Annotated in this window: 46 protein-coding genes (1 of these 46 running past the window's edge); 24 read left to right on the forward strand and 22 right to left on the reverse strand. The window is 46.2% G+C overall.

What is annotated here, in order from left to right; all coding sequences use genetic code 11:
* The first annotated feature begins 245 nt into the window (after window positions 1-245).
* The gene (locus QUB11_RS13635) at window positions 246-1,085 is read left to right on the forward strand and encodes a TdeIII family type II restriction endonuclease (protein WP_333203524.1); all 840 of its coding nucleotides are present in this window, start codon (window positions 246-248) and stop codon (window positions 1,083-1,085) included.
* Window positions 1,086-1,155: 70 nt separating this feature from the next.
* Window positions 1,156-2,106: a PmeII family type II restriction endonuclease gene (locus QUB11_RS13640; RefSeq protein ID WP_333203526.1), complete on the forward strand. Its 951-nt coding sequence runs from the start codon at window positions 1,156-1,158 to the stop codon at window positions 2,104-2,106.
* 45 nt (window positions 2,107-2,151) lie between these two features.
* On the opposite strand, the gene hisB is transcribed toward QUB11_RS13640, so the two are convergent.
* A complete protein-coding gene (gene hisB / locus QUB11_RS13645; RefSeq protein WP_333203640.1) occupies window positions 2,152-2,790 on the reverse strand; it encodes an imidazoleglycerol-phosphate dehydratase HisB in 639 nt (212 codons plus the stop codon).
* A 218-nt stretch (window positions 2,791-3,008) separates the two neighbouring features.
* The gene (fabI, locus tag QUB11_RS13650) at window positions 3,009-3,785 is read right to left on the reverse strand and encodes an enoyl-ACP reductase FabI (RefSeq protein ID WP_006634022.1); all 777 of its coding nucleotides are present in this window, start codon (window positions 3,783-3,785) and stop codon (window positions 3,009-3,011) included.
* Between the two features lie 318 nt (window positions 3,786-4,103).
* On the opposite strand from fabI, the gene ntcA reads away from it, so the two are divergent.
* The 3 genes from ntcA to QUB11_RS13665 all read left to right on the forward strand — a co-directional run bounded on the left by ntcA (window position 4,104) and on the right by QUB11_RS13665 (window position 6,954).
* Entirely contained in the window at window positions 4,104-4,769 is a 666-nt protein-coding gene (gene ntcA, locus QUB11_RS13655) for a global nitrogen regulator NtcA (protein ID WP_006634020.1), read from the forward strand.
* Between the two features lie 77 nt (window positions 4,770-4,846).
* Complete coding sequence (locus QUB11_RS13660; RefSeq protein WP_333203529.1) at window positions 4,847-6,529, forward strand: DUF3084 domain-containing protein; 1,683 nt, start codon at window positions 4,847-4,849, stop codon at window positions 6,527-6,529.
* A 29-nt stretch (window positions 6,530-6,558) separates the two neighbouring features.
* Entirely contained in the window at window positions 6,559-6,954 is a 396-nt protein-coding gene (locus QUB11_RS13665) for a pre-16S rRNA-processing nuclease YqgF (protein WP_333203531.1), read from the forward strand.
* Between the two features lie 135 nt (window positions 6,955-7,089).
* Here the strand turns inward: QUB11_RS13665 and QUB11_RS13670 are convergent, their stop codons facing one another.
* Together QUB11_RS13670 and QUB11_RS13675 are read right to left on the reverse strand one after the other, a co-directional pair.
* Complete coding sequence (locus QUB11_RS13670) at window positions 7,090-7,536, reverse strand: hypothetical protein (protein ID WP_333203533.1); 447 nt, start codon at window positions 7,534-7,536, stop codon at window positions 7,090-7,092.
* A 585-nt stretch (window positions 7,537-8,121) separates the two neighbouring features.
* Window positions 8,122-9,702: a photosystem II high light acclimation radical SAM protein gene (locus QUB11_RS13675; protein WP_333203535.1), complete on the reverse strand. Its 1,581-nt coding sequence runs from the start codon at window positions 9,700-9,702 to the stop codon at window positions 8,122-8,124.
* A gap of 375 nt (window positions 9,703-10,077) precedes the next feature.
* Here QUB11_RS13675 and QUB11_RS13680 point away from each other — a divergent pair, with 375 nt between their 5' ends.
* The 9 genes from QUB11_RS13680 (at window position 10,078) to QUB11_RS13720 (ending at window position 19,106) form a co-directional block, all read left to right on the forward strand.
* Window positions 10,078-10,467 (forward strand): DUF1830 domain-containing protein, encoded by a 390-nt coding sequence (locus tag QUB11_RS13680; RefSeq protein ID WP_333203537.1) that lies wholly within the window; start codon window positions 10,078-10,080, stop codon window positions 10,465-10,467.
* Between the two features lie 237 nt (window positions 10,468-10,704).
* The gene (locus tag QUB11_RS13685; protein WP_333203539.1) at window positions 10,705-11,295 is read left to right on the forward strand and encodes a hypothetical protein; all 591 of its coding nucleotides are present in this window, start codon (window positions 10,705-10,707) and stop codon (window positions 11,293-11,295) included.
* Between the two features lie 837 nt (window positions 11,296-12,132).
* On the forward strand, window positions 12,133-13,314 hold the full coding sequence (locus QUB11_RS13690; protein ID WP_333203541.1) for a BMP family ABC transporter substrate-binding protein: 1,182 nt from the start codon (window positions 12,133-12,135) through the stop codon (window positions 13,312-13,314).
* 231 nt (window positions 13,315-13,545) lie between these two features.
* Window positions 13,546-14,655, forward strand: a complete 1,110-nt coding sequence (locus QUB11_RS13695; RefSeq protein WP_333203542.1) for an ABC transporter permease — start codon at window positions 13,546-13,548, stop codon at window positions 14,653-14,655.
* A gap of 41 nt (window positions 14,656-14,696) precedes the next feature.
* Entirely contained in the window at window positions 14,697-15,623 is a 927-nt protein-coding gene (locus QUB11_RS13700; RefSeq protein ID WP_333203544.1) for an ABC transporter permease, read from the forward strand.
* A gap of 28 nt (window positions 15,624-15,651) precedes the next feature.
* Complete coding sequence (biuH, locus tag QUB11_RS13705; RefSeq protein ID WP_333203546.1) at window positions 15,652-16,335, forward strand: biuret amidohydrolase; 684 nt, start codon at window positions 15,652-15,654, stop codon at window positions 16,333-16,335.
* 115 nt (window positions 16,336-16,450) lie between these two features.
* Window positions 16,451-18,058 (forward strand): ABC transporter ATP-binding protein, encoded by a 1,608-nt coding sequence (locus tag QUB11_RS13710; protein WP_333203548.1) that lies wholly within the window; start codon window positions 16,451-16,453, stop codon window positions 18,056-18,058.
* Between the two features lie 17 nt (window positions 18,059-18,075).
* Window positions 18,076-18,438, forward strand: a complete 363-nt coding sequence (locus tag QUB11_RS13715; protein WP_333203550.1) for a cupin domain-containing protein — start codon at window positions 18,076-18,078, stop codon at window positions 18,436-18,438.
* Entirely contained in the window at window positions 18,429-19,106 is a 678-nt protein-coding gene (locus QUB11_RS13720; protein WP_333203552.1) for a cysteine hydrolase, read from the forward strand. Before QUB11_RS13715 ends, QUB11_RS13720 begins: the two co-directional genes overlap by 10 nt.
* A gap of 419 nt (window positions 19,107-19,525) precedes the next feature.
* Here the strand turns inward: QUB11_RS13720 and QUB11_RS13725 are convergent, their stop codons facing one another.
* From QUB11_RS13725 to purL, 7 genes are all read right to left on the reverse strand, one after another.
* A complete protein-coding gene (locus tag QUB11_RS13725) occupies window positions 19,526-20,611 on the reverse strand; it encodes a DUF3474 domain-containing protein (RefSeq protein ID WP_333203554.1) in 1,086 nt (361 codons plus the stop codon).
* A 734-nt stretch (window positions 20,612-21,345) separates the two neighbouring features.
* Window positions 21,346-22,812 carry an amidophosphoribosyltransferase gene (purF, locus tag QUB11_RS13730; protein ID WP_333203556.1) on the reverse strand — a complete coding sequence of 489 codons (1,467 nt, stop codon included), beginning with the start codon at window positions 22,810-22,812 and terminating at the stop codon, window positions 21,346-21,348.
* Window positions 22,813-23,522: 710 nt separating this feature from the next.
* Complete coding sequence (locus tag QUB11_RS13735; RefSeq protein WP_333176490.1) at window positions 23,523-23,849, reverse strand: type II toxin-antitoxin system RelE/ParE family toxin; 327 nt, start codon at window positions 23,847-23,849, stop codon at window positions 23,523-23,525.
* Complete coding sequence (locus QUB11_RS13740; protein WP_333203562.1) at window positions 23,846-24,094, reverse strand: type II toxin-antitoxin system ParD family antitoxin; 249 nt, start codon at window positions 24,092-24,094, stop codon at window positions 23,846-23,848. Before QUB11_RS13740 ends, QUB11_RS13735 begins: the two co-directional genes overlap by 4 nt.
* 243 nt (window positions 24,095-24,337) lie before the next feature.
* Entirely contained in the window at window positions 24,338-26,374 is a 2,037-nt protein-coding gene (locus QUB11_RS13745) for a bifunctional serine/threonine-protein kinase/formylglycine-generating enzyme family protein (protein WP_333203564.1), read from the reverse strand.
* A gap of 238 nt (window positions 26,375-26,612) precedes the next feature.
* Window positions 26,613-28,343 carry a bifunctional serine/threonine-protein kinase/formylglycine-generating enzyme family protein gene (locus QUB11_RS13750; RefSeq protein ID WP_333203566.1) on the reverse strand — a complete coding sequence of 577 codons (1,731 nt, stop codon included), beginning with the start codon at window positions 28,341-28,343 and terminating at the stop codon, window positions 26,613-26,615.
* 227 nt (window positions 28,344-28,570) lie between these two features.
* The gene (gene purL / locus QUB11_RS13755; protein WP_333203568.1) at window positions 28,571-31,246 is read right to left on the reverse strand and encodes a phosphoribosylformylglycinamidine synthase subunit PurL; all 2,676 of its coding nucleotides are present in this window, start codon (window positions 31,244-31,246) and stop codon (window positions 28,571-28,573) included.
* A 135-nt stretch (window positions 31,247-31,381) separates the two neighbouring features.
* On the opposite strand from purL, the gene QUB11_RS13760 reads away from it, so the two are divergent.
* The 3 genes from QUB11_RS13760 (at window position 31,382) to QUB11_RS13770 (ending at window position 35,053) form a co-directional block, all read left to right on the forward strand.
* On the forward strand, window positions 31,382-31,987 hold the full coding sequence (locus tag QUB11_RS13760) for a pentapeptide repeat-containing protein (RefSeq protein ID WP_333203570.1): 606 nt from the start codon (window positions 31,382-31,384) through the stop codon (window positions 31,985-31,987).
* A gap of 49 nt (window positions 31,988-32,036) precedes the next feature.
* Window positions 32,037-33,236 carry a flagellar assembly protein H gene (locus QUB11_RS13765; RefSeq protein ID WP_333203572.1) on the forward strand — a complete coding sequence of 400 codons (1,200 nt, stop codon included), beginning with the start codon at window positions 32,037-32,039 and terminating at the stop codon, window positions 33,234-33,236.
* Between the two features lie 62 nt (window positions 33,237-33,298).
* A complete protein-coding gene (locus QUB11_RS13770; RefSeq protein ID WP_333203574.1) occupies window positions 33,299-35,053 on the forward strand; it encodes a DUF3352 domain-containing protein in 1,755 nt (584 codons plus the stop codon).
* Between the two features lie 137 nt (window positions 35,054-35,190).
* Here the strand turns inward: QUB11_RS13770 and mrdA are convergent, their stop codons facing one another.
* Window positions 35,191-37,017 carry a penicillin-binding protein 2 gene (gene mrdA / locus QUB11_RS13775; protein ID WP_333203576.1) on the reverse strand — a complete coding sequence of 609 codons (1,827 nt, stop codon included), beginning with the start codon at window positions 37,015-37,017 and terminating at the stop codon, window positions 35,191-35,193.
* Window positions 37,018-37,038: 21 nt separating this feature from the next.
* Window positions 37,039-37,194: a hypothetical protein gene (locus QUB11_RS13780; RefSeq protein ID WP_333226053.1), complete on the reverse strand. Its 156-nt coding sequence runs from the start codon at window positions 37,192-37,194 to the stop codon at window positions 37,039-37,041.
* A gap of 390 nt (window positions 37,195-37,584) precedes the next feature.
* On the opposite strand from QUB11_RS13780, the gene QUB11_RS13785 reads away from it, so the two are divergent.
* Both QUB11_RS13785 and cysE read left to right on the forward strand, forming a co-directional pair.
* The gene (locus QUB11_RS13785; protein ID WP_333203582.1) at window positions 37,585-38,067 is read left to right on the forward strand and encodes a hypothetical protein; all 483 of its coding nucleotides are present in this window, start codon (window positions 37,585-37,587) and stop codon (window positions 38,065-38,067) included.
* 278 nt (window positions 38,068-38,345) lie between these two features.
* On the forward strand, window positions 38,346-39,152 hold the full coding sequence (cysE, locus tag QUB11_RS13790; RefSeq protein ID WP_333203584.1) for a serine O-acetyltransferase: 807 nt from the start codon (window positions 38,346-38,348) through the stop codon (window positions 39,150-39,152).
* Between the two features lie 185 nt (window positions 39,153-39,337).
* Here the strand turns inward: cysE and QUB11_RS13795 are convergent, their stop codons facing one another.
* Window positions 39,338-39,919 (reverse strand): Npun_F5749 family FMN-dependent PPOX-type flavoprotein, encoded by a 582-nt coding sequence (locus QUB11_RS13795; RefSeq protein WP_333203586.1) that lies wholly within the window; start codon window positions 39,917-39,919, stop codon window positions 39,338-39,340.
* A gap of 172 nt (window positions 39,920-40,091) precedes the next feature.
* On the opposite strand from QUB11_RS13795, the gene QUB11_RS13800 reads away from it, so the two are divergent.
* Complete coding sequence (locus QUB11_RS13800; protein WP_333203588.1) at window positions 40,092-41,210, forward strand: tocopherol cyclase family protein; 1,119 nt, start codon at window positions 40,092-40,094, stop codon at window positions 41,208-41,210.
* Between the two features lie 238 nt (window positions 41,211-41,448).
* Window positions 41,449-41,970: a plastocyanin/azurin family copper-binding protein gene (locus tag QUB11_RS13805; RefSeq protein WP_333203590.1), complete on the forward strand. Its 522-nt coding sequence runs from the start codon at window positions 41,449-41,451 to the stop codon at window positions 41,968-41,970.
* Window positions 41,971-41,977: 7 nt separating this feature from the next.
* Here QUB11_RS13805 and QUB11_RS13810 read toward each other — a convergent pair whose 3' ends face one another.
* The 6 genes from QUB11_RS13810 to pflB all read right to left on the reverse strand — a co-directional run bounded on the left by QUB11_RS13810 (window position 41,978) and on the right by pflB (window position 50,312).
* Entirely contained in the window at window positions 41,978-42,883 is a 906-nt protein-coding gene (locus QUB11_RS13810; protein ID WP_333203592.1) for a hypothetical protein, read from the reverse strand.
* Between the two features lie 201 nt (window positions 42,884-43,084).
* On the reverse strand, window positions 43,085-43,402 hold the full coding sequence (locus tag QUB11_RS13815) for a hypothetical protein (protein WP_333203594.1): 318 nt from the start codon (window positions 43,400-43,402) through the stop codon (window positions 43,085-43,087).
* Window positions 43,403-43,535: 133 nt separating this feature from the next.
* Complete coding sequence (gene clpS, locus QUB11_RS13820) at window positions 43,536-43,829, reverse strand: ATP-dependent Clp protease adapter ClpS (protein ID WP_190743461.1); 294 nt, start codon at window positions 43,827-43,829, stop codon at window positions 43,536-43,538.
* A 227-nt stretch (window positions 43,830-44,056) separates the two neighbouring features.
* The gene (adhE, locus tag QUB11_RS13825; RefSeq protein ID WP_333203596.1) at window positions 44,057-46,690 is read right to left on the reverse strand and encodes a bifunctional acetaldehyde-CoA/alcohol dehydrogenase; all 2,634 of its coding nucleotides are present in this window, start codon (window positions 46,688-46,690) and stop codon (window positions 44,057-44,059) included.
* Window positions 46,691-46,814: 124 nt separating this feature from the next.
* Window positions 46,815-47,555 (reverse strand): pyruvate formate-lyase-activating protein, encoded by a 741-nt coding sequence (pflA, locus tag QUB11_RS13830; RefSeq protein WP_333203598.1) that lies wholly within the window; start codon window positions 47,553-47,555, stop codon window positions 46,815-46,817.
* A gap of 528 nt (window positions 47,556-48,083) precedes the next feature.
* A complete protein-coding gene (pflB, locus tag QUB11_RS13835; RefSeq protein WP_333203600.1) occupies window positions 48,084-50,312 on the reverse strand; it encodes a formate C-acetyltransferase in 2,229 nt (742 codons plus the stop codon).
* A gap of 428 nt (window positions 50,313-50,740) precedes the next feature.
* On the opposite strand from pflB, the gene QUB11_RS13840 reads away from it, so the two are divergent.
* The gene (locus QUB11_RS13840; protein ID WP_333390872.1) at window positions 50,741-53,461 is read left to right on the forward strand and encodes a bifunctional acetate--CoA ligase family protein/GNAT family N-acetyltransferase; all 2,721 of its coding nucleotides are present in this window, start codon (window positions 50,741-50,743) and stop codon (window positions 53,459-53,461) included.
* A 370-nt stretch (window positions 53,462-53,831) separates the two neighbouring features.
* Here QUB11_RS13840 and QUB11_RS13845 read toward each other — a convergent pair whose 3' ends face one another.
* Window positions 53,832-54,434 carry a superoxide dismutase gene (locus tag QUB11_RS13845; RefSeq protein ID WP_333286234.1) on the reverse strand — a complete coding sequence of 201 codons (603 nt, stop codon included), beginning with the start codon at window positions 54,432-54,434 and terminating at the stop codon, window positions 53,832-53,834.
* A gap of 381 nt (window positions 54,435-54,815) precedes the next feature.
* Between QUB11_RS13845 and QUB11_RS13850 the strand changes: the two genes are divergently transcribed.
* A complete protein-coding gene (locus QUB11_RS13850) occupies window positions 54,816-55,355 on the forward strand; it encodes a phosphate-starvation-inducible PsiE family protein (protein WP_333390876.1) in 540 nt (179 codons plus the stop codon).
* 495 nt (window positions 55,356-55,850) lie between these two features.
* Here the strand turns inward: QUB11_RS13850 and QUB11_RS13855 are convergent, their stop codons facing one another.
* Window positions 55,851-56,402: a peroxiredoxin gene (locus tag QUB11_RS13855; RefSeq protein ID WP_333390879.1), complete on the reverse strand. Its 552-nt coding sequence runs from the start codon at window positions 56,400-56,402 to the stop codon at window positions 55,851-55,853.
* 119 nt (window positions 56,403-56,521) lie between these two features.
* Between QUB11_RS13855 and QUB11_RS13860 the strand changes: the two genes are divergently transcribed.
* Window positions 56,522-57,671, forward strand: partial view of a peptidylprolyl isomerase gene (locus tag QUB11_RS13860; protein WP_333390882.1) — the 5' portion only. The gene runs 188 nt beyond the window's last position; 1,150 of the gene's 1,338 nt are visible here — the first part of the coding sequence; the start codon lies at window positions 56,522-56,524; the stop codon falls past the right edge of the window.

The following is a 57,671-nucleotide window of genomic DNA, read 5'->3' on the forward strand; positions in this document are numbered from 1 at the left end:
AATTTTAATGGTTATTGTGCGATGGGCGTCCCGCCCGTCCAAAAAAGACGGGCGGGACGCCCATCCCACGTTCAAGAGTGGAAGTTATTTAATTCTCATTCCTTAATACAAGTCTTGATTAACTTGTTTGTAGTAAGGACTTCAGTCCTTTTTTTGCCAACTCATCACTAAGGACTAAAGTCCTTACTACAAACCTATTCCACTTTTCCAAAAAGTCAAGTAAACTGAATATTTGCAGTAAAATAATGTCAGCTATTAGCTCAATTACACGCGCCATCATCAAAGCATACTTAGAAGTTTTCATCGAAAATCTTGTCAATGAATACAGAGGACGGCTAATACCGAAACTTGATATTCCAGCAGCATATTTATCATGCAAATCCTCTAAAGGTCAACTGAAACCGTTTCAGGCTGCTATTATGCCCTCAGAATTGCTGCGGATTAACGAGTTTGAAAGAGGTTTCAGCAGCAGCTTGGGCACAACTTATGAAGAATGTGCAAAACTCATTGCTTTGGAACATCACCAAGAAGCAAGCAGAAGCTATGAACTTTCTGGAGAAGTTAGCATAGAGGCTGTCAATGAAATTGAGCGTCAGATAGCGCTATTCGAGCAGTCAGCAGACAAGAATGCAACTAAACCTGGTTTTGAAGAAATGATAGAAGCTGTTCTTGTGGCTCAAAAAACGAACCATTTAGTTAGGCGATCGGTCAAAGCAGATTTGTACGTGCTATCCCGTGACGGGAGGAAATTTTTATTTGAAATTAAAGGGTCAAAACCCAACAAAGGACAATGCTTGGAGGTAATTCAACGCCTGCTGAGATATCATTTACTGTGCGGAGAGTCTCGCCCCGATGCTCAATCTTATTATGCTATGGCTTACAATCCTTACGGGCCAAATCGTTCAGATTATAAATGGTCAGTGGCAAGGAAGTACACGCCCTTTGAGCAAGCTGTCATTATGGGACATGAGTTTTGGAATATTATAGGGGGAGAGACTGCCTATGAAGAACTTTTGGATATATATCAAGAAGTTGGGCGGGAGAAGGGTAAGCATATGCTTGATGCTCTTGCTTTTGGATTTTAGTAAAGTATGAGTTTCTTCAGCTTTCTCTTTTCAGTTAACTAATATATAAAAGAGTTGAGGAGAAATAAAAGTGTCAGAGCAACTTCATGAATTATTAGCATTTGTTTTAGAAAAAGAAGTAGGACTGCCGGCCAGAAAGTCTCAATCTTTAGCCGGTCACTTTGCGGAGTTAGAAGAATTTATTAACTTAGAAGCAGAAACACTTAGAAACGGCATCAGCAGCATATCGGGCAAAAGAGCGCTGAGATTTACTCCCGATGAGATTGAACGCATTTTAGCATTTATATCTTCAGGCCAACTGTCGCTGCAACTTACTATCGCTGAAAATTTTTTAGCCAGCATTTGTCGAGATTTTACTGGGCGACAGCTAGTTATGGTTGAAAATCTGACTTTAGGGAAAATTCATCCCAACCCATTTTTAATTAGGGCGTTAAATCTGGACACTCCCGAAGAAGTTGTCAGGCTCAATGTTTATATGACTGCTACTAGGTCTATTGTCACTTCAATGGGATTGTTTATTCAAAAACTATTGATATCTTGCTCTGAAAGTGCAGAAATTGCACCGGAAGAGTCTGGATGGGACGCAATTAAAACTACCAGTGATGGCGAGAAATGCTGGATACAGGTAAAAAGCGGCCCGAATGATATGGATAAAGACCAGATAGTATATTGGGCTGCCAAAATTGAGGAAAAAATTCAGGAGGGCGATCGCGCTTATATTGGTATAGCTTACGGTAAAAGAACTAATAAAACTGTAACACTTGGTTTGCTGAAGCAAATTTTGCCCAATTCGGAAATGATCACTTTAATAGGTCGAGAACTGTGGGATTTTGTCAGTGAAGATACTCGCTATACTGTGAATCTGTTTGAAGTTTTGCGTCAGTCGGCTAGTCAAGTTTTAGCACAAAGTTCTATTGATGAAGCTATAGAAATGTGTAGCGATCGACTAATCGCTGAATTTATCGGAAAGTACGGCGAGGGAAGTCAAGGTGTTTTTAACTATATAGCAGATATATTTTGATTTACAAGTTTGTAGTAGCGCCCAAACGCTACTGCAAACCCCGAACTACAAAACTCCTTTAGAACTCGGAATCCCACTGGCGCGCCGCGGATCGATTTCTACCGCCATCCGCAGAGCTCGCGCAAATGCTTTAAATGCCGCTTCCACAATGTGATGAGAATTCCCGCCCTGCAACTGTCGAATGTGCAGTGTCATTTGAGTGTGGTTCACCACCGCCGAAAAAAACTCTCTCACTAATTCAGTATCGTAAGTGCCGATCCGCTGGTTGGGAATTTCCAAGCTGTAACTTAAGTGAGGGCGTCCCGAAAAGTCTAGCACTACTTCAATTAAAGCTTCATCCAAAGGTGCGATGAAATGCCCGAAGCGAGAAATGCCCGATCGATCCCCGACAGCTTTTGCTAGCGCTTGGCCTAAAGTAATTCCCACATCTTCGTTCGTGTGGTGGTCGTCAATCTCCAAATCCCCGATCGCCTGCACGTCCAAATCGATCAATCCGTGAGAAGCAATCTGATGCAACATATGGTCTAAAAACGGAATCCCCGTAGACGCCTTGCAAGTTCCCACACCGTCGAGATTGAGGCTAGCAGTGACATCCGTTTCCAGTGTCGTGCGTTTCACTAAGGCGGCCCTAGCTGGTTGAACTGAACTTGCAGGAGGAAGAGAAGGGCGATCGATTATTTCCATAATTCGCAATTGGTCATTCATTAGTAATTAATTAGTAATTTGGGATTAGCACTCTTCCAGCAGACAGTTGAAATCGAACAGGGGACAGTTTTTTCGAGAGTCTAAAAACCTCGCTGCGTCGCCCGCAAGCGTTGTCGAAGGGTCAACTATCAACTGTCAAAAAACCTCACGCTTCACTGTCAACTGTCAACTGTCAACTGTCAACTGTTTGCAAGCTGTTACATTCCCATGATTTCGTAACCGGCATCGACATACAAAACTTGACCCGTAATCCCGCTAGCGAGATTGCTGCACAGAAAAGCCGCAGCATTTCCCACTTCCTGCTGAGTCACCGTCCGCCGCAGCGGGGCCACTTCCTCAACGTGGTGGATCATGTCCAGAATACCGCCAACTGCTGACGAAGCCAGAGTCCGAATCGGGCCCGAAGAAATCGCATTTACCCGAATATTTAACGGGCCCAGTTCAGCCGCCAGATAACGAACATTCATTTCCAAAGCTGCTTTAGCAATTCCCATCACATTATAATTAGGAACTACCCGGACGCCGCCCAAGTAAGTCAGGGTCACAATACTGCCACCCTCGGCCATCAGCGGTTTAGCAGCAGCACAAAGCCGCACCAGCGAATAAGCGCTAATATCCAAAGCATTGGAGAAACCTTGGCGCGAAGTGTTGGTGAAGTCCCCCGAAAGTTCGTCCTTGCCGGCAAAAGCCAGACAGTGAATCAGGACATCTAACTTGCCCCACTTGTCGGCGATGGTTTGAAAAGTAGACTCAATTTCGCTCTCGTCTTGGACATTGCAGGGCAAATACAGACTGGGATTGAGCGGTTCCACCAGTTCAGCGACTTTACGCTCGTGCTTGCCTTTCTCGTCCTTCAAATAAGTTATGCCGAGGTTGGCCCCAGCTTTGTGGAGCTGCTGAGCGATGCCCCAGGCGATCGAGCGATTGTTGGCAATGCCCGTAACAAGAGCATTTTTTCCGGTCAAATCTATCATCTGTAGTTTATCTAAAAGCAACTTGCACCGTTCTCGTTGGCTATATCTGACAACCCCGCCAGTTTAGACACAACTGATTCAGATTTAACTGATTCAGACACAATTGAGACACAATTGATATTAATTTTGCTGTGGAGCTAGATGGGGGCGGAATTGAAAAAGTTAAGAGAAGGGCTAGATTTAATCATACAGTGCGTGTTTACCTTAACATTAGATGGAAGTAACAGAATCCCTAGATATTGGAGGTTGGGCAGTATATTTACTCAATAAGGTTAATCGGCAAGTTATAAAGTATTGATTAGTACAAAGGATCTAGTCGTGACGCATGATAGACCGCTAGCAGCCGTGTTCCGCCAAATCAGCGGCGGAGCGTTTCCACCCATTGTGGAAACCTTTGAACGGGGCAAGACAATTTTTTTCCCTGGAGACCCGGCTGAGCGCGTCTACGTTCTCATTAGAGGTGCTGTGAAGCTCTCCAGGGTCTACGAAGCAGGGGAAGAAATTACAGTCGCCCTCCTGCGCGAAAATAGCGTATTTGGGGTGCTGTCTCTGATTACGGGACACCGATCGGACAGGTTTTACCACGCGGTAGCCTTTACGCCGGTGGAATTGATCTCGCTGCCGATCGAACAAGTCGAGAAAGCGCTTAAGGAAGACCCGGAATTATCGATGGTGATGCTGCGGGGACTGTCGTCTCGGATTTTGCAAACCGAGATGATGATCGAAACGCTGGCCCACCGAGATATGGGATCGAGACTCGTCAGCTTTTTGCTGATTCTGTGCCGGGATTTTGGCGTGCCCGGTACAGAGGGGATTACGATAGATTTGAAGCTGTCCCACCAAGCGATCGCCGAAGCGATCGGCTCGACGCGGGTAACGGTGACTCGTTTGCTCGGCGATCTCAGGCAAGAAACCATGATCTCGATCCACAAGAAAAAGATCACAGTCCACAACCCGGTGGCCCTAAGCCAGCAATTCACTTGATGCCGAGAAAGTATAGGATTTTGGATTTTGGATTTTAGATTCAATCCAAAATCCAAAATCCAAAATCTAAAATCGGAATGACTGCTGGATACATCCTGGTATTTGTAATTTTAGTGTTGGGGGGTGTGATCGCCACTGTCAGCGATCGCCTTGGGACGAAAGTCGGCAAGGCAAGATTGAGTTTATTCAAACTTCGCCCCCGCGATACTGCTGTTGTTGTGACAGTGATGGCCGGCAGCATCCTGTCAGCACTTACTCTGGGCATTTTGTTTGCTACTAGCAAGCCGCTGCGAACGGGAGTTTTTAGAATAGACGAGATTCAAAAAAGGCTCAACAACGCCCGCAGAGAAATCAACCAGGCCACTCAAGAAAAAAATCGAGTTGAAAGTGAATTAGCTCAAGCCAGAGCCGCTCAAGCGCAAGCTAGAGCCAATTTAGAGCAAATTAATCAATCCCTCCAAGCCGCTAATGCTGAGCAAGCTCGGACGCAAACAAAATTAAACTCGCTGCGGGCCCAGCTCAACAGCGTGCAAGCAGCCAAGTCTAAAACTGAAGAGCAGTTAAGTCAGGTAGAAGCGGCTAAATCTAAGACAGAAGAACAGCTCAGCAGCGTGGAAGCAGCTAAATCCCGCACCGAAGAACAATTGAAACTGGTGGAAACGATTCGATCGACTACACAAGCTCAGCTCGATCGCACCGAGAACCAATTGAAAACAGTTTCTGGTCAAAAAACGACTTTAGGAGCGGAAATCGCCCAACTGCAAGAGGAACGCCAACAGTTAATCGAGCAGGTAAAAACTCAAATTGCCCAGCGCGATCGAGAAATTGCCAAGCGAGAGAGAGAAATTGCCAGACGAGACGCAGAAATTGTCGATCGCAACGAACTAATTGCCCAGCGAGACAAGGAAATTGCTCAGCGGGTGCAAAATCTGGCCGAGCGCGATCGAACCATTATCGAGCGCGACAAAGTAATTGCCGAGAGGGAAGCACTCCTAGAAACCTTGGCACAGCAACAAGCTCAACTCGAACAGCAACAAACTGTCTTGCAGCAGCAAGTGCAAATTTTGGAACGCGATTTTCAGGCAATCCGCGAGGGTACAGTTGCCATCAGGCGCGGTCAAATTTTAGCTGCTGGCGTGGTTCGCATTATTGAACCCGGTATGGCGAGTCGCGCGATCGATCGACTTTTGCAAGAAGCAAATAAAACCACCGTCGGACTGATGCAGCCGGAAAATAAGAAGGTTAGAGACCAGGTTATTCAAATTACTAAAGCAGAAATCGATCAACTAATTAGTCAGATTAAAGACGGTCAAGACTACGTGGTGCGAATTGTTGCCGGCGCTAATTACCTGCGGGAAGAAAAGCTAATTAAGGTATTTGCAGAAGCAGAAATCAATCGAGTTGTGTTCCGCGCTGGAGATGTGATTGCAGGGGTTGCTGTCGATCCGGTGACTTTGACTGACGAACAGGTGCGGCAGCAGTTGCTGCAATTGATAGAAGCTTGTCAATTTCGCGCTCGCCTGATCGGCGTTGTCGGCGGTAGAGTTCAAGTGGCCGACAGTCAGATTGAAACTTTAGCTGGTTTTATCGAGCGATTGCAGCAGTACGAGAAACCGCTGGACGTTCAAGCGATCGCCACAGATGTCACTTACATCGCCGGCCCGCTTAAAATAGATTTAGTGGCTCTTGAAAACGGAGTCGTTGTTTTCCGCACCGGACAACAAACACAAGGCCAAGGAGATTTGAAAGTTAAAAAATAAATTTGGTAATTAATAATGGGTAACAGGCTATGATTTTAGGTTTCGATCCAGGTAAAGACAAATGCGGCATAGCTGTAATGGGTAGAGATAAGAAGGTCTGCTACCATCAAGTTGTGCTGTCGGAAGCAGCGATATCTACTATTCAATCTTTGTGCGAACAGTTTCCCATTGAGTTATTGGTACTCGGAGATCAAACGACTTCTAAGAGTTGGAAACAAAAATTGACGCAGAGTTTGTCGCCTGCGCTCAAAATTGTTCAGGTTGACGAGAGGTACAGCAGCTTAGAAGCGAGGGAACGCTACTGGCAAATGTACCCTCCGACGGGACTTTCGCGCTTGATTCCCGAGGGAATGCGGACGCCACCGAAGCCAGTGGACGATATTGTGGCGATCGTCCTGATTGAGAGGTATTTGAATAAAAGTTAGTCAATTTTATAACCGTTACCACTGATTCTCTTTGATTATTAAGGAATCAATATATTTTTGCTGGTATTTAATTTTCACTTTTTAAATAAAATACACCCTAAATTTAGAGGAGCGATCGTTGAATCACAATTAGTGCTACTTGATAACAGCTTCGGTCAAGATTACCTTACCATTCTGCCGGACTTGCAGGCGTTGGGGGTTAATCGAATAGATAATATTGCCGTTAGTCGCTTCATAACTTCCGTCGTCACCTGTCGTTACTTGCATGACATTGATTTGACTGCCATTTATTTTACTGAGGCCGCGGTAAAAAATATCGCCTTCCTGGGTTTTGCAAATGTATATAGAAAAGTTGGGCGTTGCGAAAAATTGCACCATTTCGGCCCTCGGACATCCCTCAACTTGAGCAATTTGCAGCGGTGGATTATTGCCCAAAGTGTTGGGTGCGATCGCCCCAAATTTGGCAATCGGTTGATTTAGTGCAGTTGCTTTTGCTGAGGCTGTCAAAAAGCAGATCGCACTAATGCCTGCCATAACTAGAACTACTCCTTTAATGCCCTTAACTCTATCTTTATCAAACATCTTGTCACTCCTGGTTTTAACTATATAATTACATCTTAAGCTATCTTTGCTGGATATTAATAATATTTAATATCAGAGGTGAAAGGTGCATGAATACGGTACACTGTCCGTTTAAGTAAGGTGCGAACTGTGCACCCTACGCCAGTGAAAATACATAAGTATGTCAATGCGATCGAAGGAAAGCAATCTCTTGCATTTATGACATTTTTAAGATTTTATGACTTGTTCACGCTGAGCTGAGAAACCGGATTTCTTCATATAGCGGTTCTCAAAAAAGTGAGGTATGCCCACGGAGGCCACGGAGGCCACGGAGGCCACGGAGGCCACGGAGGCCACGGAGGCCACGGAGGCCAGTCGTACCTCATCTTTCTGAGAAAGGCTATATATTTCTCGTTACTAAACCTTTGATTTTCATTGAAACCGGGTTTCTCGCCTCCCATGCGATCGCGAACTGACTCAGTTACACAGTAATTGTTTATGGGCGCTTAGCTATTTAGTGAATAATAAAAAGGGAAACAGAAGATACATTTTTCCTCCCATTTCCCATTTTTTAAATAACCGTCGTCCTGACTGCGAACCTGGTAATTAATTAACTGCTGCCAACTGTTTATCTTTGATTTCCACAGGTGCGGTTAATGCCTCTTCCAAAGCCGCACAGCCGAGTTTTTCCTCCAGAATTGCCATCACTTCGCGACCGAAATCATTGGAATTTCGCTGCCAAGCTTCTAAACAAATTTGCCCGAAAAACGAACCCAAAGGTTCGGGATTCCACAGCAACTTGCGCGCTGTCCAAGGCATCAAACTCATGGGATCGTAACCAGGTTGCAGAATCTCCTTTTTAAAGGCGTATTCTTCCAAAATTGTGTGTGGCTGCAACCCGATAAAGAAAATCGCGGGTTCTACTTTATCGGCTCCGAAAATTCGCTCTAATTCTCGGTGATAAGCAATAGTTTGCCGGATAGTTTCAAAGGTTTCGTCAATGACGTTAAACGAGTAATTAACGGAAACCACATCGTTGTAACCGGCGGCTTTTAAATCGCGACAATTTTCCAAAACTACTCGCAAGTTGTAGCCCATCCGCATTTTGCGAACCAGTTCCTGGGAACCGCTGGTGATGCCGATTTCAAAGTAATTCATCCCCGTTTTTACCATCAAATCGCACAATTCGGGTGTGAGATTGTCCGCACGGATGTAAGCCGCCCAGTGTATGTCAGTCATGCCGGCGGCGATGATTTTTTGCAATAATTCAACTGCATCGTCGATGAATTTGCGTGCTGGGATAAATTGAGCGTCGGTAAACCAGAAATTGCGGATACCTCGATCGTACAATTGCCGAATCTCCGCCACCACCTCATCCGCCGGATTGATCCGCACTTGTTTCCCTTCAATCACGGTATAAATGCAGTAACAGCAATTATGAGGACAGCCGCGCTTGGTTTGGACTCCGACGTAGAAGTCCATATCCTGTAGATAATAGGAAAACTCCGGCCAAATCGTTTCGATGTAATTGTAATCGCAAGCACTTTTCTCGATGTTGGCTGGTTTTTCGTGAATTAGCTTCGCGCGCGGCACAGTTTCCCCCACCACATAACACCTTTCCTCGGCCAAATCTTCGCCCTTAATCAACTTCTCCAGCAAAGCTTCGCCTTCCCCCACCGAAACCACAGTTCCCGTGGGCAAACTGCGGCCCAACTGCTCGTAAAACACGCTCACAGCACCGCCGCCGACTACTGCACGAGCTTCGGGGCGGTATTTCCGGGCCCGCTTCAATCCGCGCTTAATCAGTCCCAAATTGCGCCAGAGTTCGGTGTAGTAAGACGCGGCTAAACGCAGTCCTCCGAGTGCTCCCCGGAACTTGATCAGCGGATTTTTGGCGTAGTAAAACTCGAAGGCATTTTGCAACGGGTTGCCGCCCCTGCCGCCGACGGGCGCGTAAATTTGAATGTCGCGCCAAGAGAAAACCAGCAGAGTCGGCTTAAACTCGTCTATGCTGGCATCTAAAGCTTTAGCGAAATCCAGGGGGGGTACGGCACCTAAATCGAAAATGCGCTGTTCGACATCGGGAAACAGCTTGTGTACGTGATCCGAAAGATACACAACTCCGATCGGGAAAATCGGATTGCAAGGGAGGCGAACGTACAGGACTCGGTTTTCTCGGTTTTCCATGATTGCCATATCCTAAAGTGGAACTTTTTCAGCTATGTTAATATTCTTTTAATATAACTTTACAATATGTCTAATTTTCGCAATTTGACATTAAATATTCTTAAATTTTTTTAAACTGGCTAAAAGCCGAGCTTGTTGGTGTCGATCGGCGAGAGCAGCAGAAAAAAGCTAATTTTTAAGTCAATACAGCGTATTTTGAATGAAAATCCCAGCTAGGAGTCAAAAAGCAGATATTTATCCGGTTAGATTTTAATTTAAGTTCGATCGGTCTCTCATGTATTAGGGAGTTGGTAGTCGGCTTTACAGTAGGCGGGATCACCTAGTGTTAGCCTGAGAAGATAACTAAAACTTTTAGGTAAGGCTCCCTCAGCAGTTATGGCTCAAATTCTTGACCCCGTACCCTCAGACACCGACAGCAAGATTCTGTGCTGCTACGTCAACGCCACCAGTCAGATTCAGATTGCTCGCATCGCCAACATTCCTAACTGGTACTTTGAACGAGTGGTGTTTCCCGGACAGCGCTTAGTGTTTGAAGCGATGCCGGCCGCAGCATTGGAAATTCACACCGGGATGATGGCTAGTGCAATTTTGTCGGATAAAATTCCTTGCGATCGCTTGCAGATTAACGAAGGCCCCTATTCAAAGGTCAATCCTAGCAGATCCCCAGAGGCAGTTCAGGGCGATCGAACAGCAATAGCCGGCCGCCCCAAATCCCGAGAAATCTCAGAACCTTTGACTGTACCGGCACTAACGGCCGTTGATTAATTGAAGTTGTGAGTTTTGAGTTATAAATTGTCAGTTAATTGATAACTCCGCGCTCAAAATTCCAACTTCAGCAAAGCGTTAAAAACTCAACACTTAAGAATCAAAGTTTGTGAAATGAATTTTAGATCAAAACTCCCGATTGCAAAGATTGTCCAGTTTTTCCTATTTCCCTGAGTTTTGTTGGTGGCCCCGGAAGCTGTGCAAAAATATCATTAAACAGCTTCTAGAATTTCAGCCATGTCAGCACAACCTATTGCCTCTTCCCCATCTTCGGCCCCAGTATTTGAGCCGGCGGTATTCCGGCTTTCTCCCCTGATTAGAATCACGCTGTTGAGCTTGTACGCAGCCCTGACAATTCCCTTGCCCTTTTTGTCGGAAGTAACGAAAGCAGCCGTTCCTCCCGCCGCACTCTGGGCGGGAATTGTTGTCGGCGCTGTGGGCCTGTACGGCGTGCTCAGTGAAAGGGTAATTTTGAGCGAGGAAGGGATTGAAGTCACATATCCCAACTGGTTTCCGCGTTTTTTTCGCAAGGGTTGGTCGCTACCTTGGACTGAGGTAAAAGCTCTCAAACCTCGATCGACCGGTCAAGGAGGTTTAGTTTACTATTTTTTGAGTCATTCGGGTGAAGGTTATTTGTTGCCAATGCGAGTGGCTGGATTTGGTAAATTAGTCGGTTTGGTGGAAGCAAAAACAGGTATTGATACTAGAGATGTTCGCCCTTTGTCGCAGCCTTGGATGTATCTTATTTTGCTGGGATGTACGCTGCTGTTGCTGTTGGTAGATGCGTGGACTATTGTTACGGCGATCAGGCTTAAAGGCAATCTGTAATATTATGTCCGGTACACCGTTATAAAGTTGGTAGTGAGGACTGAAGTCCTCATAAAACTTGCTCGGACTGAAGTCCTAACTAAGCTGTACTGCATTTAGTTTTTACCTTTGGGGCGGGCTAGAAGGCTACCCCAAAAGAGTTCCCATAGACATACAGCATATTCCATGTAGATGTAGAGCCCGAGAAACCGGGTTTATTGAACAGAATCAGTAACGATGCGAGAACTGTAAAGAAACCCGGTTTCTGGGGTGTACTTCATAAAGCTGGAATACGCTGTAAAATACCTCTTATTGACTGTTATTAGAAATCAAGGACAGTTTTTCTGATTTTATAAGATCGATTTCTAATGTTTTTGATTCAGACTAGACTTATTTTTACGTTGCGTCCAAGACTGAAAAGCTAGTGACGTGCCAGAAGAACTCAAAAATTCTTTTTTGTTTGTGGTGAACATTATTGTTTAATTTTGTTTCTAGCGAACTTTTTGGGAGACAATTTGGCGAATATTATTAAGTTTTTATAAAAAAACTTACCACTAAAAGTAATTGGTATAAGATAAACATCATTAAATTTTAGGGGATTCGACTTTCCTAAAAGAACCTTTCCAGCAAAAACTAATTTTATATTAGAATTAGTTTTGGTTTACCATGTATCTTTTTCATTAAATTCACGATGTGATGTGAATGTAAATAGTTATTAACGCATTTAATCTCATTGCTGAATAGCTCGACTAAAAGCTGGCAAATGTAGCGTGAATCTATCTAGCAATTCCCAGCAAGTATAAGCGTTACAGCTTAGCTATGAATTCCTCTTAAATACTTTTAGTGAGAACATAGAGAATGAGTACCCAAAAGTCATTGTTTATACCTCGGCGTCAAGTAATTCGTGGGATTTTATCTACTACAGCGTTTGCAGTCACCTCGCGCCTTTGGACTGGATGTACTCCTGCTAAAGAGGTTCAAGCAAACTCGGCTGGAAAAGATAAGCCAATTGTGATGGGATTTATTTATGTTGGCCCCAAAGATGACTACGGCTACAATCAAGCCCAAGCCGAAGGGAACGCTGGGGTTTCAAAATTAGCCTGGGTAAAAACCGTAGAGGAAGCAAATGTTCCTGAAACTACATCGGTACAAGAAACGATGAGGAACATGATTGAACAGGATGGGGCAACGGTTCTGTTCCCTACGTCCTTCGGGTACTTTGACCCGCATATTCTGAAACTGGCAAAGGATTACCCGGAGGTACAATTCTTTCACTGCGGTGGACTTTATCAGGAAGGTAAACATCCAAATAACGTTGGCAGCTATTTTGGCTACATAGATGAGGGTGAGTACATAGCAGGCATTGTTGCTGCCCACGCTTCCAAAACCGGAAAATTAGGATTTATTGCTGCTAAACCCATACCGCAAGTATTACGCAATATCAATAGCTTTACATTAGGGGCACGTAGCATTAAGCCAGACGTTACAACTCAAGTGATTTTTACAGGAGATTGGTCTTTGCCTGTTAAAGAAGCTGATGCTGCAAATAGTATGGCTGACCAGGGTGTTGATGTAATTACCTGTCACGTAGATAGCCCCAAAGTGGTGATAGAAACCGCTGAGAAACGAGGCATTTTCTGTACTGGCTACCATGCGAGTCAAGCCCAACTTGCGCCCAAAGGATATTTAACAGGTGCCGAGTGGGACTGGACGAATGTCTATTCTAAGTATGCTGAAATGCTTAATGCTGGTAAGACGCTAATGAACGGAGGCATTCCCCATTTAGTACGTGGTGGTTTGAAGGATGGTTTTTTGAAGCTGTCGCCCTACGGTAGCGCCGTAACGGCCGAAGCGCAAAAGGATGCTGATGCTGCTAAGAGTAAGTTTCTTGATGGCAGTATGGTCATTTATAAGGGGGAAATAAAAGATAACACCGGGAAAGTTGTGATTGCTGAAGGTAAGGATTACAAGCAGCAAGACGCAGAACTAGAAAAGATGAATTGGCTGGCATCAGGCGTCATCGGTAAAGTTACGAGTTAATTAGGATCGCGAATTAAATAATTTACACTCTTGAAAGTGGGGAGTAGGGGTTGGGCTTATAGCCCGCCCTTTCTGGACGGGCGGGACGCCCATCCCACAAGAACCATCACGCATTGTAAGTTATTTAATTCTCATTCCTAAGAAAGTATTTCACGCCCGTCGGCAACTGCTATACAAGCAAGTTTTTCATTCAACACTCATCATTTTCTTAGTAATTCATATTGTATTCTGATGATGATTAACCGTCAAAACTGGCGTACAACTTTGGAAGCGGTTTGTATCCCGATCGCCGCCATCGTCTTCTCATTGGTATTGTTTGGAATATTTTGTGCGGCGGCTGGATCTAATCCCTTTGCTGTCTATGCCTCAATCTACAAAGCAGCATTTGGTAGTTGGCATTCATTCCAAAACACCCTGATCAGGGCTGCACCGTTGATGTTGAGTTCTCTGTGTACGGCTTTGCCTGCCCGTTTGGGGTTGATGATTATCGGCAACGAAGGCGCTTTAGTAGTTGGGGGTCTGGGGGCTGTCGCCGCTGGACTGGCTTTATCTTCTGCACCGCCGACGTTAGTGCAAATTGCAATGGCGCTGGCAGGAATTGTCTGTGGAGGTGTGTGGATTGGTGCAGTGGGAGCTTTGCGCTATTACCGGGCTGTGAATGAGACAATTAGCAGCTTGTTGTTGAACTATATTGCGATCGCCCTGCTGAATCATTTAGTCGGCGGCGTGATGCGTGACCCCAGCAGTGTCAATAAAATTTCTAGTTACCCGATTCCTGACGTGAATATGTTAGGAAATATTCCAGGAACCCGCGTTCACTACGGTCTAATTTATGGGTTGGTTGCTTGTGCGATCGCCTACTTCCTGATCCAACGTACTACCTTTGGCTTTGCAGCTAGAACCGCAGGAGGTAACATCCGTGCTGCTCGAATTGCCGGACTTCCTGTAGGCAAGTTGACAATGGCAATCTGTTTCCTAGCTGGCTCTTGTGCGGGTTTGGCTGGCATGGTGGAAGTCGCCGCCGTGCATGGTCGAGCTAACGAATCACTTAATGCTAACTATGGCTACAGCGGTATCTTAGTCGCATTCATTGCTCGACACAACCCTCTTGCTGCGACTATTGTGGCAATTCTGCTTGGCGGCATTCTTGCTAGTGGCGGCATCTTGCAACGAGCACATGGACTGCCCGATGCAACGGTTTTAGTGTTCCAAGGGTTGGTCTTTTTGGTAGTTCTGTATAGCGAATCGCTCTACGGACGTTTGCCATTTTTCAAAGAACAGTTAACCGATCGCCCTCAGCAGCCACCTTCTAGCGAGCAGCCATCAATAGCCACTGTCTAAGCAATACGTTAAGCCAAAATCTCAAATCGGAGGAATCCACAATGGCAGCAGAAGTATTAGGTTGGTGGGGAGTACCTTTAGGTATTTTAGCAGGAACTTTGCGGGGTAGCGCTCCATTTTTGTTCGTCAGTTTGGGCGAATGCCTGACTGAAAAAAGCGGCAAGATTAATTTGGGGTTAGAAGGGACACTGTTAACGGGTGCGATGAGTGCCTATGCTATTTCTTATCAGACTGGATCGCCTTGGTTAGGTGTTTTAGCCGCTGGTCTAGCGGGCATGGTACTAGGTTTTATCCACGCTTGGCTGTGCATACAACCAAAAGTAAACGACATTGCCGTAGGCATCGCCATGATTATTTTTGGTAGCGGCATTGCTTTCTTTTTTGGCAAACCTTTTATTCAACCAAGTGCCACCCAGTTGCCTAGTTTACCTCTGGGTGCTTGGAGTCATCTGCCTCCGGTGCAATCAGCGCTACAAATTTGTCCCCTATTTTTGTTAGGTGTAGCGATCGCCCCTCTAATGCAGTGGTTCTTTAAATCAACTCGCTGGGGGTTATTTATTCGTGCAGTTGGGGATAGTCCCGATGCTGCAAAAGCAATGGGAATCTCCATTAATAAAGTTCGTATGCTCTGCATTATCGCAGGCAGTTTCTTAGCTGGAATTGGTGGTGCTTATTTATCCCTTTACTATCCCGGTAGCTGGACAGAACGCATCTCTAGCGGTCAAGGACTAATGGCGGTAGCGCTGGTAATTTTCGCCCGTTGGAATCCAGTTCAGTGCTTATACGCCTCGTTGCTATTTGGGGGAGCACAGGCGATCGGCCCCGCTTTGCAATCAGTAGGGGTGGATTCCTATTACTACTTATTCAATGCTTCACCCTACATCCTGACGCTGGCGATCATGATTATTACTTGTTCGCCAAAACGAACTTTGACCGGCGCGCCTGGATCTTTAGGAACTAGCACGTAAAACAGGAATTTATCGCAAGGAAGAAAACATGGGACGTTTTGTAGAAGCTGAACCATATCCTTATCCTTACAATGGCGATTTGCGGCCAGAAAATACGGTGCTGCTGATAATTGATATGCAAATTGATTTCTGCGGCATTGGTGGATATGTTGACAAGATGGGCTACGACTTGTCACTGACTCGCGCTCCTATTGAGCCAATCAAGCAAGTCTTAGAAGTGGCACGGGCGAAGCACTTCCATATCATGCACACCCGCGAAGGACACCGCCCCGACTTAGCAGATTTACCAGAAAACAAGCAGTGGCGATCGCGCCAAATTAACGCCGGAATTGGCGATCCCGGCCCCTGCGGTAGAATTCTCGTTCGAGGTGAAGCAGGGTGGGAAATCATTCCAGAACTCGCGCCTTTGCCTGGTGAAGCGGTGATTGACAAGCCTGGAAAAGGCTCCTTCTATGCCACGGATTTAGATCTGCTACTGAAACGCAAAGGCATTCAAAATATTGTTTTGGCTGGCATTACAACCGATGTCTGCGTCCATACCACAATGCGAGATGCAAACGATCGCGGTTATGAATGTTTGCTCTTATCTGACTGTACGGGCGCAACAGATTATGGCAACCATTTGGCGGCACTTAAGATGATTCAGATGCAGGGAGGAGTGTTTGGAACTGTTGCTGATTCAGAAGCATTTATCAAAGCTTTAAGTGTTTAATTTTGAGGAAACAAAAAGTAAATACTTCAAGCATTGAAATGAATCCAGCCATCTAACTAAAGAATCAAATCTCATAAATAGCCGATAAACTGAAAACTTTACAGGAGATAAAAACATGACAGAAGTGAAAGACTCTCTAGCCAAAAACTCAGCACTAAATACTCAAAATTATCTAGACAGTCAAGACTCAAACTTCACAACTCAAAACTTTATTCAACCACCAGAACTAGAGGTGGTTAACATGACTAAGCGGTTTGGCACGATGACTGCACTTGATAACTTCTCAATGACGCTAAAACCAGGGACGTTTCATGCTTTGCTGGGCGAGAACGGAGCCGGCAAAAGTACCCTTGTTAAATGTGTGATGGGTTTCTATACTCCTACTTCAGGCCAAGTTTTGATTGATAAGCAGGAAACTGCGATCGCAAGCCCTCGCGATGCTCATAAGTACGGCATTGGCATGGTTTACCAGCACTTCACCTCTGTGCCTGCGATGACTGTAGCGGAAAATCTGGTTTTGTCCCGCTTTGATAGCCCTAATTTGATTAACTGGAAAGCAGAGTACGAGCAGTTAAAGGCTTTTATGAAAACTGCTCCTTTCCGAGTTCCTCTAGATACCCCGGTCTTTCAATTAGCTGCTGGGGAAAAACAAAAGCTAGAAATTCTTAAACAGATATATCTTCAGAGTCGGATCTTGATTCTGGATGAACCTACTTCGGTGCTGACTCCGCAGGAAGCGGATGAGGTTTTAGGTTTACTGCGCGCAGAAGTTACTGCCGGAAGATTAAGCGTCTTAATTATCAGCCACAAATTCCGGGAAGTGATGGCGTTTTGCGATAGCATCACGGTGCTGCGTAAAGGGAAGTTTGCAGGTCAGGGTTTGGTAAAGGATCTGACTGTCTCGGATATGTCTGAAATGATGATGGGTGAAAGGCGTGAGCCAACACAAGTTGAAAAGACAGCCCCGCCAACGACTATTCCTGTCCTTGAAGTTAAAGACCTTCATGCCAATAAAGACAACGGTATGGAGGTATTGACAGGAGTAAATCTCACAGTTCACAGCGGCGAAGTTGTTGGGATTGCAGGTATCTCTGGCAATGGTCAGCGGGAATTGGTGGAGGTGTTGGCTGGTCAGCGTTCTGCTACAAGTGGAGATGTGTTGGTCAATGGCGAAGTTTATACAGCAACACGAGCCGAGATGTTTAAACATCAGGTCTTCGCCCTACCAGAAGAACCCCTTCATAATGCTTGTGTGCCACACATGAGTGTGGCAGAAAATTTAGCGCTGCGGACGTTTGATCGCCCTCCCCAAGCTAAAGCAAGTATCTTACTCATCCTGAAAGAAATTAGGCAGGCGGCTAAGAGCTTAATTAATACTTTCAAAATTAAAACGCCTTCGCCAGATACGCCTATCGGCAATCTGTCGGGGGGAAATGTACAGCGCACAGTGTTAGCGCGGGAACTCTCTGCCGAACATATTAAGTTACTAATTGCCGCGAATCCTTGCTTTGGTCTTGATTTTGCTGCTGTGGAGTATATTCACGGTCAGATTATTGAGGCTCGCAACCGAGGTGTAGCTGTGTTATTGGTGAGCGAAGATTTAGATGAACTGCTGAAGTTGTCCGATCGGGTTTTGGTAATTAGTGGCGGGAATTTTACTTATGAAAGTACGATCGCAGATGCAGATTTTGTTCAGATAGGTAAGAGTATGGCAGGACACTAATCAATTTGGGAATACCTATGACTGAACTACTGAACCAAACTTTGCTCCTTAAGGATTTACCTAATATCGCGACGTGGCAGAATGAGTTGGCTTGGCAACCATTCCGTGATGGGGTGGAAATCTACCGACTTTATGGTGACAACGAAAGTGGATCGGCTGCGGCTCTATTGCGGTATCAGCCGGGAGCAAGTGTCCCAAGGCACACGCATACTGGTTTTGAACATATTTATGTACTAACTGGATCGCAAACTGACCAGAATGGCGAACACCAAGCCGGAACTTTTGTGATTAACCCGCCTAACAGTAATCACAGTGTTGTCAGCCAAGCTGGCTGCATAGTCCTAGTAATTTGGGAAAAACCTATATCAATATGGTCTTAATATCTGCCCAACCTTATGATTATGAACTGCCAGTCTCTGGCGGGGTGGCTTTGGTTATCATCGATATGCAGCGAGATTTTTTGGAGCTTGGGGGATTTGGTGAAGCTTTAGGCAATGATGTCAGCCAACTACAGGCGATCGTACCAACGGTAAAGCAGTTGTTAGAGGTATTTCGCGATCGCCATCTCCCTATTGTTCACACTATTGAAGGTCATCAACCTGACCTTTCTGATTGTCCTCCATCTAAGCAAAAGCGGGGTCAAAGTAAACTGAAAATTGGCGATCGAGGCCCGATGGGACGAATTTTAATTTTGGGTGAGCCGGGGAATTCAATTATCTCAGAATTGACACCTAGGCCTGATGAGATAGTAATTAATAAACCAGGTAAGGGCGCTTTTTATCACACTAATTTGGAATTAATTCTTCGTGAAAAAGCGATTACTCACCTAATTTTTACTGGAGTCACGACTGAGGTTTGCGTTCAAACAACTATGCGTGAGGCTAACGATCGGGGGTTTGAATGTTTACTTGTTGAGGATGCTACTGCCAGTTACTTTCCAGAGTTTAAACAGAGTGCGATCGATATGATTCGCGCCCAAGGCGGTATTATTGGTTGGACTGCAAAGGCTGAAGTAGTAATACAAGCTTTGGAAAAATCGCAGCCTTAAATTTAAAAACTGTTGGCTATCCCGGATGTTTGGGGTAAAAAGTAGTGGCTGATATATTTTTTCGGGACAATGAAGGCTGAAAACCTCGATGCAGCTAGCTGGGGGGGTGACAAAGAGGTCTATAAAGCTGAGAGGTTGTACTATTGTCAGTAACAGGCTTTCCGGCCTGTTCCACAAAGAAGAGAACTCTGGGTTTGGGGCGGTTTGTCACCCCTCCAGATGTGATATCAAATCCGGTAGCATCGTCCTGTATTCATCTCTGTATTCTCTCCCTCTGCGTTCTCTGCGCCCTCTGCGGTTAAATCATTCCGATACAACCGGAAACGATATGAAACATCTGATGAAACACGCGCAAAAATAATGAAAAACCCGGTTTCTTTAAGAAGCCGGGTTTTTACGTATTCTATTGTTTATTGAAGCTACTTAACTTCAGCCGATCGCCGACTGTTAGGTGATTCGTAGTAAACTCCAGAACCTGTATCGGAGACAAAATGACAATCCCAGTAAGAGCGAATAAAGCTCTTCCAAATTGGATCGGTTGACTTGCGATAATAATCGCCCAACACTGGTTTAATTGCTTCCGTTGCTTCCTTCAAGTGATAGTGGGGCATTGTCGAGAAAATGTGGTGGGCTACGTGAGTGCCGATATCGTGATGGATGGAATTGATGATTCCGTAGTCGCGATCGATCGTAGACAATGCACCTTTCAAGAAAGACCAATCATTACCGCGATACCAAGGAATATCGGCTTCTGTGTGGTGCAGGAATGTTACCAAATCCAGCCACATCACGAACACTACATAGGGAACCAAGTAGAACTTGAGTAAAAACAGCCAACCAAACTGATAGGTTAGCGCGCCTAAAAAGCCTACCATCAGTACCAAGGATGCGGAACTTGTCAACACATCCCATTTTTCGGACGGACGGAAAATCGGGCTACCGGGCATGAAGTGAGAACCTACCCGATCGGGCGATCGGCGAAATAGATAAATTGGATAGGCAAATAACATCAAATAAAAGCGTCCCAGCTTTTCGTACCAAGGCATTTGATTGTATTTGCTCTCCGATACCGGATACCAGCTTTCATCGTTATCTAAGCTGCCTGTATTTGCGTGGTGGGTTCTGTGACTAATCCGCCAACCGTGGAAGGGCACGAGAATTGGAGCGTGGGAGAGGTGTCCGATCAGGTTGTTGAGCCATTTGCTCTTAGAAAATGAACCGTGTCCGCAGTCGTGGCCCACTACAAACAATGCCCAAAACATGGTTCCTTGCATCAACCAAAAGATTGGATAAAAGAGCCAGGAATCGAGGGTGTAGGCGATCGCATACAAACCTGCGATGATGCCAATATCTAAAAAGAAATAAGCCAGAGATTTCCATGCCGAGGGCTCAAAACAGTGGGCTGGAATGGCTGCCTTGATATCTTGAAGAGTAAAAGGTAACTCTGCTGTACGAGAGGATGAGCCTTGATTGCTCGGCTGATTGAGAACAGTATTTGATTGCACGAAGTTTCCGATTTAAGCTGACTTGAGAAACCGCATTCCGCCTTCTTTTAACAGTCAATCGATTTTAGATTTTAGATTTTAGATTTTAGATTCACTCCACAGATGAATCTGGGGGCTTAACTAATATCTAAATTTTTTGGCTCTCCCCGACTCATGTGGGGGGCTTGTATCGCCTATGCAGGTGAGGTAACATTCAAACTGCAAGGAGCCATATTTTTTACTCTGCAAGGGTTTCTAAAGTTCTTTAGTTCGCATGAACAGCCCGTCCGCGATTCTCAAGCAAGTTGGCTTGTGGAATACTTGTGTGGGAAAATTTAGTGCGATCGACCCTGTTATCTGAAAAAATCTCATGTGCCCGTTGTTGGTGCGAAATGCGACTTCAATCTGAGAGTGTACATCTGGAGGAACTACCTCCAGTCTGCAGGTAGCATACAGCGTTTCGAGCAGGAATTGTGAACGAGAGTGTAAGGAAAAACCATCTATTTTAGATTGGCGATTTTAGATTCAAGCACAAATCTCAAATCTCCAATCTCAAATCTCCAATCCGAGGGTTGGGTTTCACACAAGTGATACCCAAGCGACTGTTCACTACAGTTCACCAATTCTGCAAGAATTGCTAAAGCTAAGTTAATGTAACATTTCTACACACATTCTGGCAATGACTTACCAGAAAAACTTGAAAATCCATAAATTGCGGAAAGTGACGGGCGATCACTTTCCCGCTTGTTGATTTTCTAGGTTCCAGCTTTTTCTAATATGAGCTTAGACCGTTTTACCATTTCTGGAACGTCGATCGGATAATCGCCGGTGAAACACGCCGAACAAAAACTCATCGGGTCTTCGTTAGTCGCCTTCAGCATTCCATCCCAACTCAAGAAAGCCAAAGAATCTACTCCAATTTGGGCGCCGATTTCTGCGACTGACTTAGTAGCAGCAATCAACTGATCTTGATTGTCGGTGTCGATCCCGTAGAAACACGGATGAGTCACCGGTGGCGAGGAAATTCTCATGTGAACTGCGGTTGCGCCAGCATCCCGCAAGGCTTTGACGATTTTGCGGCTGGTAGTACCGCGCACGATCGAATCATCGATAATAATTACCCGCTTTCCTTCCAACACATCTTTGAGAGGGTTGAGTTTCATGCGGATTCCTGACTCCCGCATTGTCTGAGTCGGTTGAATAAAAGTGCGCCCGACGTAGCGATTTTTAATCAATCCTTCGGCGTAAGGAATGCCGGAAGCTTGAGAAAAGCCGATCGCCGCCGGGATTCCAGAATCGGGAACGCCGATGACTATATCCGCATCAGCCGGAGATTCTGCAGCCAACAAACGCCCGATCCGCAGGCGGTAGCTGTACAAACTTTCACCTTCCATTTGGCTATCGGGGCGAGCAAAATAGATCATTTCAAAGATGCAAAGTTTGCGCTTCTGCTGCTGACTCCAGTGGAAGGAAGCCATACCTTCCTCTGTAATCCAAACTAATTCCCCCGGTTCTACGTCCCGCAAAAATTCAGCACCGATAATATCCAAGCCACAAGTTTCCGATGCTAAAACGTATCGTACCGGAGTTGTGGGGAGGATGCCAATTACCAGCGGGCGGACGCCCTGGGGGTCGCGGACTCCCATCACGCCTTTGGGGGTGGCGATCGTCAAACTAAAGGCTCCTTGGCACATAGCAAACGCACTGATCGCTGCTTCCAGCCAGTCTTTGCCCTTGTCTACCTCGGAACCGATCGCCACTGCGATCGCCTCTGAATCCGTCGTGCTGACAAACTCGCACTTCCGAGACAGCAATTCTTCCCGCAATTCTTTGGTATTGACAAGATTCCCGTTATGTGCTAATGCCAGACTTCCCAAACGAGTTTCGACAACCACAGGCTGAGCGTTGACCACGCGCGACGAGCCGGTAGTAGAGTAGCGAGTGTGCCCTACGGCTAAGTTACCGGGCAAGTGACCTAAACTCGATTCGTTGAAGACTTGGGAAACCAGTCCCATATCTTTGTGCAGGTGGACTTTTTCACCGTCAAAGGTGGCAATCCCTGCGGATTCCTGACCCCGGTGCTGCAAGGCATACAAACCGAAGTAGGTCAACTTGGCGACATCTTCACCCGGTGCGTAGATACCGAAAACGCCACAAGCTTCCTCGGGCTTGTCGGGTTTGCTAGAATGCTCGTCAGCCGCGAAGGAATGGTTGGGAATCATAGATGGGTGGGTTCCTAATGGGGAAGGTGGGTTAGGGGGACAGTTTCAGCGGGAAATCTTGTTTGCGAAAGCGTCGCATAACTTAACATTCCCTTAATCTTGCCACGGATCTGTCATTATTTCCAACTCGTGTAGCATTTCAGACAGAAGCGATGCGGCGTTTAATGGCATTGTAGTATCGATCGCCGCCAAATCCTATATTAACCTTGATTAATTGTGGGCGAGGGATTCGGCGAGAGATTCGGCGATTGAAAGAGACTGTTGGCTAATTCGCCGAGGGCGTTACCCCTCGCATCTGGAATGCAGCATTTGGGTTCGCTATTGGTAGTTAATAGCTATATGGTTAATTAAATATTTAGTCCTGAGCCACTATTTTTAGGGGTGAGGGGTGAAACCATTTTTAAATTCGCCAGCAGTCTCTTGAAATCGCTTAAGAGTCAAACTCTCGTCCCAACAGAGGGGAACGAAGAGACAGGCGATCGTGCAATGGCAAATAAATTATAAAATTGCTTCACGGGCTTTTTGAAATATTAGGATTTAACGGCGATCGAGCTTGACTTTTCTGTGAGATTGACATACTATATTATCATGGGAATCTGTGCGGTCATGTAAAGTCTATTTTGGGCGCGATCGAGTATTAAGTAATGTCGACAGGAGTTAACCGTGGGATGGAGATTTGGCAGCCTGAAAAATTTTCCTACTCTACAAAGTCAATCAGCTTCATCTCCTGACAAAACTTCCTCTAAATCTCTCGCTGCGTGCAGAATTCTCACTACCTCAATATAGTTATCAAAAGACAGATAGAAAATCAGATAATTCTCAAACCCCCTAACTGACAATCTTCGCAAACCCTCCAACCGTGGATTTTGAACCGGATACAGGCGACCCATTCCCGACATTTGAGCCAATCTCGCAAATGTCTGACGTGCTGCATCAAAAAAACGCAATGCAGCATCAAGATTATTTTGAGCAATATAAGCAAAATTTTCGTCTAAATCTTGACTTGCTCTTGGTGTAATGACAATCCGTTTAGTCATTGCTGCTGTCGGTCAAGTTTCTGCACCAACTGAGCGCGTTTTTGCTCCCACCAATCATCGGTAATCTCTATCGAATTGCCACTATCCAAACCAGCCAACAATAACGACTCAACCCGCGCGAGTCTTGCTTGTTCTTGGCGAATTAGGTGCAAGATGTATTCCGCTGCATTACTGTAGCCTCCGATTGCCACTTGTTCGTTAATAAAATTTTCAATTGAATCGGGAAGAGGAAGATTGAGGGTCATATTTTTTATCCTTCCTGATGTGTGACCTTGGCATATTTTAACTATTATAGGACTTATGCACGGGTGGTCAGAAACCGGGTTTTTTTGCCCAGAAGACGCGCTACAGACCGCAAAAACCCCAAAAAACCCGGTTATGAAGGTTTTGATGCGTCAAGGACTATATTTATCAACCAGGTTGAAACCGCCGAGTCTTAAAAGAAAAGTCCTCGCGGGAGACTACTGTACAGAAGCGAAAACCGGAGACTACGCGGAAACCAAAGCCACGCGAAAACCGATGTCTGAGTAACGATCGCCCGCCAAATTGCTAAGACGATACGCACTGCGACAATTCACCGCAGTGTCCTTCCAGGAACCGCCACACCGCACCCGGCGATCGCTTCGATCGTTGTCGAGATGACTGCACCATTCCCAAACATTTCCGTGCATATCATAAAGTCCAAAAGCATTGGGTGAAAAATTCCCGACATCAGTTGTTTGTTTGCGGTAAAGTCCCTTCGATGCCCCAGCGTAGGGATTATTGCCATTATAATTAACTAAATCTGGGGTAATAGTTTCGCCAAAATAGAAAGGTGTTTTAGTTCCGGCGCGGCAAGCATATTCCCATTCCGCTTGTGAAGGTAAGCGATAAGTCTTGCCTGTTTTTTTAGAAAGCCGCTTGCAGAATTCCACAGCGTCATTCCAGCTTACTTTTTCGACAGGAAGTTTCGCACCTTTGAACTCAGAAGGGTTATTTCCCATCACCGCTTGGTATTGTTCTTGAGTTATCTCATATTTACCAATAAAAAAAGCAGGGATATTCACGGTACGCTGCGGCCCTTCATAACTACTTCGTCCGGCTTCCGTATCGGGCGAACCCATCAAGAAACTGCCGCCAGGAAGTGCTACCATCTCTAGAGTAATAGCATTGCCAATATTTTCTATAAAAGCCTGTGCTTTTCCTTGACGGCGGTTGGCAATTTGCCCCGTTGAGTTGACTGTCACTGTTTCAAAAGTAAAGCTTTTTAAAGCATTGGAAGATGGCGTAGGTTTTGGAGTTTCTGGTGCGGGTTTTGGAGATGGTTTTGGAGAGGGTTTTGGCGATGGACTTTCTGCTACAGATTGTGGAGATGGTTTTGGCGATGAACTTTTGGCTGTAGTTTTTGGAGATGATTTTTGAGCTGAGGATTTAGGAGATGGGGCCGCCTTGTTGGATGAAGGTGGAAGATTTGGTGAAGATGAAGAAGTTTTGTTGTTCAACAAACTTTGACCCAGCACAGCTAATGCAAAGCCTCCCCCAGCAAAACCCGCTAATTGCAAGAAACCTCGCCTTGTTGTGTTAGTTCGTAACGGCAAAGAGTGCTGTGGAATCACAGGAATTGTGGGAATTGGTGTCGGTGCGGGAGATTGTCTTGACTGACCGTGAAAATCTCTTAAAACTTCCTCTGCTGATTGATAGCGCTGCTGGATATCTTTTGCCAACAACTTAGATAAAATCAATTCCAATTCCTTGTCTATGGGACTCTTCAAATGTTGCTGCCAATTTCCAGTCCAGCTATAACCGTGTTCCGTCCACAAACCATAAGGATGTACCCCCGTCAGTAGATGAAAAGCCGTCGCCCCCAAGCTAAACAAATCGCTTGCTGCATAAGCTTCACCCCCTTGCATTTGTTCAAGCGGTGCATAACCATGCGAACCAATTTGCGTTCCCTGTCGCGATATCACTGTTCCCGACAACTGTTTGGAAACTCCGAAATCAATCAGCACTAACACACCGTCGCTGCGACGGCACATAATATTCTCAGGCTTGATATCTCGGTGAACAATTTTTTGTTCGTGAACAAATTTGAGAACAGGTAGAAGTTCGAGTAATAGTTGCTTAACTTGGCTTTCTTGCCACATTCCCTGATTGTGGAAAAGCGTCAACAAATTCTCCCCATCAACAAACTGCTGTACGAGATACAAATATTTGTTGTCTTCAAAGTAGGCATCAAGGGATGGAATTTGGGGATGTTGTCCTAGCTGTTGCAGTTGTCTAGCTTCTAGCTGAAATAATTCTACCGCTTTGTTAATCGCCCAAGTTCCCTGGACATCGGGTGCTAATTGTTTAACGACACAGGGTTGATTTAGTCTATCAATATCTTCTGCTAAATAGGTTCGACCGAAGCCACCTTGACCGAGGAGTTTGATCATGCGGAAGCGATTTCGCAGGATGGGTACGAGTTGAAGGCCACAACTGATGCAATATGTTTGCCCGTCAGGGTTTTGAGGATTGGGGCAGTCGGGATTGATACAGCAAATCATTTATTTTAGGAATGATATTGTTTATATTGTATAGATTGACTGGGCGATTGAATCGACGATTGATAGGGCGATTGAAAAAATTATCCTAATTTGTAGGGTGCGTCGCTGTGAAATTTTCTAGGCAATTTGCAGATTTTTAATGCGACGCACCTTACTATTGTGTGGTGCGTCGCTGTGAAATTGTCGATCTTCCTTACAGATTTTTGATGCGACGCACCCTACCACTACTACGCGGAAACTAGGACGAGGAAGAAACCGAAGCTACCGCCACACGAAAACCCCAGTTCCTCAACTTGTAGCCCGCCGAATTCCTGTCACGATCGGCACTACGGGAATAGAGCGCATGGTTGTTCCATGAACCACCACGCAGCACCCGCTTATTATCCGTTGCAGTTTCCCAAGAACTTCCGTCAGTCGGTGCGCCACTATAATTATCGTGCCATTTATCGCTGCACCATTCCCAAACATTCCCCTGCATATCATACAAACCAAACGGATTCGGCGGAAAACTCCCCACATCCGTTGTTTGTTTGCGGTAAAGTCCCTTCGGCGCAGCATTGTAGGGATAATTGCCATCATAATTAACTAAATCCGGGGTAATTGTCTCGCCAAAATAGAACGGTGTTGTAGTTCCCGCGCGACAAGCATATTCCCATTCCGCTTCCGATGGTAAGCGATAAGTCTTCCCTGTTTTTTGAGAAATTTTCTGGCAGAATTCCAGAGCATTATTCCAGCTTACTTGTTCTACAGGACGTTTCAAACCTTTGATATCAGAAGGGTTATTCCCCATCACTACTTCCCACTGTTCTTGAGTAATGGGATATTTACCCATAAAAAAAGGAGAGATATTAACAGTACGCTGCGGCCCTTCATTGTTACTTCGCCCTGCTTCTGTACTGGGGGAACCCATCACGAAACGGCCGCCAGGAATTGCTACCATGTCTAAGATTGCACCGCTACCTAAATTTTCGCTGAAAAATTGTGCTTGACGCTGTTGGCGGTTAGTTATATTACCCCGCACATCAACTGTCACCACTTCAAAGTCTATTTTTTGTAAATTTATGCTATTTTTGGGCGTTGACTGACGTTGAAAATCTATTAAAACTTCCTCTGCTGATTGATAGCGCTGCTGGATATCTTTTGCCAACAACTTAGATAAAATCAATTCCAATCCCTTGTCTATGGGACTTTTCAAATGTTGCTGCCAATTTCCAGTCCAACTATAACCCTGTTCCACCGACAAATCAGAAGGATGTATCCCCGTCAGTAGATGAAAAGCCGTCGCCCCCAAGCTAAACAAATCACTGGCTGGATAAGCTTCACCCGATTTCATTTGTTCAAATGGTGCATAACCATCCGAACCAATTCGCGTTCCCAGTCTCGACATCACTGTTCCCGACAACTGTTTGGAAACTCCGAAATCAATCAGCACTAACAAACCGTCGCTGCGACGGCGCATAATATTCTCAGGCTTGATATCTCGATGAATGATTTTTTGTTCGTGAATAAACTTGAGAACAGGTAGAAGTTCGAGTAATAGTTGCTTAATTTGGCTTTCTTGCCAAATCCCCTGATTTTGCAAAAGGTTTAACAAATTATCACCATCGACAAACTGCTGTACGAGATACAAATATTTGTCTTGTTCAAAATAGGCATCTAGTGATGGGATTTGCGGATGTTGTCCTAGCTGTTGCAGTTGTCTGGCTTCTTGCTGAAATAATTCTCTCGCTTTGCTACTCTCCCAAGTCCCCTGGAAATTTGGTGCTAATTGTTTAACGACACAGGGTTGATTTAGTCTATCAATATCTTCTGCTAAATAAGTTCTGCCGAAGCCACCTTTGCCGAGGAATCCGATGGGGCGGTAACGGCTTCGCAGGATGGGTACGAGTTTAAGGCCACAACTGATACAATATGTTTGCCCGTCGGGGTTTTGAGGATTGGCGCAGTCGGGATTGATACAGCAAATCATTTATTTTATGAATGATACTGTTTATATTGTATAGTGTCTAAGAACCCGGACTTCTGTTATAGGTTTTTCTAAGAATCGTGAATTTTGTAAGAATTTGGGGTTATTGGGCGTGTTTTAAAACCGGAGATCCCCCTAGCCCCCCTTAAGAAGGGGGGGACAAGAGTATTCAAAGTCAGCCCCTACTCCCCTTTTTAAGGGGGATTTAGGGGGATCGAAACTTCAGGTTGTCAGGCAGATGCAATCCGACGCTCGATCGCATTATAGAACCGATCGCCCATCTCACCCATCGCAACCTCAATTAACACTTGATTGTCAGCACTCACAACCCGCAAAGGTGATTCAGCACAGCAAACTACACCAATTTTCTGCCACATATTGGTCAAATGTTCTTGCAGGTAAGCTTCCCAAATTCCTTGATTTTTCGGTGCGACTGAAACTACAATGCAGTTGCCCATTTCACCAAACAAAATTTCATCCCAGCGGCCGACATTTGCCGAATTACAACTGAGATGAATTTCTGCACCCATTTTAGCAGAGATACAGGATTCGGCGAGGGCGATCGCAATTCCACCTTCCGCACAATCATGGGCAGAACCTACCCAACCTTGCCGAATTCCATCACGACAAACCGATTGCACTTTTCTTTCCAACTCAAAATCTATCCTTGGCGGTTTCCCAGCTACAATCCCGTGAATTGCCGCTAAATATTCCGAACCTCCCAAAGTAGGAGAAGTTTCGATTTTTGAGCTTTCAGATAGCGAAGATTCACCCAAATCCATCCGTGTATCCGTGTCATTCTCCGTGTCGTGCGCTTGGGAATTTTCAGATAGCAAAGATTCACCCAAATCCATCCGTGTATCCGTGTCATCATCCGTGTCGTGCCGCCCCATTCCCAGCACATAAATTAAATCACCTTTCTTTAGCCAAGCTTGGCCGCAAATCTTCTTCAAATCGGGAATTAACCCCACCATTCCGATTACCGGAGTCGGATAAATTGGTTGAGGATTCCCCTCAGCATCAACAGTTTCATTGTAAAGAGAAACATTCCCCCCAGTCACAGGCGTTCCCAACTCCCGACAAGCATCAGCAATCCCGCGACAAGCTGAGGCTAACTGCCAATATCCGATCGGCTTTTCGGGACTGCCAAAATTCAAATTATCAGTAACTGCCAGAGGTTCAGCGCCCACACAACTTAAATTTCTCGCTGCTTCCGCTACGACTGCTTTTGCACCTTCATAAGGATCGAGATAAACATAACGAGAATTGCAATCAACCGTTGCAGCAACTCCGGGAATAACCCCTTGCTGCGGCACTTCCTTCTTGCTAAGGGGGGGAGAAAGTTTTGGAGTTTCCCTACCTTGTGCCTTTGTAAATAGAGGAATTACCTCTTCTTCCTGTTTGCTTTCAGAAACTTCAGAAACAGCATCTTCTCTCTTTAGCCCCCCCTTAGCAAGGGGGGGTTGGGGGGGTTCTTCCAGCCCTTTACCAAGGGAGGAGTGGCAAGGTTCTAGAGGACGCAATCTAACAACCGCAGCATCAGCGCCTCCCGGTAAAACAACAGTATTGTTTTGCACTTGATGGTCGTATTGGCGATAAACCCAGCGTTTAGAAGCGATGGTGGGAGTATCTAAAAGCGTTAGCAAAATCTGAGTCCAAGTTTGGAAATTGCCGTTAATTTCGATACCTGTAACTGTGGATTGTGGTAGGGAATCCGCTGTCCACTCCCATGCTTTTTTAGCATATTCTGGCGGCTCTGTCAATAGTTCTCGGTGATAAATTGGGGTGTTATCTGCCAAAGCAGTCGCGGTAATTTCGGCCGCGATTTCGCCTTTAAAGAGAATTCGGACGATCGGCTCTTCAATCACTGTACCCGCTACAACCGCGTGCAATCCCCAGCGATGGAAAATATCAATTAATTCCTGTTCCCGTCCTTTTTGGGCAACAAATAACATCCGTTCTTGGGATTCTGAAAGCAGGTATTCGTAGGGAATCATGCCACTTTCTCGAACGGGAACTTTGTCTAAATCGAATTCAATGCCGACCCCGCCTTTGGCTGCCATTTCTGATGTGGAACAGGTGATTCCTGCCGCACCCATGTCTTGGGCGGCGACGACTGCACCGGTTTTGAATGCTTCTAAACAAGCTTCAATTAAGGATTTTTCTAAAAATGGATCTCCTACTTGGACTGCGGGGCGATCGTCCATTGATTTGTCGGTCAATTCTGCACTGGCAAAACTTGCTCCTCCCATGCCATCTCGCCCCGTAGTTGAACCGACGTAAAGCACGGGATTTCCGATTCCCGAAGCGCCGGATTTGACGATTTCTTGAGTTTCCATTAAACCCAAGGCCATGACGTTAACTAGCGGGTTGCCAGAATAAGCAGGATCGAAGTAAACTTCGCCGCCAACTGTGGGCACGCCGATGCAATTTCCATAATGGGAAATTCCCGATACTACGCCTTTGAATAACCTCTGAGTTTTAGCATCGTCTAAGTTGCCAAAACGCAGGGAATTTAAAAGTGCGATCGGGCGAGCACCCATTGTGAAGATATCGCGGAGAATCCCCCCGACACCGGTTGCTGCACCTTGGAAAGGTTCGACTGCTGACGGGTGGTTGTGGGATTCAATTTTGAAGGCGAGTTGCAAGCCGTCTCCCAAGTCTACGACGCCGGCATTTTCTCCGGGCCCGACGAGAATTCGATCGCCCTCTGTGGGAAACTGTTTTAATAGTGGCCGCGAATTTTTGTAACAGCAGTGTTCGCTCCACATGACGCCGAACATTCCCAATTCAGCTTTATTAGGATGGCGGCCAAGACGCTGAACGATTTCTTCATATTCTTCAGGTGTGAGTCTTTCACCGGCAATTTGTTCGGGGGAAAATGGGGATTCGGAGATGGGAGACATGGAAACTCGTTATAAACCACAGGCTTTATTCTAAATGCCCTGCGGTTGCTTAATCTAAAATCTATAATCTAAAATCTAAAATCCCAGGCATTTGCTTGGTTAATCTAAAATCTAAAATCTAAAATCTAAAATCGAATGACTTTACCTCGAAATCTCAATTTTGCTAACCAAAACTTGCGGAACCGTTCTTTTAAAGGGCTTGACTTGTCAGGGGCGAATTTCAGCGGTTGCGACATTCGAGGCTGCAATTTCACCGGGGCGATTTTGAGGGGGGCAAATTTTCAGGGTGTCAGAACCGGACAAAGCCGCAGGCGGGTGAGAAATTTGATTGCTAGGGCTGGGGTGACAGCGGTGACAGTGACGGCTGCTGGGGCTTTGACGGGACTGATAGCCGGGGCGGATGCGGGGGCTGTGGCTGTGGCTGGAACCGCTGCGACGGCGATTGCTGCGACTCGGTGCGAGGCTGGGATTGTGGCGGGGGCTGTGGCTGGGGCTGCTGCTGCGATCGGGGCTAGCGGTATTGTGACATTTTTGGGCGGAGATACTCTCAGGGGAATTGTCTTATTTTTGGTTTCTGGGGTAATTCTGGGGTTAACTGCGATCGGCTTTTTTATCGCTGTTGAAGAAATAGAAAAATTATCGATAACGTCGTTTAGAAAAGCTGATTTAACTGATGCTGTATTCGATCCGGGGGCGGTTCTAGATGCCGATTTTTCCGATGCGCGAGGAGTGCCGTGGTAGACAACCTGCTTCTAAAATCTAAAATCTAAAATCTCAAATCTCAAATCGGATGACTAAGTTTCCCCACGATCAGTTTGCAAAAGAATACCTGCAAGAGTTATTGTCACCTCTTGGAGAAGTAGAAACGAGCAAAAACGTCACTGCTGAAGTTAGAGAAATTGATGTTTGGTTTCAACCAACTTCTTTTGAGGGCGAATATGTCCAAAGTTTGGGTTTGTTAGGTAAAATGGCTGCAACGGCGGCGATAATTGAACCGTTTCGCAATCCTGTGACTGCTGAGGGAATTTTTAGCTGTGTCGTTAAGTTATTAAATAGTAGAGCAGAGCTGGGGCGGCGGGCTAATCGAGAAAATCAACGTTTCGATGAAAGACAATTGCCGATGTTGATGTTGTGGATTCTCACTCCTACTGCTTCGGAGGCTTTATTAAGCAGTTTTGGTTTTCGGACTCCCGAAGAGTCTGAGGGCTGGGGGAGGGGAGTTTATTTTTTATCGGAGGTTTGGAGAGTTGGGTTAATCGCTATTCACCAGCTACCGAGGACTCCAGAGACGATATGGTTGCGGATGTTGGGTAGGGGTCGAGTGCAGCAAGGGGCGATCGCGGAATTAACTGCATTTCCCATTGATGCTTCAATTCGAGCTAATGCGCTACAATTACTTTACATCTTGCAGGAAAATTTGCAAGCGAATACACCAACTAATCCCACAATGGATGATGAAGATCAGGAGTTAGTTATGGCGATCGTACCCCTTTTTCAACAAAAGTTACAAGAAGCACGAGAACAAGGTCTTGTACAAGGTATTGTACAAGGTCTTGAGCAAGGAAGAGAACAAGGAATTGAACAAGGAATTGAGCAAGGAAGAGAACAAGGAAGAGAACAAGGAAGAGAACAAGGACAGCGGTTGATTTTAGAGAGTTTATTGCAGGTCAGATTTGGGGAGTTAGACCCGCTAACTGTCACCTTTTTGCGCCCGGTATCGGCTCTACCTACTGCCGAGTTTACGAGGTTGTTAGTGCAATTGTCTATGCTGCCGATCGCACAAATCGATCGCCAACAAGTCCAAACTTTGCTAGCGGAAAGTATTTTGAACAACCGCTTCACCCAATCAGGACAAGAAGAACGCCCGGTTAATCTCATCCCCAATTTGCTCAGCTTATCCCCAGAAAATTTATCATTACTGCTGTCAGAATTGCCTCAATTATCGCTGGAAAATCTGATAGCTAGATTACCCGATACACTTGAAAACTAACAATGTGGCGAGAACCCCGACTTCTTAAACAAGTCCGGGTTCTGGGTGTATAATCAGAGACTGTGGTAATTTGTCATTTGCCGATGAAATTGCGATCGTTCTTTTCTTTCCTCATTGCTGGCGTCTTGGCACTCTTAGGCTTGAGTGCCGGTGGTTTTTACTGGCTGACAACTCACACTCCCCTGAATTTGCTCGCTGGCGGGCCGACAACTACTCCGGCTGCGGCTGTGTTTGTCTCGAAACAAGCACCTTTGTTAGCTTCAATGCTGGTAAATCCCGATCGCCTCGAAGCATTGCGACAAGTTTTTGCCACTCCCGAAGAAAGAAGTCGATCGCACGCGGAATTTGAGCAAATCAAAAAAAGTTTCCTCGGCAATACAGGCCTGGATTACAGTCGAGATATCCAACCTTGGATAGGTGACGAAATAACCCTCGCCGTCACAACGCCAGATTTCGATGGCGACAGCAGCAACGGCAAACAAGCCGGGTTTTTGCTGGCGGTTTCCTCCCAAAAGGTCGATCGCAGTCAACAATTTCTCGACTCCTACTGGCGCCAACAATCTCGTGGCGATAAAACAGTGCAGTCGGAAATATATAAAGGCGTGAGAATTAATTATAAACAAGCACCAAGATCCCAGAAAAAATCTGCTTCGCTTTCGCCTTTTAATCCGTTTTCTCTGCCGACTTCCAAGTTGCCATCCAGCTTCGCAACAGCAGCCATCGGCGGTAATTTTAATTCTGGGAATAACCAAAGTTTTGTTTTATTTTCCAATAGCCCGATTGTGATTCGAGATGCAATTAATAACCTTGAAACAGCAAACCTAAATCTCAACAATACCCCGGAATATCAAAAAGCTTTGCAGCAGCTAACTCAAGGCAGAATCGCTTTAGCATTTGTCAATCTCCCGCAATCAGCAACCGAACAAAATCCCCAAGTTTCTCTTAATTCCCTCGCAGTTGCTGTCGGAGTCAACCGACGGGGATTGCTGGCTCAAACTGCTTTAGTGACATCGCGAGAAAACACAGCTTCTCCCACACTCTCCGAACCTGTGCAAGCCTTGCAATACATTCCCTCAGCCAGTCCTTTCGCGGTCGCCAGCACCGATTTAAGGAATTTTTGGGCTGATTTGTCATCGGCGGTTTCTACTAACGCTGAAGTCTCAAATTTAGTCGATCGCACCCTGGGAGATATTCAGCAAGTTTGGGGCGTCAACCTGCCGCAGGATATATTTGACTGGGTACAAGGAGAATACGCTTTAGCAGTGCTTCCGAATTCGTCAAATAGTGCTGACTGGATTTTTGCAGCCGAAAAATCTGCTAATTCCCAAAAGGATCTCGACAAACTCGATGAAATTGCCCGCAGCAAAGAATACAGCATCGGCAGCTTTACTCTGAGAAACCAGAAAATTACCGCTTGGACGCAGTTGACAACCAGCCCCAATTATGGTAAAGAAAATAATATAAAAAGTGCGATCGAAACCGAGGCAAAAGGAGTCCGAGCCACCGTCGGCAAATACGAAATTTTCACCACTTCAGTAGAAGCAATGGACGCAGCACTAGAAGCAGCAGAAACAGGCTCTTTAGTTGCCAATCAAGATTTTCAAACCAGTATTGAACCGCTACCGCCATCTAACGACGGCTATTTTTATTTAGACTGGCCCTCCAGCAGGGCAATTTGGGAAAAACAAATCCCGCTGTTGAGGTTAATTGAACTTTCGGCAAGACCATTGTTCGACCACTTGCGATCGCTCACTGTCACCAGTACGGGAGAAATAACAGGAATTCGCAAAGCTACTATATTTATGCGGCTCAATTAGTTAGAAGTCATTAGTCAGTAGTCATTAGTCAGTAGTCATTAGTCAGAAGGAAGAAGAAAAACAAGACACTATGCCCAATTCCCCATTCCCAATAACTAAGGACTAAGGACTAATGACTACTGACTAAGGACTAAGGACTAAGGACTAATAACTACTGGCTGCTTCACCTTTTTCGGTTGCCCAAAATAAGCTTGAAATACCTCTTTGGCGATCGGGGCTGCGGCAACAGAACCATAACCGCCATTTTCCACAACCACGGCGATCGCAATTTCCGGCTTCTCAGCGGGCCCGAAAGCCACATACAAAGAGTGATCCTGCTGTCCGATGACCTCCGAAGTCCCTGTTTTGCCCGCTGTTAGTGGAATCGTACCGTCATTCAATCCCTGTCCCGTACCCTGGGCAACTACCGCGATCAGTCCTTCCTTAACCACCTGAACTGTTGAAGGTTTCATCCCCGTATGTACCCGTTGAGTCTCCGCTGTGCCGGTCATAGAAGTCAAAAGATGAGGCTTCACGCGATAGCCCCCATTAGCGATCGAACCCACCATCACCGCCCCCTCCAAAGGAGTCATCAACACCAACCCCTGCCCGATCGACATCGTTACCGTATCACCCGCATACCAAGGTTCTTTATATATTTTCTCCTTCTCGGCCGGCGTCGGGGCTTGACCGTGATCGCCGCCGCCTAGCCCCAAAAGATTCAAATCCGTCTCCTTGCCAATTCCCAGGCGGTGTCCCCACTTAGCAATTTGCTCCGGGCCCGTACTAATCCCCACTTGATAAAAAAACGTATTGCTGCTGAAAGCCAAAGCATCCCGAAAGCCGATGTCGCCGAAACCGCCACTGTGTTCGTTAAAATCAATTCCCCCCACAGTAATGTAAGACGAAGTACCCAGAATTGAGTCCGGCGAAAATTTGCCCGACTCCAGGCCCGCCACGGAAGTCACAATTTTAAAGGTGCTGCCGGGGGGATAGCCTTGCATGGCCCGATTCAAAAATGGATTTTCCGGGTCTTGAAGAGTTTTCCACTCATCCTTAGTGATTTTTCGCGTAAACAGATTGGGGTCAAAAGTCGGGTGGCTGGCCATAACTAATACCGCCCCGGTTTTGACATCCAGCGCCACTACTGCTCCCCGGCGCTGCCCCAAGGCTTTTTCGGCTGCTTTTTGCATGGACAAGTCTATGGTTAGCTGCACCGCCTCACCGGGTTTGGGCGGTGTCTCTCCCATCAGCCGCAATTCTTGATTTTGGGCATTTACCTCGATCAGCCGATCGCCCCAAACTCCGGCAATCTTCTGGTTAGAGCTCGCTTCTATGCCCATTTGACCGACAATCATCCCCATCGGATATTCGGGATGAGCTTCCAAGTCTGCTGCGGTAGCTTCGCCGATATATCCGATAACGTGAGCCGCCAAACTGCCTTCGGGATAGTAGCGGTTCGCTTCTGGCCGCACTTCCACTCCCCGCATTTGTCCCACCTCTTCTGCTAGTGGCACAAACACCTCTGGCGGCATTGCTTGCTTGAGCCGCACCGGTCTATAGGATTGAGGATCGACCTCTTTTATTTTTTTTAAAATTTCTTCGACAGGGATTTTAACCAGCGGACTCAACTTTTCTGCTGTCGCTTTCCACTGTTCCGGCGTTTGTTCTTTCGGCCACAAATATACCGATCGAGCTAAATTGTTTGCCGCTAGCAACTTGCCTTGGCGATCGATAATGTGTCCGCGATTCGCAGGCATGGGCACTAGGCGAACGCGATTGTTTTCGGCTCGTTCCCGGTGTTGCTTCCCTTGTATCAGTTGCAATTCCACCAGCCGACTAGCATGCAGGCCCAGCAAACCTGTTGCCACTAGCATTAACACGATCGCCCGATGTATCGGACGATCCTGTTTCTTAGGAGTTTCCCCCAGGGTTTTGTCAGAAGAGTGAAATGCTGAGATTGAATAAACTTGTCGTTGCATCATTCTATAGGTAGATGTCAAATCCTAGATTTTAGATTCTTGAATTGTCAATTGTGAAGTATACATCATCAAACCGGGGCCGATCGGGCCTTGACCCTTGGGGGAAGCGGAATGGATAATTAACTTTTGACTAATCATTAATAACTCATCACTCATGAATGCTGAGTGTTGGCTGCTCACTAATCCCCCAAGCACCAAGAAATAGCCAGAAAAATCAAGGCCAGGCTCAGCCAATTAGGGAGGTGGAGCCAGCCAGATAGACCTATAGGTAACAATACCAAGGCCTGTGTCAATAGGGAACCGATCGCCAACAGCAAGGCTAGAAGTATCAAATTTATCATCTTGACACCGTACAATTTCGGATATGAGTCGATCGCCTGTGGCAGAAATCCGAGTGGCACAAGCGAGCGCGATCTTACAGGGATTGTCCTGATAGACATAAGGAAGAGAAGCCAAGAGGTTTTGAACTAATTTAAAAAAAATTATTCTTCCTCCATAGTTTGTATTCGAGGGGCTGCGATGGGTAAATTCTGAGTTGTGATGTTAAGTTGTGACGCCCGGAGTATTGCCATGTTGTTTAATCAGGGAGCCAATTTCAAAAACTGTGCGCTCTTGGGTGCGATCGCCGCGATCGCAGCCCTACCAGTTTTAGCAGAAACAGCCAATTTCGGCACTTTAACTTTATCGCGAGGTTTTGCAGCCCCAACAGCAGTTTTGAGAGGTTCCACAGGCGGATCGTACTCTCTATCTGCCATAGCCAACGCTGATCGCCACAAAAACAAATGTTTGGGTTTTGCCACCCCAACTCCCGACCACATCATAGTCTTGCAACAAAACTTTTCAAAACTCACACTCCAGATCAACAGCGGAGGCAAGGACACGACCTTACTCGTACAAGGCCCCGGTAATGCGGTGCGCTGCGGAGACGATATAGGTCAGAATAAAGATGCTGGCATACTTGATTCAGACTGGCAAGCAGGCTCTTACAGGATTTGGGTAGGTACTCTCGAACCCGGAGTCAAGTCTAACTATACAATCTCAGTACAGGAATAGTCAGTAGTCAGTAGTCAGTAGTCAGTAGTCAGTAGTCAGTAGTTATTGGTTATTTGTTATTGGTTATTTGTTGTCAGTTCCAATGCCCCATGCCCCATGCCCCATGCCCAATTCCCAATGCCCCATGCCCAATTCCCAATTCCCCATGCCCCAATTTCCCCAATCTCCCACTCTCTTAATCTCCCACTACCCAATCTCCCGATCGACCGCTCACTTCCCCATCCAGTAAAATGTAAAATCGAAAGTGGCGTGTTTAACCAAAATAGGTAACTCCGAAAGTGCTAAAGACTCTTAGAGCTGACTTCAGTATAATTTTTGATCGCGACCCTGCCGCTCGCAACTGGCTGGAAGTTTTGTTTTGCTACCCCGGTCTTCAGGCCCTAGTGTTGCACCGCCTCGCACACTGGCTTTATGTGTTGGGACTTCCCTTCATCCCCCGCTTGATTTCCCACATTGCTCGTTTTTTGACCGGAATTGAAATCCACCCAGGGGCAACCATCGGCAAAAGCGTATTCATCGACCACGGTATGGGGGTTGTGATCGGCGAAACAGCGATTATCGGCGATTTTGCCCTAATTTACCAAGGTGTCACCCTTGGCGGTACGGGCAAACAAAGCGGCAAGCGTCACCCTACCGTCGGCGAAAACGTAGTTGTCGGTGCCGGCGCCAAGGTACTCGGCAATCTGCAAATTGGCAATAACGTCCGCATCGGCGCCGGTTCCGTCGTGCTCCGCGACGTACCATCTGACTGTACAGTGGTAGGGATTCCCGGCCGCATCGTCTATCGATCGGGAGTGCGCGTCAATCCCCTAGAACACGGCAGTTTGCCGGATTCGGAAGCTGTGGTAATTCGCTCTTTGCTCGATCGTATCGAATCCCTCGAACAGCAAGTAAAAAGTTTGGTTCCTCAACCATCTGTCTCCTTAACTTCTGATCCCACTTCCCACAATTTCCACTCAGTATCAGAAGCTTTAAACCAAGCCAGCAATGTAGCCTTAGCCGAAAAAACACAGCTAGTTACAACCCCTAGCTGCAAGTTAAAAGATAAAGCAATTCAAGAATTTTTAGACGGCAGCGGCATCTAAAATTTGAATTGGCCAAACAGGGAATTGGCCAAACAGGGAATTGGCAATTGGGCCTGGAAGGTTATTGGTAACAAATAACCAATAACCAATAATCACTGACTAATGACTACCCAGATTTATCAGTGGAGTCGCTTTCTTCAATCTAAAATCTAAAATCTAAAATCTAAAATCGGTTGACTTCTTTTTCAAGGATTAACCGATCGCACAGACCAATTTCCCTCCCCGTCGCGCCGATAAAGCGATCGGTTTTGCGGTTCCCCCCGCAACTCCAACATATCCACCGTTTCCGGTTCCAGCAACAGCAAGCAAAAATTAGGCAGCGGCTCGATCGCATCTGGGGAAGCAGAATCAAAAGCACTAGCCTCGGCTTTGTCATCCCCCGGATGAGGCCAAGCAAACTGCGCTCTAGCCGCCTCAGAAAGCTCCTGCCAAGTTGTGCGGCGCGATGAGCACAACTGGGCCTCTGGATCATCTGCCCCTACCAAAACTAGCTTTCCCGCAATCCGAAATTGTTCGCGAGTTTTCGGGAAATACCAGCAAATTTCCCCCCAAGGATAGAGGTTAATCTCCTCTGCCTTTTGACTGCGAATATCTGTAATAAACTTTAACTGATTAGTATCGGCTAAAAAGCCTCGAAACACCACAGTGCGGTTAGCCGGACGCCCGGTGGCCCGAACAGTTGCTAGCTGCAAGTAACGGGCAAAAGCAAGACTGCGGTTGCGGTGGAGGGCACGAGCTAAGGGCGATCGCCAAAGTGCTAAAGACATAATTAATAACCTATCATATTAGTCATTAGTCATGAGGCATGGGCCAAACAGGGCATTGGGCATTGTTAACCGTTGACTGTTGACTGTTAACTGTTAACCGTTAACTAATGACTAATGACTAATGACTACTGACTAATGACTACTGACTCTTCTTTCTGCTATTGGTAATTCTATGTCAAATTCACTCTCAAAACTCAAAACTATTGAAACTCCCCACAGCGGATACCACTGGGACGGCAGTTCCCGCCGCTTTTTTGAAGGCTGGTACTACCGAATAACATTACCGATTCACGGACAATCCTTTGCATTCATGTATTCCATCGAAGACCCCAGAGGCGGTCAACCTTACAGTGGCGGTGCAGCTCAAATTCTCGGCCCGAAAGATAGCTATTTGTGTCGCACCTTTCCAGATGTAAATAAGTTTTGGGCGCACCGAGAAAGCTTAGGTTTCGGACATTGGGGCAAAACAGATTTACAAATTAAACCCCAATATTTAGAGCCGCAAGTATTCGACAGCAGCGTCGAAGAAGGCTATCAAGCTACTGCTACTTTAAATCAAGGTTATCTGCACGAGCCAGGAAGCGGCAGCCACTGTTTTTGGCAGTACGAAATTAAACCTATTTATGGCTGGGGAAACTCTGATGAAATCCAGAAATCTACGGCGGGAATAGTATCTTTTCTACCCATATTTGAGCCTGGATGGCAAATTTTAATGGCTCACGGTTTAGCCACGGGCTGGATTGATTGGAATGGCGAACGCTACGAATTTAAAGATGCTCCCGCTTACAGCGAAAAAAACTGGGGCGGTGCTTTTCCCCAAAAGTGGTTTTGGATTAATTGCAATTGTTTTCAAGGCGAAAAGGATTTAGCTTTAACTGCGGGCGGCGGCAAGCGGGGCGTGCTGTGGTGGATGGAATCGGTAGCAATGATTTGTCTGCATTACCGAGGCAAGTTTTACGAATTTGTGCCTTGGAATTCGCAAGTTAGTTGGACTATTCAACCTTGGGGAAGCTGGAAAATGCAGGCTAGAAACAGTCAGTTTGAAGTAGAGTTGATTGGCACTACAAACAGTCCTGGTACTTATGTGCGAACTCCTACCGAAAAAGGCATGGCTTTTTGCTGCCGGGATACGACGCACGGTGAATTGCGCTTGCAACTGCGAGAGTTGTTGGGGGGAAATGTGGAAAAAAATGGCAAGCAGCATTCTAGAATTATCTTAGAGGCTCAAAGCTCTTTATCGGGTTTGGAAGTAGGGGGCGGGCCTTGGGATGAAGTTTGGCGATCGAATTAAGTCAGTAGTCATTAGTCAGTAGTCAGTAGTCAGTAGTCAGTAGTCAGTAGTCATTAGTCATTAGTCATTAGTCATTAGTCAGTTAATATAGCAATCCTAAATGATTCAGATAAATTTGTAGGGGTAGTGCCTTTCTTTGCCTACCCCCTATCTATCGAACAACCGGGCGTGGGATTGCCCCTACAACAATTATGCAAATGATTTAGGATTGCTATAGTTAACAGTAGTCAGAACCGCCATGATCAATTTACTCGGTTGGCAATTAGGCAAATTCTACCGCAGCCAGCGGTTACAAAAAACTTTCAAGGTTATTTTGGGAGTAATTTTATGTTTGAGCACAATCTTGATGCCGGCGGCAATTGCTAGTGCTGTCGGTGATTTGTCTCGGCAACCTGTCACCGAAATTACTGTTAGTTTAGGTAACGAAGCTGGGGAACTCAAATTTTTTCCCAATCTGCTAGAATTTGAATCGGGCAAGCGCTATAAATTAGTGCTAAAAAATCCCAGTTCGCAGAAACATTATTTCACTGCTAAAAACTTTGCTGATGCGAGTTGGACTCAAAAAGTTGAAGCTGGTAAAGTGGAAATTAAAGGAAGTATTCACGAACTGGAACTTAAACCGGGTGCTATGGCAGAATGGGTGTTTGTGCCGATGAAATCGGGAACCTACAACCTGCGCTGTACGGTAGCCGGACATACGGAAGCGGGGATGATTGGCAAAATTACGTTAGCGAAGCCCTCGAAGAGGATCGCCTCTTAAATCCCAGTTAATACATTAACAGATTGACTAATTTTTGTGTAATCGGAAAACCAGTCTGACGCTCAAAGTGTATAAACATCGGACTAGGATTTGCCTCTAAAAATACATACTCACCCGTTGGCTTGACACGCCAATCAATAGCAGTCCAATCTAGCATAAATGCCTTTGATATTGCTAAGCATTGTTTTTTAACTGATTCTGGCAAATCTATCGGAATTAGCTCTGCCTCTAAATCTTCCCGAAAATCCAAAGCTTGACTACGAATTTCTGCAGAATAGACTGATTCACCAATGACATAACTGCGAATGTTTGTCCCAGGAATATACTCTTGTATTGTGATTGGTGAAATACTCAAAGCCAAGCCCAGCCGATTAGGTTCTAAATGCGCCTCTGTCATCAACTTGGTATGAGCGCCGCCATAAACGGGCTTAAAAATTGCTTTTTCATGAGGTTCGACAAATTCCCTAACTTGCTCTGGATTGTTACTGATTAAAGTTGCAGGAATTGTCACTCCTATTTGCTTAGCTTTGCTCAGTTGTAGGGGTTTTTCTTTATGAAACTGGTATGCCTGCCAGGAATTAATCCAGCGAGCCGGACAAGCTTGCATTAGCGATCGCACTGTACTCATGGAATCGTTCAATGCAACTTGCTGTTGATTTGCATCTTTTAAAGGTGCAACGCCAACACCGGAAAAATTGCGCCAAAATACACTGTGAATATCTTGAAAATTCAACTGGCGACCTCCGGGTAGCGTCAAACACCCTACCAGGGTATCAGGTTGCCAAGACAGACGTAACTGTCTGGGAAACAGATAGGTATCTAAGTAATCTACTTCTGCACCGGCTTGGGTGAGAGCATCTTTTATATGAGCAGCATGAGCATCTGAATCATTACCCAGAATTAAAATGTTCATGGGAAATTTGAAAATTAAAAATGTGCTAAAATCAACTACAAATATTAAAAGTCGCATCACTTTTTTTGAGAGTGTTGCAACTTTTTATATATTGAGAAAAAAGCCTCGAATGAGGGTGAATGTTGGAAAGTCTTATTACAGAAAAAATCGGAATAGTTCAGGAATTAGGCAGAATCTCTATCATTGTCTGCACGAATGAGATTACCAATCAAGAGGGCCTCCACCGCCTTCAAACCAAGCTTTTGTGTAATATCCTCCACCCTCTTCACCTAGAGCCAGAGTGGTCAGCGGAGGGTCAATGGGAATAGGCTGGGGAGGAAATGCTCCTCCTCCTCCTTCACTTCCCGGACAGGGAGCTGAGATACACTGTATCCCACCACCACCTTCTTCACCTATGGCTAGAGTGGTAGCCATTAATCCACCTCCGATGCGGGTGGCCTGTTCATCAGTTAGCGTCTCTTCAAAATCCAAATCAATTGCTTCCAGATCAGCAATATCTAGATCAAAAGGATGATTCATAAAATTGTCCTACTTGAGTAACAGATTAGGTGTATTGACACATAATCTAAATCAAGAGGATGAAGTGATGTTGCCATTTTGGCAAGTTTCAAAGTAAGTATTGTAAGTGATTATAACTGGCAGTTAAAAAATGTTAAGCTGACTCTAGCGGAGCCATTGTCAGTCCTGCACGGCTCAATTGCATATGATAAAGTTCTGCTTGCTCTTGCGGGCCAACCCAGACAGTGGCCTGGCCTTCGTGGTGGATTTGGTTGGCGAGTTTCCAAGCTTGATCGCTCGTCATCCCTGGAATGTATTTGGTCAAACATTCCACAACGTGCTGAAATGTGTTGAAATCGTCGTTGAGGACTATTACCCGATAGTTGGGATAAGGTTTGCGGGTAACTTGACTCGATCGAACGGGTGCTATGGTTGGTGAAGAGGTCATCGCGCGAACAGCCACTGAAACTACAAGATTTGTAAAATAGTTACCTCTAAAATTGTAACACTATTTCAAAATTTTTCAACCCCTACTTGGTATTTTGATCCGCTTCGGGGTTTATTTGCACCACCGGGCCCGGCGTTAGATTTCTCCAGAAATTGTGGGGAGTAGGGGTTAGGCATCCTACCCCCCATTGACAGGCTTTTGAGGAGAAATCTCTTGCACCGCGCCGATTAAACTACAGTTAACACTCGATCGACCTCAGAAGTGTCGCCGCTGTGAGAGTACGCTTGCACCAGAAGTTGCTTTAAATCTTCAATCAGCGGATAACGGGGGTTCGCTCCGGTACACTGATCGTCAAAAGCATGATCGGCCATTTCCTCAACGCGAGCAAAAAAGAAATCATCACTCATTCCCTGACTGGCGATCGCCTCCTGAATCGTGCTAGGAAGCTCTACCTCACGCTTGAGAGCTTCCACCGCTTCGATCAACTTCTCAACTTTCTCATCTTCTGTATCGCCGCCCAAATTCAGATAGTCCGCAATTCGAGCATAACGCCACTTGCTGTTAGGATACTTGTTTTGAGAAAAAATCGCTTGTTTGAACGGAACATCCGTTGCATTGTAGCGAATTACATGGGAAATCATCAGCGCATTCGCTAAACCGTGAGGGACGTGGCAAGTTGCACCTAATTGGTGAGCTACTGAGTGACAAACCCCCAGAAAAGAGTTGGCAAATGCCATCCCGGCCATCGTAGCAGCATAATGTACTTTCTCCCGCGCTTTCGGATCGTTAGCACCATTTTTGTAAGCGCTGGGCAGGTATTTAAACAGCAAACGAATCGATTCTAAAGCCAAACCATTTGTATACTCAGAAGCCAACACAGAAACATAAGCTTCTAAAGCGTGGGTTAGCGCATCAATGCCACCGTAAGCAGTCAGTTTCCGGGGCATATTCAGCGTAAGTTCTGGATCGACGATCGCCATACTCGGAGTCAGAGCATAATCTGCAAGCGGATACTTAATCCCCGATCGTTCATCCGTAACAACCGCAAAAGGCGTGACTTCCGAACCCGTTCCCGAAGTAGTTGGAATTGCCACCATAATTGCCTTTGAACCCAAAGGCGGCAGTTCGTATACCCGCTTGCGGATATCCATAAACCGCATCGCCAATCCTTCAAACTCAATTTCTGGATGCTCGTACATCAGCCACATTACTTTAGCAGCATCCATCGGCGAGCCACCACCAAAGGCAATAATCGCATCTGGATGGAAACTATTGCAGATTTCTAAACCTTTGCGAACAGTAGCCAGCGAAGGATCGGGTTCCACATCGTAAAATGTGTAGTGATCGATGCCGATTTCTTCCAAACTATCTGTGACTTCCTTAGTCAATCCCAATTCAAACAAAGGTTTATCCGTGACGATCAAAGCACGTTTCTTACCTGCAAGATCCCTCAAAGCTACAGGAAGACAACCCGACTTAAAATAAATCTTGGGAGGAATGCGGAACCAGAGCATATTCTCGCGCCGTTCTGCTACGGTTTTGATATTGAGCAGGTGATGGGGTGTCACGTTGACAGAAATCGAATTATCGCCCCAGCTACCGCAACCGAGGGTAAGGGAGGGATCGAGGCGGAAATTGTACAAATCGCCGATCGCACCTTGAGAAGAAGGCGTATTAATCAGCACCCGCGAAGTCTCTAGTTTGCTTTCAAAATAACGAATGTGCTTCTGATTGTGCGGAGCCGTGTAGAGTACAGAAGTATGTCCGTGTCCGCCAAAAATTATCAGCGCTTCAGCTTTGTCTACTGCTTCAGTAAAGTCCTTGGCGCGGTACATGGCGAGAATCGGCGAAAGTTTTTCACAAGCAAAGGGTTCTTCTTTACCAACCGCCTCCACTTCTCCAATCAAAACCCTGATGTTTGACGGCACTACAAAACCAGCAATCTGCGCCACCTTTTGCACCGATTGTCCGACTATTTCGGCATTCAATCGACCATCAATTAAGATTACCTGGCGCACTTTGTCCCGTTCTTCAGCATTCAGGAAATAAGCACCGCGCTTGATAAATTCCAGTTGCACGGCATCGTACACCTCATCCACAACAACTACCGATTGTTCCGAAGCACAAATCGTGCCGTTGTCGAAAGTTTTGCTGAGCAAAATTGAGCTGACAGCCATTTGGATGTGAGCGGTTTCATCGATGATGGCGGGAGTATTTCCAGCGCCGACACCGAGGGAGGGATGTCCTGAAGAGTAGGCAGCTTTTACCATTCCCGGCCCGCCAGTTGCCAAAATTAGTTTGATATCGGGGTGCTGCATCAAAGCTTGGGAAAGTGGCACAGTTGGCTCATCAATCCACCCAATAATATCCGGTGGTGCGCCGGCTGCTACAGCAGCATCGAGGAGGATTTTTGCCGCCGCAGCCGTGCAGGATTTGGCGCGGGGATGGGGCGAAAATATAATGCCATTTCTCGTCTTGAGCACGATTAATGACTTAAAGATGGTGGTGGAAGTCGGGTTAGTTACAGGAACGATTCCCGCTAGCAATCCCACGGGCTCGGCAATGCGTTCGTAGCCAAAATGCCGATCGGACTCGATGATACCGCAAGTCTTGTCGTTTTTATATTTGTTGTAAATCATTTCCGAGGCAAAATGATTTTTGATTGCCTTATCTTCGATGACTCCCATTCCCGATTCTTTGACTGCTGCTTTGGCTAAGGGAATGCGGGCGGCATTAGCGGCTAAAGCTGCTTGCTTGAATATGCGATCGACCTGTTCTTGAGTGTAGGTGGCAAATTCAGCTTGGGCTGCTTTCACTTTTTGAATTAGGACTTCTAATTCTTCTAAATTGGTAACTTTCATGTGATTTTTCGTGATGTGGATTTCGGAAAAATTATTGCCTCAATCTTTGATTGGTAGGGAACCTGCAGATCGACGCAGATAATTTCAAGATTGTGGGTGACTTGTGAACGTGGCCTTTTAATTATTATATACCGCTAGCTCCGATCGCATTTAGCCCGCGACTGCGAAAAATATCAACAGTTTGTTGCACGAGTTCCGGTGAAGCTGGAGGTGTATCCTTGAGTTCGTAATCCAATTTTAATTGTTCCCATTTGTATTCTCCCATTTTATGAAATGGTAATACTTCTACTTTTTCCACATTGTTCAGATTGGCAATAAACTCCGCTAATTTTTCTACGTTTTCGATGTGATCGGTGAGGTGAGGAACTAGAACGAAGCGAATCCACGTCGGTTTGCCAATTTCGCTGAGATATTTGGCCATTGCTAAAGTAGGCTCGATGGAAACATTGGTGACTTTGTAATAGAGTTCGGGAATGTAGGATTTGATGTCCAACAAAACCAGATCGGTCATTTCCAGAACCGGTTTAGCAACGTCTAAAACACAGAAGCCTGATGTGTCCAGCGCTGTATGCAAACCCATTTGATGACAGCGGGTAAAGATTTCTTTGACAAAATCCGGCTGCATCAACGGTTCGCCGCCGCTGACGGTAACGCCTCCTTTCCGTAGGTAGGATTTACATTTTGTAATTTGCTCGATTAAATAATCGACGGTTACTTCTTTACCATCGTGGGAATTGCGACAGTCGGGATTGTGACAGTACAGACAGCGTAACGGACAGCCTTGGGTGAAGACGATAAACCGGATTCCGGGGCCGTCTACGGTACCAAAAGTTTCGATTGAGTGAATGCGTCCAATTCCAGACATTGATTTTGCTGTTTGTTGGTGATGTTTCGAGATTAGGAATGGGGGAATCTCGGTGTTAACTTAAGCCTGGAAACTTGCGGATTTTTCGTTGGGTTGCTGAGGCTCGATCCCCCTAAATCCCCCTTAAGAAGGGGAGTAGGGGTTGGCTTTGAGAAGTGGACGGTTCCCCTTGAATCCCCAGATAGTCGGGGGAATTCAAGAATACTCTTGTTCCCCCCTTCTTAAGGGGGGTTAGGGGGGATCTGACCTCATGGTTCAACAGCGAAACTAGAAGAAAAAAGACTTATGCAGAACCAATTATGTAGGCGCTTCTTGAGTCCCCCTCTGCTCGGACTTCGTTTGACAAGGAGCGGTTTCAACGAGATCATCTCAATGAAAGCCGCCCTCCGCTAGAAATTCGAGTTAGGAGTCAGGAGTCAGGAGCCAGGAGAAAAGAGGAAGAAGGAAGAAGGAAGAAGGAAGGAGCCAGAAGAAGTGTTTTTACAAATATGAGATGCTCCCGGTTTCAACCGCCGATTCCAATGGAATTTACACGCGTTCGTGGAATGTGCGTTTAATCACATCTAATTGCTGTTCGCGGGTAAGTTTGATGAAATTAACCGCATAACCGGAGACGCGAATTGTTAGCTGGGGATAGTTTTCTGGATGTTCCATCGCATCTAGTAATGTTTGCCGATCGAGCGCGTTAACATTGATGTGATGGCCGCCATCGTGGAAGTAACCGTCTAACAGACCAACTAGGTTATTAGTCCGATCGCTCTCCATTCTGCCCAAGGCCTGCGGTACAATCGAAAAAGTATTCGATATGCCATCTTGACAATCACTGTAAGGCAGTTTCGCTACAGAAGATAAGGATGCGATCGCCCCACAGGAATCTCGGCCGTGCATCGGGTTAGCGCCAGGAGCAAAGGGTTCGCCTGCTTTACGTCCGTCGGGAGTGCTACCAGTTTTTTTGCCGTAAACTACGTTAGAGGTAATTGTGAGTACCGATTGAGTCGCTACAGCGCCGCGGTAGGTTTTGTGCTGGCGAATTTCGTTCATGAAGCTTTGCACAAGTTCGATCGCCACACTGTCTACGCGATCGTCATTATTGCCGTATTTTGGATATTCTCCTTCGATCGAGTAATCTACTGCCAAACCTTGCTCGTTGCGAAGCACCTTAACTTTAGCGTGTTTAATCGCCGACAGGGAATCTGCCACCACCGACAATCCGGCAATTCCGCAGGCCATTGTCCGGTAAACATCGCGATCGTGCAATGCCATTTCCAGCCGTTCGTAGCAGTATTTGTCGTGCATATAGTGAATGACATTCAACGTATTGATATACGTTTTTGCCAACCACGCCATCATGTCGTGGAACCGCGCTCTTACCTCGTCATAATCGAGATATTCGGTAGTAATCGGTGGGAACTGGGGCGCGATTTGGTCGCCGGACTTCTCATCTTTACCGCCGTTAATCGCATAGAGCAAAGTCTTAGCTAAGTTAACTCGCGCGCCGAAAAACTGCATTTGCTTGCCAATTCGCATGGCGGAAACACAACAGGCGATCGCGTAATCATCGCCGTATTGAGGACGCATCAAGTCGTCGTTTTCGTACTGAATAGAACTTGTGTCGCTGGATACCTTCGCACAGAATTCTTTGAAGTTTTCCGGCAAGTTTTCCGACCACAAAACGGTGAGATTTGGTTCGGGTGCAGTACCGAGGTTTGACAGGGTGTGCAAGAATCGGAAACTGTTACGAGTTACCAATGTTCTACCGTCATCGCTGATACCGCCGATCGCCTCTGTTACCCAAGTTGGATCGCCAGAAAACAGAGCGTTATAGTCGGGAGTCCGCAAAAACCGCACCATGCGGAGTTTCATTACAAAATGGTCGATCAGTTCTTGCAATTCCACTTCGGAACTCGCGCCACTTTGTAAATCGCGCTCGAAATAAATGTCTAAAAACGTCGATACGCGGCCGAGAGACATCGCTGCCCCGTTTTGTTCTTTCACTGCTCCCAAGTAGCCAAAATACAGCCACTGGACAGCTTCTCGTGCGTTTGCTGCCGGACGGCTAATATCAAAGCCGTAGCTAGCCGCCATTTCTTTTAACTCAAACAATGCCCGAATTTGCTCGGATAACTCTTCGCGCAAGCGAATTGTTGCCTCGTCCATCGTGTCTAGTTCGAGTGATTCTTGCTGTGTTTTTTTATCCTCAATTAGGCGATCGACACCGTACAAAGCAACGCGCCGATAGTCACCAATTATCCGCCCGCGTCCATAGGCATCTGGCAAACCTGTGATGATACCAGAACGTCTTGCCAGACGCATCGAGCGCGTGTAAACATCGAATACACCATCGTTATGAGTTTTGCGATATTTCGTAAATATTTCTTCTGTTTGCCGATCGAGCTGATAGCCGTAAGCTTCTAAACCTGCCTTGACAACGCGAATCCCGCCCAAGGGCATAATCGCGCGTTTCAAAGGTCGATCGGTTTGCAAACCTACTATTTGTTCTAAGTCGCGATCGATGTATCCTGCTGCATGAGCCGTGATGGATGTGGGAACTTTTGTATCAACATCCAATACACCTTTTTCGCGCTCTTGCTTCATTAATTCCAGAACTTTTTGCCAAAGCTGCTGGGTTTTTTCGGTTGGTGCTGTGAGAAATTCTGCATTCCCTTCGTAGGGGGTGTAATTCTTTTGGATGAAGTCTCTGACGTTGACTTCGTTTGTCCAGTTGCCTTCAGTAAAGCCGTGCCATTCTGCAAACATAGCTTGCTTTCACCTCAATTTTTTATTAGCGATCGATCTTTTCTGCTTCGACCACTACATCTAGTATATATTTAATCTCACTATTTTAAAGATCCTGTTCGCTATTTGTTACAAAAGTTGACTTGCTAATTCGGGGGGAAGAATTAAGATAGATAGTAGGCAGAGCATCCTCGTGAATTGTTGAGGAAGCTCTGACCAAAGGGGTTCCCGAACTAACACTTAGACAACCCAAATGTTGTTTAAGGGCGGGCGTGTCGGAAACGGGCAATGAGATTTTTTTTTTCAGGAACCGCGAACACCCGAAGAAGATGAAGAAAAAGCAGAAAAAAAGCAGAAAAAGAGTTCGGATTTGATTCGGTGATTGTTATCGAAAGCAGAGCAATATTAATTGCTGATTAATTGAAGTAGGTACTATGCAGATAAATTCAATGAATCAAAGCACTGCGAGCGATCGGGCTCACGATATTTGGAAAGAACAGCGTCATCCGCTCGATCGGATTTTTCGGCCTCGCTCCGTGGCTGTAATCGGCGCAACAGAGAGAGAAGGAAGCGTCGGACGAACTCTCCTGTGGAACTTGATTCGGAATCCGTTTGGCGGAACAGTTTTTCCAGTGAATCCGCAGCGCCACAGCGTCTTGGGACTCAAGTCTTATCCTGACATTGCTAGCGTCCCGGAAGTAGTGGATCTGGCGGTGATTGCTACGCCTGCTGCTGGGGTGCCACAAGTGATCCGCGAATGTATCGCTGCTGGGGTGAAAGGGGCAATTATTGTTTCTGCTGGGTTTAAAGAGATTGGTGCGGCTGGGGAGGCTTTAGAACAGCAAGTTATGGCCGAGGCGCGTCTGGGCGGAATGCGGATTATCGGCCCAAATTGCCTCGGCGTAATGAATCCTGTGCTTGGGCTCAATGCTACTTTTGCAGGTACGATCGCCCGTCCGGGTAATGTCGCCTTCATCAGTCAAAGCGGCGCCCTCTGTACTTCGATTCTCGACTGGAGTTTGGGGGAAAATGTCGGTTTTAGCGCCTTTGTATCGATCGGCTCTATGCTCGATGTCGGTTGGGGCGATCTGATCGAGTATTTCGGGGACGATCCCCATACCCACAGTATCGTTTTGTACATGGAATCTATGGGTGATGCTCGTTCGTTCCTGTCCGCCGCCCGCCCAGTGGCGATCGACAAACCGATCATCATTCTCAAGGTAGGACGTACCGCTGCCGCCGCCCAAGCCGCCGCTTCCCATACGGGGGCTTTGACCGGTAGCGATGACGTGCTTAACGCTGCTTTCCGCCGCTGTGGCGCGTTGCGCGTACATACGATTTCCGATTTGTTCGACATGGCAGAAATTCTGGCCAAGCAACCGCGACCGCAGGGCAACCGCCTATCGATCGTCACCAATGCAGGAGGCCCAGGGGCGATCGCCACTGATGCCTTAATTAGCGACGGCGGTGCCCTGGCAGATTTGGCACCGGAGACGCTGCAGCGGCTTGATGAGTTTTTGCCACCTCAGTGGAGTCATCACAACCCGATCGATATTTTGGGCGATGCTAGTAGCGATCTTTACGCCAAAACTCTAGAAGTTGTCGCTCCCGATCCCAATAGTGACGGATTGCTGGTCATCCTGACGCCACAAGCGATGACAAATCCCACCCAAACCGCAGAAAAACTCAAGTCTTACAGCCAACTCGGAAAGCCCTTATTAGCAAGCTGGATGGGCGGTGTGGAAGTGTCAGCGGGAACGCAAATTCTCAATCAGGCAAATATTCCGACTTTTCCCTATCCCGATACCGCCGTCAGGTTATTCAACTATATGTGGCGGTACACATACAACCTGCGCGCTATCTACGAAACGCCTTCTCTCCCCGCTGAGTGCGAAATCGAGACTTCCGGGTGTGCGACTGCTGCGAAGATTTTGACTGCCGCGGGCCAAAACAATCGCACTCTATTAACCGAGTACGAATCAAAACAGTTGCTAGCAGCTTACGGCATTCCCACCGTAGCGACAGAAATTGCAGCAAGTGCGGCCGAAGCTGTGGAAATTGCCGATCGCCTGGGTTATCCAGTGGTGCTAAAACTGCATTCTGAGACGATTACTCACAAAACCGATGTGGGGGGCGTAAAACTAAATTTAGGCGATGCTAACGCTGTAATTAGTGCCTTTGAGGCGATCGCCCAGCGGGTACGGGCGATTGATCCTGCAGCGTTTCTCGGCGTGACAGTGCAGCCGATGGTGCATTTGGAAGGCTATGAACTAATTTTGGGTAGCAGTATTGACCCACAATTTGGGCCGGTGATGCTGTTTGGTTCCGGCGGACAATTAGTGGAAGTCTTTCAAGATCGCTCGCTCGCACTTCCGCCTTTAAATACTACCCTAGCGCGCCGGATGATGGAGCAAACGCGCATCTATAAAGCTTTGCAAGGAGTGCGCGGTCGATCGGCAATTGACCTGGTACAACTCGAACAGTTATTAGTTCGTTTTAGTCAACTGATTGTAGAGCAACCTCAAATTGCCGAGATTGATATTAATCCACTGTTGGTTTCTCCTGAAGGTGCGATCGCTCTTGATGCCCGCGTTGTTCTGCAAACAACGGAAAACCCCATTTCACCCGCGATTCGCCCCTATCCTACGCAATACGTTCAAACCTGGTCAACGGAGGGCGATCGTCCCATCACCATCCGTCCGATTCGTCCTGAAGATGAGCCACTGATGGTGCTCTTCCACGAAGAACTTTCGGAAGAGAGCGTGTATTTGCGCTACGCTCACATGGTAAAGTTAAAGCACCGCATCGCTCACGAACGTTTGACCCGGATTTGTTTTATTGACTACGATCGGGAAATGGTGTTAGTAGCCGATCGTCAAGACCCGGAAACCTCAGAACACCGGATTTTGGGAGTAGCGCGTCTGAGCAAACTCCACGGCACAAACCAAGCCGAATTTGCGCTGATCGTTAGCGATAGCTATCAGCAGCGCGGTTTGGGAACAGAATTATTGAGGCGGATGCTGCAAATTGGTCAGGAAGAGAAATTAGAGGCGATCGTTGGCTACATTCTCAATAGCAACTACCAGATGCAGAGCCTCTGTAAAAAACTCGGATTTGAACTCCACCCAGACCGAGACGAAGGAATGTTGAAAGCTGTTTTTGTCTGCTAAGCTGTGGAGCATTTAAACCACTAACGAGGCTTGTATGGTGCGTCAGGAGTGAACACTTACGCGCTTATGCGGGAAACACTTCTGTACGCTCCGCACCCTACAATCGTCTTTTAAATGCCGAACAGCTTAATAGCAAGTTTGGTTAAACTGATATCTTGCACCATTCTCAATTAGCCGTAGGGGCGGGTTCGCCAACAGCCTTAAAGCTTGCAAATAGGTTCTATAAACCCGCCCGACCCCACGAAAAATCCTCTTATTGATATTGCTGCAAGATGTCAGGTTAAATAATTCTCATTCATCACAACTAAAGTCCTCACTACAAACTTTATCGGTTGGTAGTGAGGACTTTAGTCCTCAAACTTAGATGCTACTAAGCCGCAGCCAAATTTGCTGCTGCAAACTCCCAGTTAGCCAAATTATCCAAGAAATTAGTAATGTAGTCGGGACGGCGGTTTTGGAAATCCAAATAATAAGCGTGTTCCCACACATCCAAAGTCAGCAACGGAGTTTGGCCGTGTGCTACGGGGGTGTCAGCGTTAGCAGTTTTGGTAACTTTCAAAGTGCCGTTGTCCAAAACCAGCCAAGCCCAGCCACTACCGAACTGAGTTGTCGCAGCAGTCTTGAATTCTTCTTTGAATTTGTCGAAGCTGCCGAAGTCGGCGTTGATTTTCTCAGCTAAAGCTCCTGTCGGAGTGCCACCGCCGCCCGGTGCGAGGGAATTCCAGAAAAAATTGTGGTTCCAAACTTGACCTGCATTGTTGAAAATGCCGGCTTTGGATGGGTCTTTAGCAGATTCCTTGACAATTTCTTCAAGGGATTTGCTCGCCATTTCAGTTCCTTCAATCAGTTTATTCAGATTGGTCACGTAAGCAGCGTGGTGCTTGTCGTGGTGGAACGAAAACGTGTTGGCCGACATATGACCTGACTCTAGGGCGTCAGCGGCGAAGGGTAATGGTGCAAGTTCAAATGCCATTGTGTTCAATCCTCTCTGGATTACTTTTGGTTTTTGGGCTAACTTTCCGGCTTTTGTATGATTAAAGCCGAGAGTCGCTAGCTTGAGTTTATCAAGCTGTGGTAAATAATTCTTTACAATTTTCATATTTTATAGCAGTTGGGGCATTTCAGCATTCAGACTTGTATTTTTTAGATATCAAAGCTACTTATTACAGGCTTCACATAGCATAAACTCTCACTAAATGTCAAGCCACCTGGGTGGCAAATAAAAGTGTGTGTGAAATTGTCAACCAATCGAAATTTTATGAGACTGATAAAGAGATTAAACCTGTAAATTCTCAAAGATTAACCTAAGTTCAATTAAGCTGTAAGAAAGTCAAACAAGTTGCAGGAGCTGTCAATGGAAAAGCGTTTAAACAACTCGTCCAGTCACCCCCCTCAATGGTTGAATCTGCAATTAATCGTCACCGCTCTGGAAACAATCCAAGACTTAATTGTAATTTCCCTATGTATTGGCTTGTTTTGTTTCATGGTGCTAGAACTGCGAGAAATGTTCTTCTCGCTGCTACCTCCTTTGAATTTTCAGGAAGTCACGGCAGATATTTTGTTTCTATTAGTTTTAGTGGAATTATTTCGGTTGCTAATTATTTACTTGCAAGAAAAAAGAGTTTCGATAGGTGTGGCTGTGGAAGTTTGTATAGTATCTGTTTTGCGAGAAGTTATCGTGCGGGGAGTGCTGGAAACTCCCTGGGTTCAAATATTATCAACAGGCGCATTTTTGCTGGTTTTGGGAATGTTGTTGGTAGTCCGAGTTTGGTTGCCGCCAACCTTCGAGGGAATTGACCCGGAACGTCGCATGGCTAGCAGAAATAGAAAATTTTCAGAGCCTGAATCTTCTGTCGAGCCTCTTGCAGTCAATAGCAAGTTTAATTCTCACTGAGTATGGCAGCACAGGCGATTTTAGAGAGAGCATCTCAATGAAAGCCGCCCTCCGCTAGAAATTCGAGTTAGGAGTCAGGAGTCAGGAGCCAAGAGAAAAGAGGAAGAAGGAAGAAGGAAGAAGGAAGGAGCCAGAAGAAGTGTTTTTACAAATATGAGATGCTCCCATTTTAGATTTTAGATTTACTCTGATATTGCTTGTCACGTTACCAGCCATCATTTCCCGTAAAACTGAGATGTTGCACCCTTGTCAAGAACGGGCTCTCCAGCCCGTTCCACAAAGAGTAGATTTTCTCGTGGGGAGTAGGGGTTGGGCAGGAGAACCCACCCAAAAAATGATTATTGAGAATGGTGCAAGATGTGAGGTCAAATCAACCTGATAACGTTTGTAGTGAGGGCTAAAATCCTCTGTATTTTCAGAGGATTTTAGTCCTCACTACAAATACAAGCTTCATCAGCCATTCCCAATTATTAAAATCTAAAATCTAAAATGGTATTACCCGTTAGCCTGCAATTCCTGCAACCGGGCAAACACTTCTTTAGAATGAATCGCCGGATTAATCTTCACAAAAGTTTCGCGCAAAATTCCTTCAGGGTCAATAATAAAACTGTGTCGCGCCGAGATAAAACTCATCCAAGAACCGTAAGCTTTACTCACTTTACCATCCGTATCAGCTAACAGCGGAAATTTTAAACCTTCGGAATCGCAAAATTCCGCGTGGGAGTTGACATCATCAGCGCTAATACCGATAATTTGAGTATTCTTTGCCAAGTATTTCGGCAAGTCTTGCTGAAATCGACGCGCTTCGATCGTACATCCCGAGGTAAAGTCTTTCGGATAAAAATAGACTACCAGCCACTTACCGCGAAAATCCGACAGCGACACTTGTCCGTCGCCGCTATTTGTCGGCAAACTAAAATCCGGTGCGGCTTCATTCACCTGCGGAAGCTTGCCGCCGAGGGCAAATGCAGGTGCGGCAAAATTGAAACTTAGAAAAGCTAGACAAATTGCCAATAAAGTGGTAAAAAACTTGCGACGGGGCATCATAAATTTAGAAGTAGAACTGTACTTAACACAAGTTAACAGTTTTCTGATTAAATGGGTAAGGGCAATTCGCGGATTGCTTCTAAAACCCAAAGATCACTCACTCAAATAGCAATTTACCCATGAGCGCTGCACTCCCGTTAACAGGCAAAGCTATAGTAGTCCAAATAATTAACGGTCAACCCGTTACGATCGAAGTAGACGGCACTAATGCCCCGATTACTGGGGGAAATTTTGTCGATTTGGTTGAACGTGGCATTTACGACGGGGTGATGTTTCACCGAGTTGTGCGCCAGCCAGATCCTTTTGTGGTGCAAGGAGGCGATCCGCGCAGCAGAGATACTACAATTCCAGCCAGTCAATTGGGAACGGGTAATTTTATTGACCCGGATACCAATCAGGGGCGTTTTATTCCTTTGGAAATTAAGCCACAAGGGGCCGCGCAACCTGTTTACAACCAAGTTGTAACCCAGACGCCGCAGTTGCCGCACACTCGCGGGGCTGTGGCAATGGCTCGTTCTAATGCTTTGAATTCGGCTTCTTCGCAGTTTTATTTTGCTTTGGATGATTTGCCATTTTTGGATGGTAATTATGCTGTTTTTGGCAACGTTATTCAAGGTTTTGAAACGGTGAATGCGGTGCAGCAGGGCGATCGCATTTCGACGGCAAAAGTCGTTCAAGGAATCGTTCCCAGTCGGGTTTCTAGCATAGTTAGCGATGTTAATGCGCTTAACGCTTTAATCAATAGTACCAATTTCGTAAATCTATCTTTGCGAGCGCTCAGACTGTCAGACACTACCAATAACTATCAAGTCACTTCCCAAGACTCTCAGCAAAATCCCAGCGGTGTAGTGGGAGGTAGCGGCAACAATGCGATCCTCGGTTCACCCACAGATGATGCAATTAATGGCAGCCAAGGCAACGATACTATCACGGGCGAAGCGGGTGACGACTTTCTTAGAGGCGGCAAAGGTAACGACTCCATTAGCGGAGGTGTTGGCGACGATATTATCAACGGAAATCTCGGCGACGATATTATCAATGCCGATGCTGGTAACGACTTTTTGCGAGGCGGCAGAGGAAACGATGTTTTAATCGGCGGCGATGGTAACGATGTTTTAATCGGCGATACTGGCAGCGATACTCTCACTGGTGGTGGCGGGGCAGATACGTTTGTTCTGGTTACGGGTGAAAATCTGGAGTTGGATGGGACGAGCGATATAATTCTTGATTTTAGGCCGGGAGATGGCGATCGTATTGGCTTAACCAGCC

Source organism: Microcoleus sp. B6-A1 (assembly GCF_036705085.1).
Lineage (GTDB): Bacteria > Cyanobacteriota > Cyanobacteriia > Cyanobacteriales > Microcoleaceae > Microcoleus.

Bases quoted from the DNA above. Each gene is read 5' to 3' on its own strand.
- QUB11_RS13695 (WP_333203542.1), top strand. From the start codon at position 13,546: ATGATGATTAACCGTCAAAACTGGCGTACAACTTTGGAAGCGGTTTGT.
- QUB11_RS13800 (WP_333203588.1), top strand. From the start codon at position 40,092: ATGTCAAATTCACTCTCAAAACTCAAAACTATTGAAACTCCCCACAGC.
- QUB11_RS13760 (WP_333203570.1), top strand. From the start codon at position 31,382: ATGACTTTACCTCGAAATCTCAATTTTGCTAACCAAAACTTGCGGAAC.
- QUB11_RS13670 (WP_333203533.1), bottom strand. From the start codon at position 7,536: ATGTTTGATAAAGATAGAGTTAAGGGCATTAAAGGAGTAGTTCTAGTT.
- QUB11_RS13690 (WP_333203541.1), top strand. From the start codon at position 12,133: ATGAGTACCCAAAAGTCATTGTTTATACCTCGGCGTCAAGTAATTCGT.
- pflB (WP_333203600.1), bottom strand. From the start codon at position 50,312: ATGTTTGCAGAATGGCACGGCTTTACTGAAGGCAACTGGACAAACGAA.
- QUB11_RS13680 (WP_333203537.1), top strand. From the start codon at position 10,078: ATGGCTCAAATTCTTGACCCCGTACCCTCAGACACCGACAGCAAGATT.
- QUB11_RS13745 (WP_333203564.1), bottom strand. From the start codon at position 26,374: ATGATTTGCTGTATCAATCCCGACTGCCCCAATCCTCAAAACCCTGAC.
- pflA (WP_333203598.1), bottom strand. From the start codon at position 47,555: ATGTCTGGAATTGGACGCATTCACTCAATCGAAACTTTTGGTACCGTA.
- QUB11_RS13845 (WP_333286234.1), bottom strand. From the start codon at position 54,434: ATGGCATTTGAACTTGCACCATTACCCTTCGCCGCTGACGCCCTAGAG.
- QUB11_RS13715 (WP_333203550.1), top strand. From the start codon at position 18,076: ATGACTGAACTACTGAACCAAACTTTGCTCCTTAAGGATTTACCTAAT.
- QUB11_RS13785 (WP_333203582.1), top strand. From the start codon at position 37,585: ATGTTGTTTAATCAGGGAGCCAATTTCAAAAACTGTGCGCTCTTGGGT.
- clpS (WP_190743461.1), bottom strand. From the start codon at position 43,829: ATGACCTCTTCACCAACCATAGCACCCGTTCGATCGAGTCAAGTTACC.
- QUB11_RS13660 (WP_333203529.1), top strand. From the start codon at position 4,847: ATGACTGCTGGATACATCCTGGTATTTGTAATTTTAGTGTTGGGGGGT.
- mrdA (WP_333203576.1), bottom strand. From the start codon at position 37,017: ATGATGCAACGACAAGTTTATTCAATCTCAGCATTTCACTCTTCTGAC.
- hisB (WP_333203640.1), bottom strand. From the start codon at position 2,790: ATGGAAATAATCGATCGCCCTTCTCTTCCTCCTGCAAGTTCAGTTCAA.
- QUB11_RS13735 (WP_333176490.1), bottom strand. From the start codon at position 23,849: ATGACTAAACGGATTGTCATTACACCAAGAGCAAGTCAAGATTTAGAC.
- QUB11_RS13720 (WP_333203552.1), top strand. From the start codon at position 18,429: ATGGTCTTAATATCTGCCCAACCTTATGATTATGAACTGCCAGTCTCT.
- biuH (WP_333203546.1), top strand. From the start codon at position 15,652: ATGGGACGTTTTGTAGAAGCTGAACCATATCCTTATCCTTACAATGGC.
- QUB11_RS13815 (WP_333203594.1), bottom strand. From the start codon at position 43,402: ATGAATCATCCTTTTGATCTAGATATTGCTGATCTGGAAGCAATTGAT.
- QUB11_RS13795 (WP_333203586.1), bottom strand. From the start codon at position 39,919: ATGTCTTTAGCACTTTGGCGATCGCCCTTAGCTCGTGCCCTCCACCGC.
- QUB11_RS13765 (WP_333203572.1), top strand. From the start codon at position 32,037: ATGACTAAGTTTCCCCACGATCAGTTTGCAAAAGAATACCTGCAAGAG.
- QUB11_RS13805 (WP_333203590.1), top strand. From the start codon at position 41,449: ATGATCAATTTACTCGGTTGGCAATTAGGCAAATTCTACCGCAGCCAG.
- QUB11_RS13685 (WP_333203539.1), top strand. From the start codon at position 10,705: ATGTCAGCACAACCTATTGCCTCTTCCCCATCTTCGGCCCCAGTATTT.
- purF (WP_333203556.1), bottom strand. From the start codon at position 22,812: ATGATTCCCAACCATTCCTTCGCGGCTGACGAGCATTCTAGCAAACCC.
- QUB11_RS13675 (WP_333203535.1), bottom strand. From the start codon at position 9,702: ATGGAAAACCGAGAAAACCGAGTCCTGTACGTTCGCCTCCCTTGCAAT.
- QUB11_RS13740 (WP_333203562.1), bottom strand. From the start codon at position 24,094: ATGACCCTCAATCTTCCTCTTCCCGATTCAATTGAAAATTTTATTAAC.
- purL (WP_333203568.1), bottom strand. From the start codon at position 31,246: ATGTCTCCCATCTCCGAATCCCCATTTTCCCCCGAACAAATTGCCGGT.
- QUB11_RS13665 (WP_333203531.1), top strand. From the start codon at position 6,559: ATGATTTTAGGTTTCGATCCAGGTAAAGACAAATGCGGCATAGCTGTA.
- QUB11_RS13700 (WP_333203544.1), top strand. From the start codon at position 14,697: ATGGCAGCAGAAGTATTAGGTTGGTGGGGAGTACCTTTAGGTATTTTA.
- QUB11_RS13710 (WP_333203548.1), top strand. From the start codon at position 16,451: ATGACAGAAGTGAAAGACTCTCTAGCCAAAAACTCAGCACTAAATACT.
- QUB11_RS13850 (WP_333390876.1), top strand. From the start codon at position 54,816: ATGGAAAAGCGTTTAAACAACTCGTCCAGTCACCCCCCTCAATGGTTG.
- fabI (WP_006634022.1), bottom strand. From the start codon at position 3,785: ATGATAGATTTGACCGGAAAAAATGCTCTTGTTACGGGCATTGCCAAC.
- QUB11_RS13840 (WP_333390872.1), top strand. From the start codon at position 50,741: ATGAATCAAAGCACTGCGAGCGATCGGGCTCACGATATTTGGAAAGAA.
- adhE (WP_333203596.1), bottom strand. From the start codon at position 46,690: ATGAAAGTTACCAATTTAGAAGAATTAGAAGTCCTAATTCAAAAAGTG.
- QUB11_RS13750 (WP_333203566.1), bottom strand. From the start codon at position 28,343: ATGATTTGCTGTATCAATCCCGACTGCGCCAATCCTCAAAACCCCGAC.
- QUB11_RS13635 (WP_333203524.1), top strand. From the start codon at position 246: ATGTCAGCTATTAGCTCAATTACACGCGCCATCATCAAAGCATACTTA.
- QUB11_RS13855 (WP_333390879.1), bottom strand. From the start codon at position 56,402: ATGATGCCCCGTCGCAAGTTTTTTACCACTTTATTGGCAATTTGTCTA.
- QUB11_RS13810 (WP_333203592.1), bottom strand. From the start codon at position 42,883: ATGAACATTTTAATTCTGGGTAATGATTCAGATGCTCATGCTGCTCAT.